The 55,578-nt window shown below is 63.1% G+C and carries 56 protein-coding genes and 5 pseudogenes (2 of these 61 only partly in view); 25 read left to right on the top strand and 36 right to left on the bottom strand.

Features of this window, described 5'->3' with window-relative positions; genetic code table 11:
* A protein-coding gene (gene efp, locus JG739_RS12995) for an elongation factor P (RefSeq protein WP_202366793.1) crosses the window boundary here: on the top strand, positions 1–267 show its 3' portion. It extends 300 nt beyond the left edge of the window; the window shows 267 of its 567 coding nt (coding positions 301–567); its start codon lies beyond the left edge, outside the window; it ends in the stop codon at positions 265–267.
* A 112-nt stretch (positions 268–379) separates the two neighbouring features.
* On the opposite strand, the gene JG739_RS12990 is transcribed toward efp, so the two are convergent.
* From JG739_RS12990 to JG739_RS12975, 4 genes are all read right to left on the bottom strand, one after another.
* Positions 380–538 (bottom strand): hypothetical protein, encoded by a 159-nt coding sequence (locus JG739_RS12990; protein WP_202366792.1) that lies wholly within the window; start codon positions 536–538, stop codon positions 380–382.
* Positions 539–553: 15 nt separating this feature from the next.
* On the bottom strand, positions 554–826 hold the full coding sequence (locus JG739_RS12985) for a hypothetical protein (RefSeq protein WP_370463518.1): 273 nt from the start codon (positions 824–826) through the stop codon (positions 554–556).
* Positions 827–958: 132 nt separating this feature from the next.
* Positions 959–1,561, bottom strand: coding sequence for a DUF6456 domain-containing protein (locus tag JG739_RS12980; protein ID WP_202366791.1), 603 nt, complete (start codon positions 1,559–1,561; stop codon positions 959–961).
* A 173-nt stretch (positions 1,562–1,734) separates the two neighbouring features.
* Positions 1,735–2,127, bottom strand: a complete 393-nt coding sequence (locus JG739_RS12975; RefSeq protein ID WP_342216455.1) for a hypothetical protein — start codon at positions 2,125–2,127, stop codon at positions 1,735–1,737.
* A 360-nt stretch (positions 2,128–2,487) separates the two neighbouring features.
* Between JG739_RS12975 and JG739_RS12970 the strand changes: the two genes are divergently transcribed.
* Positions 2,488–3,183, top strand: coding sequence for an XRE family transcriptional regulator (locus tag JG739_RS12970; RefSeq protein ID WP_202366790.1), 696 nt, complete (start codon positions 2,488–2,490; stop codon positions 3,181–3,183).
* 248 nt (positions 3,184–3,431) lie between these two features.
* Here JG739_RS12970 and JG739_RS12965 read toward each other — a convergent pair whose 3' ends face one another.
* On the bottom strand, positions 3,432–3,734 hold the full coding sequence (locus JG739_RS12965) for a hypothetical protein (RefSeq protein ID WP_027154271.1): 303 nt from the start codon (positions 3,732–3,734) through the stop codon (positions 3,432–3,434).
* A 194-nt stretch (positions 3,735–3,928) separates the two neighbouring features.
* Between JG739_RS12965 and JG739_RS12960 the strand changes: the two genes are divergently transcribed.
* Together JG739_RS12960 and dinB are read left to right on the top strand one after the other, a co-directional pair.
* Entirely contained in the window at positions 3,929–4,297 is a 369-nt protein-coding gene (locus tag JG739_RS12960) for a hypothetical protein (protein WP_202366789.1), read from the top strand.
* A gap of 454 nt (positions 4,298–4,751) precedes the next feature.
* Positions 4,752–5,993: a DNA polymerase IV gene (dinB, locus tag JG739_RS12955; protein ID WP_202366788.1), complete on the top strand. Its 1,242-nt coding sequence runs from the start codon at positions 4,752–4,754 to the stop codon at positions 5,991–5,993.
* Between the two features lie 161 nt (positions 5,994–6,154).
* Here the strand turns inward: dinB and JG739_RS12950 are convergent, their stop codons facing one another.
* From JG739_RS12950 to JG739_RS12940, 3 genes are all read right to left on the bottom strand, one after another.
* On the bottom strand, positions 6,155–7,672 hold the full coding sequence (locus tag JG739_RS12950; protein WP_202366787.1) for an FAD-dependent oxidoreductase: 1,518 nt from the start codon (positions 7,670–7,672) through the stop codon (positions 6,155–6,157).
* Between the two features lie 262 nt (positions 7,673–7,934).
* Complete coding sequence (locus JG739_RS12945) at positions 7,935–8,819, bottom strand: DUF2182 domain-containing protein (RefSeq protein ID WP_202366786.1); 885 nt, start codon at positions 8,817–8,819, stop codon at positions 7,935–7,937.
* 8 nt (positions 8,820–8,827) lie between these two features.
* Positions 8,828–9,460, bottom strand: a complete 633-nt coding sequence (locus JG739_RS12940; RefSeq protein ID WP_202366785.1) for a DUF1326 domain-containing protein — start codon at positions 9,458–9,460, stop codon at positions 8,828–8,830.
* A gap of 256 nt (positions 9,461–9,716) precedes the next feature.
* Here JG739_RS12940 and JG739_RS12935 point away from each other — a divergent pair, with 256 nt between their 5' ends.
* The gene (locus tag JG739_RS12935) at positions 9,717–10,874 is read left to right on the top strand and encodes a sulfite oxidase (RefSeq protein WP_202366784.1); all 1,158 of its coding nucleotides are present in this window, start codon (positions 9,717–9,719) and stop codon (positions 10,872–10,874) included.
* A 72-nt stretch (positions 10,875–10,946) separates the two neighbouring features.
* On the opposite strand, the gene JG739_RS12930 is transcribed toward JG739_RS12935, so the two are convergent.
* Together JG739_RS12930 and JG739_RS12925 are read right to left on the bottom strand one after the other, a co-directional pair.
* Positions 10,947–11,837, bottom strand: coding sequence for a sigma-70 family RNA polymerase sigma factor (locus JG739_RS12930; RefSeq protein ID WP_244749870.1), 891 nt, complete (start codon positions 11,835–11,837; stop codon positions 10,947–10,949).
* A 10-nt stretch (positions 11,838–11,847) separates the two neighbouring features.
* On the bottom strand, positions 11,848–12,051 hold the full coding sequence (locus JG739_RS12925) for a hypothetical protein (RefSeq protein WP_244749869.1): 204 nt from the start codon (positions 12,049–12,051) through the stop codon (positions 11,848–11,850).
* A 258-nt stretch (positions 12,052–12,309) separates the two neighbouring features.
* On the opposite strand from JG739_RS12925, the gene JG739_RS12920 reads away from it, so the two are divergent.
* Complete coding sequence (locus JG739_RS12920; RefSeq protein WP_202366782.1) at positions 12,310–12,675, top strand: VOC family protein; 366 nt, start codon at positions 12,310–12,312, stop codon at positions 12,673–12,675.
* Between the two features lie 168 nt (positions 12,676–12,843).
* On the opposite strand, the gene JG739_RS12915 is transcribed toward JG739_RS12920, so the two are convergent.
* From JG739_RS12915 to JG739_RS12895, 7 genes and pseudogenes are all read right to left on the bottom strand, one after another.
* The gene (locus JG739_RS12915; RefSeq protein WP_023799084.1) at positions 12,844–13,200 is read right to left on the bottom strand and encodes a VOC family protein; all 357 of its coding nucleotides are present in this window, start codon (positions 13,198–13,200) and stop codon (positions 12,844–12,846) included.
* Between the two features lie 228 nt (positions 13,201–13,428).
* Entirely contained in the window at positions 13,429–15,198 is a 1,770-nt protein-coding gene (gene ybaL, locus JG739_RS12910) for a YbaL family putative K(+) efflux transporter (protein ID WP_202366781.1), read from the bottom strand.
* Between the two features lie 655 nt (positions 15,199–15,853).
* A pseudogene (bfr, locus tag JG739_RS12905) lies at positions 15,854–16,292 on the bottom strand (bacterioferritin).
* Positions 16,293–16,456: 164 nt separating this feature from the next.
* Positions 16,457–16,649, bottom strand: a pseudogene (locus JG739_RS35320) (ABC transporter permease); the annotation flags it as partial.
* Between the two features lie 20 nt (positions 16,650–16,669).
* On the bottom strand, positions 16,670–17,266 hold the full coding sequence (locus JG739_RS36365; RefSeq protein WP_446720551.1) for a cation diffusion facilitator family transporter: 597 nt from the start codon (positions 17,264–17,266) through the stop codon (positions 16,670–16,672).
* Entirely contained in the window at positions 17,193–17,699 is a 507-nt protein-coding gene (locus JG739_RS36360) for a cation transporter (RefSeq protein ID WP_446720550.1), read from the bottom strand. Before JG739_RS36360 ends, JG739_RS36365 begins: the two co-directional genes overlap by 74 nt.
* 8 nt (positions 17,700–17,707) lie before the next feature.
* The gene (locus tag JG739_RS12895; protein ID WP_027154260.1) at positions 17,708–17,971 is read right to left on the bottom strand and encodes a metal-sensing transcriptional repressor; all 264 of its coding nucleotides are present in this window, start codon (positions 17,969–17,971) and stop codon (positions 17,708–17,710) included.
* Positions 17,972–18,240: 269 nt separating this feature from the next.
* Here JG739_RS12895 and JG739_RS12890 point away from each other — a divergent pair, with 269 nt between their 5' ends.
* Positions 18,241–18,456 carry a hypothetical protein gene (locus JG739_RS12890; RefSeq protein ID WP_202366780.1) on the top strand — a complete coding sequence of 72 codons (216 nt, stop codon included), beginning with the start codon at positions 18,241–18,243 and terminating at the stop codon, positions 18,454–18,456.
* Between the two features lie 317 nt (positions 18,457–18,773).
* A pseudogene (locus JG739_RS12885) lies at positions 18,774–19,543 on the top strand (pseudouridine synthase).
* 263 nt (positions 19,544–19,806) lie between these two features.
* Here the strand turns inward: JG739_RS12885 and JG739_RS12880 are convergent.
* The 3 genes from JG739_RS12880 to JG739_RS12870 all read right to left on the bottom strand — a co-directional run bounded on the left by JG739_RS12880 (position 19,807) and on the right by JG739_RS12870 (position 23,876).
* A complete protein-coding gene (locus JG739_RS12880) occupies positions 19,807–21,537 on the bottom strand; it encodes a Na/Pi cotransporter family protein (RefSeq protein WP_202366779.1) in 1,731 nt (576 codons plus the stop codon).
* Between the two features lie 87 nt (positions 21,538–21,624).
* Positions 21,625–22,710 carry a phosphate ABC transporter substrate-binding protein PstS gene (gene pstS / locus JG739_RS12875; RefSeq protein ID WP_244749867.1) on the bottom strand — a complete coding sequence of 362 codons (1,086 nt, stop codon included), beginning with the start codon at positions 22,708–22,710 and terminating at the stop codon, positions 21,625–21,627.
* A 425-nt stretch (positions 22,711–23,135) separates the two neighbouring features.
* A complete protein-coding gene (locus JG739_RS12870) occupies positions 23,136–23,876 on the bottom strand; it encodes a 2OG-Fe(II) oxygenase (protein WP_202366778.1) in 741 nt (246 codons plus the stop codon).
* Here JG739_RS12870 and JG739_RS12865 point away from each other — a divergent pair.
* The 7 genes and pseudogenes from JG739_RS12865 to JG739_RS12835 all read left to right on the top strand — a co-directional run bounded on the left by JG739_RS12865 (position 23,869) and on the right by JG739_RS12835 (position 30,777).
* The gene (locus JG739_RS12865) at positions 23,869–24,117 is read left to right on the top strand and encodes a hypothetical protein (RefSeq protein WP_202366777.1); all 249 of its coding nucleotides are present in this window, start codon (positions 23,869–23,871) and stop codon (positions 24,115–24,117) included. The two genes, JG739_RS12870 and JG739_RS12865, sit on opposite strands and share 8 nt — an antisense overlap.
* A 2-nt stretch (positions 24,118–24,119) precedes the next feature.
* The gene (locus tag JG739_RS12860; RefSeq protein WP_202366776.1) at positions 24,120–25,514 is read left to right on the top strand and encodes an NfeD family protein; all 1,395 of its coding nucleotides are present in this window, start codon (positions 24,120–24,122) and stop codon (positions 25,512–25,514) included.
* On the top strand, positions 25,511–26,275 hold the full coding sequence (locus tag JG739_RS12855; RefSeq protein ID WP_202366775.1) for a slipin family protein: 765 nt from the start codon (positions 25,511–25,513) through the stop codon (positions 26,273–26,275). The genes JG739_RS12860 and JG739_RS12855 overlap by 4 nt, the downstream gene beginning before the upstream one ends.
* Before the next feature lie 312 nt (positions 26,276–26,587).
* Positions 26,588–27,118, top strand: a complete 531-nt coding sequence (locus JG739_RS12850) for a molybdopterin-dependent oxidoreductase (protein WP_202366774.1) — start codon at positions 26,588–26,590, stop codon at positions 27,116–27,118.
* A 21-nt stretch (positions 27,119–27,139) separates the two neighbouring features.
* A complete protein-coding gene (locus tag JG739_RS12845) occupies positions 27,140–29,107 on the top strand; it encodes a putative bifunctional diguanylate cyclase/phosphodiesterase (RefSeq protein ID WP_202366773.1) in 1,968 nt (655 codons plus the stop codon).
* Positions 29,108–29,324: 217 nt separating this feature from the next.
* A pseudogene (locus JG739_RS12840) lies at positions 29,325–29,530 on the top strand (GIY-YIG nuclease family protein).
* Between the two features lie 122 nt (positions 29,531–29,652).
* Entirely contained in the window at positions 29,653–30,777 is a 1,125-nt protein-coding gene (locus JG739_RS12835) for an IS110 family transposase (protein WP_446720507.1), read from the top strand.
* Between the two features lie 319 nt (positions 30,778–31,096).
* Here JG739_RS12835 and JG739_RS12830 read toward each other — a convergent pair whose 3' ends face one another.
* Entirely contained in the window at positions 31,097–31,363 is a 267-nt protein-coding gene (locus JG739_RS12830; protein ID WP_202366772.1) for a hypothetical protein, read from the bottom strand.
* Between the two features lie 148 nt (positions 31,364–31,511).
* On the opposite strand from JG739_RS12830, the gene JG739_RS12825 reads away from it, so the two are divergent.
* The 5 genes from JG739_RS12825 to JG739_RS12805 all read left to right on the top strand — a co-directional run bounded on the left by JG739_RS12825 (position 31,512) and on the right by JG739_RS12805 (position 36,469).
* Positions 31,512–32,441, top strand: coding sequence for a hypothetical protein (locus tag JG739_RS12825; protein WP_202366771.1), 930 nt, complete (start codon positions 31,512–31,514; stop codon positions 32,439–32,441).
* A gap of 162 nt (positions 32,442–32,603) precedes the next feature.
* On the top strand, positions 32,604–33,464 hold the full coding sequence (locus tag JG739_RS12820) for an FAD binding domain-containing protein (protein WP_202366770.1): 861 nt from the start codon (positions 32,604–32,606) through the stop codon (positions 33,462–33,464).
* Positions 33,464–33,940 carry a (2Fe-2S)-binding protein gene (locus tag JG739_RS12815; protein WP_202366769.1) on the top strand — a complete coding sequence of 159 codons (477 nt, stop codon included), beginning with the start codon at positions 33,464–33,466 and terminating at the stop codon, positions 33,938–33,940. The genes JG739_RS12820 and JG739_RS12815 overlap by 1 nt, the downstream gene beginning before the upstream one ends.
* 2 nt (positions 33,941–33,942) lie before the next feature.
* A complete protein-coding gene (locus tag JG739_RS12810) occupies positions 33,943–36,207 on the top strand; it encodes a xanthine dehydrogenase family protein molybdopterin-binding subunit (protein ID WP_202366768.1) in 2,265 nt (754 codons plus the stop codon).
* 16 nt (positions 36,208–36,223) lie between these two features.
* Positions 36,224–36,469 (top strand): MoaD/ThiS family protein, encoded by a 246-nt coding sequence (locus JG739_RS12805; protein ID WP_202366767.1) that lies wholly within the window; start codon positions 36,224–36,226, stop codon positions 36,467–36,469.
* Between the two features lie 193 nt (positions 36,470–36,662).
* Here JG739_RS12805 and JG739_RS36195 read toward each other — a convergent pair whose 3' ends face one another.
* Together JG739_RS36195 and JG739_RS12795 are read right to left on the bottom strand one after the other, a co-directional pair.
* Positions 36,663–36,827: a hypothetical protein gene (locus JG739_RS36195; protein ID WP_342216454.1), complete on the bottom strand. Its 165-nt coding sequence runs from the start codon at positions 36,825–36,827 to the stop codon at positions 36,663–36,665.
* A 210-nt stretch (positions 36,828–37,037) separates the two neighbouring features.
* Positions 37,038–38,237, bottom strand: coding sequence for an IS256 family transposase (locus tag JG739_RS12795; protein WP_202362577.1), 1,200 nt, complete (start codon positions 38,235–38,237; stop codon positions 37,038–37,040).
* Between the two features lie 272 nt (positions 38,238–38,509).
* On the opposite strand from JG739_RS12795, the gene JG739_RS12790 reads away from it, so the two are divergent.
* Positions 38,510–40,447 (top strand): adenylate/guanylate cyclase domain-containing protein, encoded by a 1,938-nt coding sequence (locus JG739_RS12790; protein WP_244749865.1) that lies wholly within the window; start codon positions 38,510–38,512, stop codon positions 40,445–40,447.
* A gap of 587 nt (positions 40,448–41,034) precedes the next feature.
* Here JG739_RS12790 and JG739_RS12785 read toward each other — a convergent pair.
* The 9 genes and pseudogenes from JG739_RS12785 to JG739_RS12745 form a co-directional block, all read right to left on the bottom strand.
* Positions 41,035–41,756, bottom strand: a pseudogene (locus JG739_RS12785) (aminopeptidase).
* 461 nt (positions 41,757–42,217) lie between these two features.
* The gene (locus tag JG739_RS12780) at positions 42,218–42,637 is read right to left on the bottom strand and encodes a DOPA 4,5-dioxygenase family protein (RefSeq protein WP_202366766.1); all 420 of its coding nucleotides are present in this window, start codon (positions 42,635–42,637) and stop codon (positions 42,218–42,220) included.
* A 225-nt stretch (positions 42,638–42,862) separates the two neighbouring features.
* On the bottom strand, positions 42,863–44,410 hold the full coding sequence (locus JG739_RS12775) for a serine hydrolase (protein ID WP_202366765.1): 1,548 nt from the start codon (positions 44,408–44,410) through the stop codon (positions 42,863–42,865).
* 127 nt (positions 44,411–44,537) lie between these two features.
* Positions 44,538–45,296: an ABC transporter permease gene (locus JG739_RS12770; RefSeq protein ID WP_244749863.1), complete on the bottom strand. Its 759-nt coding sequence runs from the start codon at positions 45,294–45,296 to the stop codon at positions 44,538–44,540.
* Positions 45,293–46,069, bottom strand: coding sequence for an ABC transporter ATP-binding protein (locus tag JG739_RS12765; RefSeq protein ID WP_370463435.1), 777 nt, complete (start codon positions 46,067–46,069; stop codon positions 45,293–45,295). Before JG739_RS12765 ends, JG739_RS12770 begins: the two co-directional genes overlap by 4 nt.
* Positions 46,069–47,115, bottom strand: coding sequence for an ABC transporter substrate-binding protein (locus JG739_RS12760; protein ID WP_202366762.1), 1,047 nt, complete (start codon positions 47,113–47,115; stop codon positions 46,069–46,071). The genes JG739_RS12765 and JG739_RS12760 overlap by 1 nt, the downstream gene beginning before the upstream one ends.
* Positions 47,116–47,184: 69 nt before the next feature.
* Entirely contained in the window at positions 47,185–47,622 is a 438-nt protein-coding gene (locus JG739_RS12755) for a VOC family protein (RefSeq protein WP_370463434.1), read from the bottom strand.
* A gap of 2 nt (positions 47,623–47,624) precedes the next feature.
* Entirely contained in the window at positions 47,625–48,356 is a 732-nt protein-coding gene (locus JG739_RS12750) for a FadR/GntR family transcriptional regulator (RefSeq protein WP_202366760.1), read from the bottom strand.
* Between the two features lie 11 nt (positions 48,357–48,367).
* A complete protein-coding gene (locus JG739_RS12745) occupies positions 48,368–49,834 on the bottom strand; it encodes an FAD-binding oxidoreductase (protein WP_244749861.1) in 1,467 nt (488 codons plus the stop codon).
* A gap of 255 nt (positions 49,835–50,089) precedes the next feature.
* Here JG739_RS12745 and JG739_RS12740 point away from each other — a divergent pair, with 255 nt between their 5' ends.
* Entirely contained in the window at positions 50,090–50,239 is a 150-nt protein-coding gene (locus tag JG739_RS12740; RefSeq protein WP_244749860.1) for a hypothetical protein, read from the top strand.
* Positions 50,240–50,300: 61 nt separating this feature from the next.
* Positions 50,301–51,050 (top strand): glucose 1-dehydrogenase, encoded by a 750-nt coding sequence (locus JG739_RS12735; protein WP_202366759.1) that lies wholly within the window; start codon positions 50,301–50,303, stop codon positions 51,048–51,050.
* 20 nt (positions 51,051–51,070) lie between these two features.
* Here the strand turns inward: JG739_RS12735 and JG739_RS12730 are convergent, their stop codons facing one another.
* The 4 genes from JG739_RS12730 to JG739_RS12715 all read right to left on the bottom strand — a co-directional run bounded on the left by JG739_RS12730 (position 51,071) and on the right by JG739_RS12715 (position 53,475).
* Positions 51,071–51,646 (bottom strand): dihydrofolate reductase family protein, encoded by a 576-nt coding sequence (locus JG739_RS12730; protein ID WP_202366758.1) that lies wholly within the window; start codon positions 51,644–51,646, stop codon positions 51,071–51,073.
* Between the two features lie 108 nt (positions 51,647–51,754).
* The gene (locus JG739_RS12725; protein WP_202366757.1) at positions 51,755–52,288 is read right to left on the bottom strand and encodes an SRPBCC family protein; all 534 of its coding nucleotides are present in this window, start codon (positions 52,286–52,288) and stop codon (positions 51,755–51,757) included.
* The gene (locus tag JG739_RS12720; RefSeq protein WP_202367444.1) at positions 52,285–52,692 is read right to left on the bottom strand and encodes an ArsR/SmtB family transcription factor; all 408 of its coding nucleotides are present in this window, start codon (positions 52,690–52,692) and stop codon (positions 52,285–52,287) included. Before JG739_RS12720 ends, JG739_RS12725 begins: the two co-directional genes overlap by 4 nt.
* A gap of 147 nt (positions 52,693–52,839) precedes the next feature.
* Positions 52,840–53,475, bottom strand: coding sequence for an ankyrin repeat domain-containing protein (locus tag JG739_RS12715; protein ID WP_202366756.1), 636 nt, complete (start codon positions 53,473–53,475; stop codon positions 52,840–52,842).
* Between the two features lie 388 nt (positions 53,476–53,863).
* Here JG739_RS12715 and JG739_RS12710 point away from each other — a divergent pair, with 388 nt between their 5' ends.
* Together JG739_RS12710 and JG739_RS12705 are read left to right on the top strand one after the other, a co-directional pair.
* On the top strand, positions 53,864–55,111 hold the full coding sequence (locus tag JG739_RS12710) for an MFS transporter (protein ID WP_202366755.1): 1,248 nt from the start codon (positions 53,864–53,866) through the stop codon (positions 55,109–55,111).
* A 210-nt stretch (positions 55,112–55,321) separates the two neighbouring features.
* Positions 55,322–55,578 carry the 5' portion of a histidine phosphatase family protein gene (locus JG739_RS12705; RefSeq protein WP_244749858.1) on the top strand. The gene runs 199 nt beyond the window's last position, so 257 of the gene's 456 nt are visible here — the first part of the coding sequence; its start codon is at positions 55,322–55,324; the stop codon falls past the right edge of the window.

Genomic DNA, 55,578 nt, shown 5'->3' with positions numbered 1-55,578 from the left:
GAGATGGCGCCCTTTCTCAAGGAAGGCATGGCGGTGCAGATCTCGCAGCACAATGGCATCGCCATCTCGCTGGTGCTGCCGCAGCGCGCTACCTTCGAGGTGGTCGAGACCGAACCGGTGACCAAAGGCCAGACGGCGTCCTCGTCCTACAAGCCGGCGACGCTGTCCAACGGCGTGCGCACGCTGGTGCCGCCGCACATCACTGCCGGCACCCGCGTGGTGGTGATGACGGCCGATGGCGCCTACGTCGAGCGCGCCAAGGATTGAGAGGCAGGATCGCTTTTGTCGTCGCTGCCGGTGTCCCGCGCGATTAATGCCAGGGCGCAACTCGCGCCGGTACCACGATGCGCGCCGTCTCCTTCACTGAAACGGTGCAGACTCAGCCAAGGATAAAACCCGCCACCAGAACTGTGAGGATCATCGACAGCGGAACGGCAAGCAGACAGCAGGCCTCCAAAGTATTGATTTGCCAAAAGTTCATCCGGCGCTTCCCAGTTGGTTTCTCATCTAAACGGGCAGACCGGGATGGCAGTTCCACGAAAATCCTCCGGCGTCATTCCGTGCCACGATCATGCCGATCGACACGAACCCCGGTCATCCAGCGGGCGCGTGCCAGATGCGTCGCCCAAGCCCGGAATGCCCGCTCCGGCTCCTGCTCCGGGTCGATGTGCAGAACGCTGTGGGCGACCTCACGCCAATCGGCGCCGTCCGCCGAAGCATCGAGCAGCCGCATGTAAGTCAGCATGCAGTGCTCGTCATAGGCGGTCAGCGCCGAAGAGGTCGGCGCCGTATCTGCGAAATGAGCGTTTGGCGGCATCTTTGGCATTGTGATCTACCAGCAATGGCGCAGCGTAACAGGCGGTCGGGAAACCCGCGCCCTTCAATTGGAGGATGCAGGCGGATCGAGCTTCGCCTCCAGCATGATCACCCATCGGTTCGGCGTCCATCCGTTGGCGCCCTACCCCCGCGGGCGCCGCATCAACATCATTCCGTAATGCACCGCCAGCAAGTCGAGCCCGATCTTGAGCAGTTTCGACAGCACATCCCGCGGCTCACCGGTCTGTTCGGCGAGGCTCTTCACCGTTTCGCCGGCGCAGCAGACTTTTTGCACCACGACCGACACCTCCCAATGCGCAAGCGCCCTGGTGGCGTCGGCATATGCGCGGCCGGCGGACAGGATGCGATCGGCAACGCCGCCGCCGATGCGTCCGCCGTCGACGCGCTCGGTCAGCGCCATCGGCTTGACGCCGTCCTGTGCCGAGACGCGAAAATCCTCGCGGTAGCGCATGCCCGCCTCGCGCTGCTGGCGCGACAGCGAGGTGATGCCGGTCAGCGGGTCGACGTTGCGCACCCGCACGATGCCGCCGGTCGCGGTGTGGCCGCTGTTGGACACCTCATAGACGCGCCTCGCCTCCAGCGTGCCGGTCGCCAGCCGCTTGCGGCCGAAGGCATCGTCCTTCAGCGCGAAATCATGGCCGACCTGCTTGCGAATGCGCACCTGCTCGGCCTCGCCCGTGGGTAATTTGGGCGGTTTTGCCTTTTGGGCGGTCTTCTTGCTCATCTGTGGCTCCTCGTTTGATTGCTGCCTTTGCAGGATCTGGGATCCTCGCCCCGCGGAGTGGGGAGAGGTGGCTCGGCAAAGCCGAGACGGGCAATCGCGCCGCACGCTGGCGATTTTCGCCGTTGAAGTGCTCACGTCGAGGAACCAAGGCCGCCGTCGGTTGGCGATGCCGCTCAGGCTGGGTCCGCGACAGCCGTACGGCGATGGCCGCAGAACCGCGCCGCGTGATAGGCGCAGTAACTTCTCAGCGGCCGCGTGCGCAGGCCGCAGCACAGCATCTCCAGTGCCGGCCGGCTGCCGGGCGCGTCGTTTTCAGGGTCTTGCTCGAGCGTCAGATCGAGCGGCGCGCGGCAGCGGTTGAACAGGCAGTCGATGAAGCGCATGGCCGCGACATGCGGCTGGCGCCCGACGGCGGCAGCGGGGCGCGGCGACGGCAGCTTGAGGGCCTCGCCGTCGGGCGCGTGGATCTCGCGCACCAACGGGCGCTGCGGCAGCCAGACCGGCGGCGCCAGCCTGGCCGGCGTGCGGGCGATGCTTTGCAATTTTGTGTCGGTATAGGCGGACATGGCGTTCTTCCAGAGGTAAAAAGGGTTGCGTAGATGCCGAAGCTGCCCCCCTCTCCTCGTTCACCGGGAGAGGATGCCGGCAGGCAGGTGAGGGGCGACGCGGCGGCGCCGAAATTCGTGGCCGGAGCCGTGAGAGGGACGGCTCCGGCCGTTCCGGTCGCCGCCGGTGATGGCAGGGCGACCGGATCCGAGGCGCGAGCCTCGGACTTCGTCCCGGCCGGGGAGGAGGACAGCCGGGACGGATAGGAAAGCGAGGTGGAGCGATGTAGCTTGTGCATGGCCGCATAAAAGCATAACTCAAAAAATAATGCAAGCTATTCTTGCATAGACGAAACCGATTCTTATGTTTCAGATGGCGCCATGGCAAAAACCTCATTGTCGATCAAGGTCGGGGCGGCGATCCGCAAGGCGCGCAAGCAGCGCGGCCTGGTGATGCGCCATATTGCCGAGCACAACGACACCGACGTCGCCGCCGTCGGCAATTGGGAAACCGGCCGCAACCTGCCGAAAACCGAGAACCTTTTGAAGACCGCCGCCTTCCTGCGCGTCGACCCGGTGGCGCTCGGCAAGGGCGAGGTCGTCTTCCTCGACGACGCCGACAATGTCGCCGACGCCGAGATCGTTACCGACGCCGCCCCCCTGCCCGCCGGCCCGATGGACATCGAGCTTCTGGGTGCTGCGGTCGGCGGCGACGACGGCGACTTCACCTTCAACGGCGAGGTCGCCGGCTATGTCCAGCGCCCGCCCGGCATCGCCCATCTGCGCAAAGTGTTCGCGCTGCACGTGCTCTCCGACTCGATGGTGCCGCGCTACGAACCCGGCGAGATGCTTTATTGCGGCGGCCGCGATGCTGTGCCCGGCGACCACGTGGTGATCGAGATGTTTCCCGAGGAAAACGAGCGCAACGGCAAGGCCTTCATCAAAAAGCTGGTCAAGCGGACCGCCGCCGAACTGGTCGTCGAGCAATACAATCCGCCGAAGACGCTGACCTTCAACCGCTACGCGATAAACCACGTCTGGCGCGTCATCCCGCTCAAGGAACTGCTGGGGTATTGAGGGCACCCCTGACCTTCTCCCCTTGTGGGGCCCGAAGGGCGGGCGAGGCCCGTGACTCGCCCCGGGCGGTGGATCGGCGCGATAGCGCCGAGACGGATGAGGGGTGTTGCAAGAAACGCGACGTGAAAACATCAAGAGATTTGAACCGCTTACGTCTTTATCGCAGCAAGCCTGCCAGCACCCCTCATCCGACCGAGCTTCGCTCGGCCACCTTCTCCCACAAGAAGGGGCGAACGGATCGCCACCACTCAAGCCCGCCTGGATCTCTCCAGCAGAACCTCGCGCTCGCCAAGCATTCGCGCCTCGGCGCGGCGCTGCTGCCGCTCGTCGATGAATGCCGCCTGGATCGAGACCGCCGCGCCGGGCAAGCCATCGGCGCGGCAGGCCGAGCAGCGAAGCCGCCCCGACAGCGCCGCCAGCGGCGTTTGCGCGGTCACCCCGAAACGCCTCAGCTCCGCCGGCTTCCACCATCTGTTTCGACCGCAATCGATACACTCGACCGCAATCGAGACGACCTCGGCGATCGTCGCTTCCTTGCCCGGCAATGCCATCGTCCCTGATGCCTCAGTTCCTGTTTTGTTCACATCATTAGGGGTTTTTCCCGAAGAGTCGAGTCGGTTCCGCTCAACCCATGCAAAAGTTTAACTTGTGTCATTTTTTGAGTTATGCTTACATGCGATACCCCAAAACGAATGGGCGACGGACCGGGTCTCCGTCGCGCCCCCCGCCAGCCAAGGAGATGAAGATGGACGCCCTCTCCGCCCGGTTCGCTCGTGATTGCGGCTATAGCGGCGACAGCCCGGCGATGCTCGCCGCCTTCGCCGCTATCCGCCACGACGGCATAGGCCGGGCGCGCCTCGGCCATGACCAGCGCAAAGCGCTGGTCGACCGGCTGAAGCTCGGCGAGGCCTTGTTCCTGGCAGCGATCCGCCCGGCGCAATCGGCCGAGGAGGCGCTCGAGGACGCCGCCCGCTTCATGGCCTGCTATCGCAACATGCCGCGCTGGCGCCAGGAAAGGCGCGGCGGCGATCTCGCCCGCGCCAGGCAGCAGCTTCTGCTGGCGCGCTTCTTCCGCCGCTACGGCCACCGCCTCTGGTCGCGGCAGGCGGCGTAAGCCGGAGAGGATCGGCGCTTGCGCCAGCAGCATTGGTAGTTAGTGAAAGCCGAAGCGGCATTCGCGGCTTCATTCCAGCTCGGGTTCCTCGCCCCACGAGAGTGGGGGAGAGGTGGCTCGGCGAAGCCGAGACGGAGAGGGGGACTGCGCCCTACGAAAGCCCCCTCCGGCCGCGGAGCCTGTCCTCGGGCTTGCCAAAGGCAAGACCCGTGGGCGGCCACCTCTCCCCCGCTTCGCAGGGGCGAGGAACCCAGGTCTTGAGAGCATCTCCCCCGCAAGGGGGCAGCAGCCGCTTCAGTTTCGCGAACCACCAACGCTGCGGATTGGAGCAGCGCAACCCTTCATCTGTCTTCGCGCTCCTTGACAATCCACTCACAATGTTCTCTTTATGTTCCCATACAAAACCCACCTCAAGACAATGCGGCGTTCGAACCGCCGCGGGCGGACGGGCCGGATGGAAGCCAACATCCTCCACGCTGATCTGGACGCCTTTTATGCCTCGGTCGAACAGTTGCTCGACCCCGCCCTGCGCGGCAAGCCGATCGCCGTCGGCGCCGGCGTCGTGCTTGCCGCGTCCTACGAGGCCAGGGCTTTTGGCGTGCGTGGCGGCATGCCGGGGCGGCGCGCCCGCGAACTCTGCCCAGGGCTGATTTTCGTCGGCGGCCATTTCAAGGATTATCAGCGGCTCGGCGATGCGGCTGTTCAAGTGCTCGGCGATTTCACGCCGGTGGTCGAGCGGATTTCCATCGACGAGGCCTTTGCCGACGTCGCCGGCTGCACCCATCTGTTCGGCCCGCCGGCCGAGATCGCGAAAACCATCCGCCGCCGCGTGCGGGCTGAGCTTGGCTTGCCGATCTCGGTCGGCGTGGCGCGCACCAAGCACCTGGCCAAGGTCGCCTCGCAGGTGGCCAAGCCCGACGGGCTGGTAGTCGTCGATCCGCGCCACGAGCTGGAGTTCCTTCACGATCTGCCGGTCGAGCTGATGTGGGGCGTCGGTCCGGTCACCAGGGAGCGGCTGGCCGGCATTGGCGTGCGCACCATCGGCGAGTTGGCGAAGACCAATGGTGGGGCGCTGGAGCGTCTCCTCGGCCCGGCGGCGGGTGAAAAACTCAACGCGCTGGCCTGGAACCGCGATCCGCGCAAGCTCGAGACGCAGCGCCGGGCGCGATCGGCGGGCGCGCAATCGGCGCTCGGCAGGAAACCGGCCGAGGCAAAAATCTTCGTGCCCACCCTGCTGCATCTGGCCGACAGGGTCGCCACCAGGCTGCGGGCGAAATCGCGGCCCGGCCGCACGGTGACGGTCCGCGTTCGCTTTGCCGATCTGCGCTCGGTGACGCGCTCGATCACGCTCGACCAGCCGATTTCGGCAACCGCGATGCTGGCCGAGATCGCCGAGGCGCTGGTGCGCAAGGTGCTTGTCGATCATCCGCACGAAAAGACCATCTCGCTGCTGGCGATCGCCGTCTCGCATCTGGAGAAGCAACCGGCCCTGCAGCTGGAACTGCCGCTCGGCCTCGATGACGAGAGGCGCCGCCCCGGCACCGCCAAGGGCGCGGCACGCTGGACCGCCGACCGCGCCGTCGACAAGATCCGCGACCGCTTCGGCTGGGAGGCGGTTGGCTATGCCTCGGTCGCGCTCAAGCAGTCGCGATCGGTCCCCGACGCGTTTCGCGAGCTGGCCGAAAAGGAGTTGTAGGGCAGTAGGGCAGTAGGGCAGTAGGGGAGTAGGGGAATGGCCCGGGAATTCCCCACTGTCCCACTGCCTCACTGCCTACTGTCCCACTGCCCCATTGCCTACTGCCCTACTGCCCTACTGCCCTACTCCCCTACTCCCCTACTCCCCTACTCCCCTACTGCCTACTCCCTTGCAAGTGGCGCCACGGCCGGTCCGTTCAAGGCCGTGCCATCAACAGCAAAATGCGAGCCGTGGCAGGGGCAGTCCCAGCAGCGCTCGAGGGAGTTCCAGTGGACGTGGCAGCCGATATGCGTGCATGCGGCCGAGCGCTTGTAGAGCGTGCCGTCGTCATCGCGAAATGCGGCGATCTTGGTGAGCCCTTCGCGGACGATGGCACCTTCTCCCGGTCGCAGCTTGTCGACGGAATCGATCTCGCCAGGCGCGATATACTCGGCAAAGCTCTTGATCGCCGCCGCATTCTCCGACAGGTATTCGCCGATCGCCCTGGCCGTCTTGCGAGACGGCTCGTAAAGTTCGCGCCAGGGGCTTTCCCCCTTCAGAATCAGGTCGGAAATCAACAGGCCGGCGACGACGCCATGGGTAATGCCCTGGCCGGAATCCCCGGTCGCCACAAAAACACGCTGGTTGCCAGGATTGCGGCCGATGAACCCCGCATAATCGACGGTCTCCATCACCTGCCCGGACCACCGGTTGGTTTCCACGCCGACATCGGGCACCAGCCTTTTGGTCCAGGCGGCCAGGGCCGCGAAACGGTTACCGGCATCGTCGGCCTGCCCTGTCTTGTGGTCTTCACCTCCGACGATCAGGAAGTCGGTCCGACCTTCGCCAGGCTGAAGCCGAACGTAGTGATAAGGGTCTGCAGTATCCCAATACAGCGCATCCGGTATGGTATCGCGCGCGATCTCGAACGACATCGCGTAGGTTCGATAGGGCGCTTGCTTGGTGTGAAGCGCGACCCGATCGTTGATCGGCGAGTTGGTGGCGACAACGGCCGCTCTGGAAGATACGGTAAAGCCTGGAACCGTGGTTACACGCACGCCGCCATCAGTCTCTTCAACCTTTTCGACGATGGTATCAGCATAAAGCACGCCGCCGCGCGCTCGGATCCTCGCGGCCAGCCCGCGGAGATATTTGAGCGGGTGGACTGTCGCCTGATTGGCGTATCGAAGGGCCTGCGCATCCGAAAAGCCCGCAAATGGCACGCCCCTGGTCTTCTCGACCTCGACACCGATTTTCAGAGCGGCGTCCAGTTCGCGCGTGATATCGGATTCCTGGCTGCCGGAAGCCGGAAAGAGAAAGCCGGCGAGGCGCCGGAAATCGCAAGCGATACGCTCCGTCTCCTGGATGGATTGGATACGGTCGATAGCGGCCGATTGGCTTTGGTAAAAGATCCGCGCCAGGTCCTCGCCGCGCAATTTGGTCAGCTCCGAAAAATAGTCGTCGCAAACGGATGACAGGTGCGCAGTGGTGCGAGCCGTCATGCCGCTTCCGATCCGGCCGCGATCGAGAACAGCCACCTTCTGGCCGGCGGCGGCCAGTTCGTAGGCGACCGACAGTCCGGCAATCCCAGACCCGACGACCACGACATCGACCTGTTCGCTTTGCCCGAGCGGCACCGCATCGGGCGCGACTTCGGTCGCCGCCCAGAGCGATACAGTCCTTTCGTCGCTGACATTCATCGGCGGAACCTCCCATCCACGACGTTCGGTAAAACGGATGCGAGAATTCAAAGTTCCTCGACGCCTTCGAACGCCGACAGAGGCGGCCCCGGTCGTCAGAGGCTGTTTGGAAAGTCGCTCCGGCGAGCCATATGGTGATGGTTTCGAGAACCGGAGCGGAGCGGACATCAGAGCGCTGCGCGTCCAAAGGACGCGCGGCGCTGTAGGGAAGCGCAGAAAACGCCATCAGATGGCCGCCGGAATAGAGTTTCCTAACGGTCTCTCAGACCCAAAGCGTCGCGCTGCCCCAGGCGATCAGGGCGATGCCAGCTGCCCGGCCGACCCACGGGCCGGCAGGAAACAGTTTTTCTACCAGCACCAGAATGGCGAGCGCGGCGATCCACACCAGATTCATGATGCCGCCGACGAACAACAACGCCATCAGCATCCAGCAGCATCCGACACAAAACGCCCCGTGCAATGCGCCAAGACGCAGCGCGCCAACTGCGTGGGGGCGCCAGTGTCGGGCAAGGAACGCCGTCGGCGCCCGGCAATGCGACAGGCAGGCGTTCTTGAAGCGCGAGAGCTGATACAGACCCGCGCCGATCAGGACGACGGCCGAAAGCCAGCGGCTTTGCGAACTCATCATCGTCGCCGAAACGAAAGCTTCGCGTTCGAGCAGCCAATGCAGCGCGGTGGCCGCGACGGAGAACCCCAGCCAGACCAGGAGGTAGCCTGCCATGAACACGCCGGTCGGCGCGAGCTTGTCCTGGATCTGTCCCTGTGCCAGCGCATGGCGATGCACGCGCGCATAGAGCAGGATGGTCGGTGCCGCACTCGGCGACATCATGGCGATCATCATGACCCACCACATGGCGATCATCAGCGCCCAGTTCGCGGGCCCCCAGGCCCGCGGTTCCGTCGCCATCGCGCTCATGTCCATGCCGGACATATCCATGCCAGACATGTCGGAGGTCATATCGGATGTCGTGTTCGAAGTTTGCAAGTGGGGGAATAGCGCAAGCCTCGACATCTCCCACGCATTCATGCCGAGCCCTGCGCCGGCGACGATATAAAGCCAGGCCAGCAGGCACAGCGCCACCACCCCCGCAATCGTGATGACGCGGTCGCGTCTGAGCAGCCGTTCCAGTGGCGACCCGCCGTTCATGCGCCGCGTCAGGCCCGCACCACCCCGTGATTGTTGAGATGCAGCCGCGCGAACTGGCCGTAACTGTCCTTGGTGGTCACCTGAACCGGCCCGCTGGTTGTGCTCGAAGCGCTGCCGATCTCGGCGACCGCATATTCGAAGCCGTTCGGCAACACGATCTGAGCCCGCGAGTCCGCGCCCGTCACCTTGTTGCGGATCGGTTCGCCGACCGTTTCGATGTAGTCCTTGACGAAGACGCGGCCCCTGCGGCCGTCGACATCGAGTTCGAGATCGATCGGGGTGAAGACCGGATCGTGCATTTTTGTCACAGTCGAGGCGTAGACGGCGAACATCGTCGCGAACGGGTCGGTGTCCTGGCCGGTCATGATGCGCAGCAGCGCGTTACGCTGCCGCTCGGTTGCCTTCTCGTCGACGAAAGCGATGGCTTCGCCATTGCCTTCGTGGATCGCGCCGGGCCATTTGAAGATCGCGGCGATGCGCAGGCCATCGAGAACGGTCTCGCCATGATAACCTTCATCGATCTGGATGCCGGCCACGGCATGGCAATGGCCCTTGTCGGGCAGCGCATTGAATTGACAATTGCAGCCATATTCGCAGGTGCAATTGACGAGTTCGCGTCCCTTGATTTCCCAAGACGTCATGCTCTCCTCCCTGATTTCGAAACATTAGACCATCATCATACACCTGGACTCTTCCCTCTCAAAGGCGCACCCTTGGAAAGGCGAAACCCAAGCGAGAGTTTCGTCCAATGCTTCACATGCTTGAGATGCGCCGCTGATTGCCTGACCAGTCCGGATAATCTCCGGGCGGGGCAAACGCTCATTGCGCCTATCCGTGTTCAGGCTGCGGCCTAAAGCACGTTGCAGCCCGTTTCCGGATCAACTGGGAGGAAACAACATGCCTGATATTCAACGCAGAGAACTTCTTGTTCAGGGAAGCGCGGCCCTTGCCGCAATTGCTGCTCTCTATACCTCGCGTCGGGCTTACGCTTTTCCAACACGGCCGAGCGAGGAAGTTATTCGGTGGCTGGACCAGCCGACCGAAAATCCCGATCCGGTCGGCATCCAGAAGCAGCTTGTCTGGGAGGATCTGGATAGCTGGATAACGCCAAACGACAAGTTCTTCAGCATCTCGCATTTCAATCGACCAACGATCGACGAGAAGACATGGTCGATGGAGATCGGCGGCCTGGTCAAGAAGCCCCTGAAACTGACTCTCGCCGACATCAAGGCGCGGCCGCGCCAGGAGGTCGTTTTCACAGTGGAATGCTCGGGCAACCACGGATTTCCCTTTTTCACCGGCGGCATCGGCAATGCCCGCTGGGCAGGAACGCCGCTCGCCCCGATTCTCGAGGAAGCCGGCGTCCTGGAAAATGGCATCGAGGTTGTCTTTTTCGGCACTGACACAGGCGAGGTCGCCATACGCGACATCAAGATGCAGCAGAATTTCGCGCGCAGCATGTCGCTTGCCGACGCGACGAACCCAGACAATTTGCTCTGCTATGAAATGAACGGAGCCGCCTTGCCGGCCGCCAATTGTTTTCCGCTGCGGCTGATTGCTCCGGGCTGGTACGGCATCGCCAACGTCAAGTGGCTGGAACGCATCGAGGTTCGCGACACTCGCTTCATGAGCGTTATGATGGCCCGTGACTATGTCACCATCCGGGAGGAGGAGCGCAACGGTGAGACCGTGTGGACCGAGAGCTCAGTCGGCCCGGCACGGATAAAGTCAGCGCCCGCAAAGGTCACCCGCAAGGACTCGGACTACCGCATCATTGGGGCAGCCTGGGGGGCACCGATCGATCGGGTCGAAGTGCAAATCGATCAAGCGCCATGGGCACCGGCGACCATCGACCGCAGTGAGGAGGCCGAACACGCCTGGAAGATCTGGTCTCTCGACTGGGCAAATCCGTCTCCTGGAGAACACACGGTAACCTCGCGCGCGGTCAGCACCACGGGACAGGTTCAACCGGCAATGGACGATCCGTTGATTGCCAAGAAACGCACATACTGGGAAAGCAATGGCCAGGTGACGCGCCGCGTGCGTGTCGCCTAAAACCGCTGCCATGTCGCAATTGCGTTTGGGTCACCCAGGAGAGGAGCGTGACGGGTGTGGGCGGTAGTCCCCTCACCCCTCCACCGTGCTGATCTCCGCCTCGACCAGGCACCACGGCGCATAACGAAAATCGCGGATCTGGACGACCCGCTCGTCCCGCCATTCGACCAGCATGAAGCCGCGCACCGCGCCGTCCGGCTCCTGCGGGTTGCGGATCAGGATCGCCGGCCGGCCGTCGACAAAGCCCAGCGACAGCACCCAGTCGCTGATGCGCTCGTAGTTGCCGAAATAGGTCGACACTTCGGCCTTGCCGCGCATGCGGAGCCGGCTGACCAATTCGAGTTGGACATCCTCGGCGATCAGCGCCCTGACCGCGTCGAAGTCGCGCGCGTTGAACAGGTCGACATAGCGGCGCAGCCGTCGCTCGTCATCGGCGTCGAGGCGTGGCGCGGCAGCCTGTTCGGGCTCGGCTGCCAATATGCGCAGTTGCGCCCGCCCGCGATGCAGCGCCGCCTTGGTGGCGGCGAGCGTCGCGCCGGTCACCTCGCAGGTCTCGTGCAGCGAAAGGCCTAGCACGTCGACAAGGATCACGGCGCTGCGCTGCGCAACCGAGAGTTGCATGAAGCTGCGCAGGCCGCTCGCCGCAGCGAGCCTGCTGTCGGCGCTGCCGGAAGGATCCTCGATGGTGGTCATGTCGGTCTCGGTCATGCGCGACCTTTCCCGACGGCGCCGGCGCAGATGGTCCTGCGCGGCATTATGCGCGATGCGAAACAGCCATTGCTCGGGCCGCTCGACCGTCATGCTGCCGTCGACCGCCTGCAGCGCCTTGATCAGCGTCTCCTGGACGATGTCTTCGCCGTCGATCACCGAGCCGGCCATGCGGGCGCAGTAGCGGTGCAGTTTTGGGCGCAACCCGGAGAGCATCGCCTCGAGCGCCGGTCGATCGAATTTCCGTTGGATCATGGCGTCCATTCTATCCGGCCTTGCTCTCCTCAAGCACACGGTAGTTGCCGATGATTCTGGCAGGCGATCGCTTCACCGGGGTCGAGCGCCGTTCCGCATGGTTTTGCGTGAACGCCTCGAAGGCCGCAAGCCCGGTCAGCGCGGATGCGTCATTTCCCTCGCCGACGACATGGACGAACTCGCCGTCGTCGAGTTCGAGCACGAGATAGCGCACGCCCTGCGGCGCCGTCTCATCCAGCGCCCTCGAACACTTTTGCCACCAGCGCGCGGTTCTCTTCCAGCCCGGTGTCTTTCACGCTGTAGCGAATGAGTTTGTAGCCCATGGTTCATCTCCTGAATGGTTGCTCTGAGCAGAAGACGTTTCACGTTCCCGAAAAGATTCTCGCACGCTATAAATCTCTTCGGCCGGCCGGACCCGTCCTCCAGCTGTGGACGGCTACTCAGCAGCCGTCGAGGAGCAGGAGAGACGACCATGCACATCCAGTTTGCCGAACTGCCGGTCTTTGACCAGGACCGCGCCAAGGCGTTCTACACCAGGCATTTCGCCTGCAAGGTCGCGGCCGACGAGAAGATGGGCGATAGCGGCTGGCGCTGGATCGAGCTGAAATTTCCCGGCGCCGCGACGAACCTGCATTTCGTGAGGCGCGCCGACGACACGCCAGGCGTGGAACCGGTGCTGGTGCTGGTCGACGACGACGTCGAGGCCACGATCGCCGCGTTGAAGGCGGGCGGCGTCGAGATCATCACCGAACCGCAGGAGGCGCCCTGGCAGCCAGGCCGCACGGTGGCGGAATTTCGCGACAGCGAGGGCAACCGCATGGTGATCGGCAGCCAGTGAGGGGATGCAGCCGGAGAGCGGGCATTCTGAACTTTGACGAGCCTATGAACGGCTGGAGAAGGCGGACAGTGTTGAAAAAGTCCGCAAGAGCAGGACGATTTGCCTTCGAATCTCCATCCCGCTCCAAAGTCTTTAATTTGGTCGCGCGTCCGGGCGGAAAACGGCCACTCAAGCAGCCCCGGCCTTGTGCGCCAAAGCATGCCTCGGCTGGTAGAGGCCAAGCGAACCGCCACTGGGAAGCGAGACATGCGTGAGCAGGCCCCAGCCTTCATCGGTGACCGAAGTGCATTCGACATCGTGCGATTTCAGCTCTTGGATTGTGGCATTGATGTCTTCGCACATGAGGTAGACTTCGTGGCTGTCGACTTCGGCGGCCGGGTGAACGGCAATTTCGGCCGGCGGCAATGCGAAGATCAACCAGCCTTCGCCAGCATCGACTGCTGGAAAACGTAGAACATTGCGAAAAAATGCGCGGTCTGCCTCGGCATCCGTGCTGTAGATGATCATGTGTGCGCCGGAAATCATGGCTCCTTATCTCCCTGAAGTGATGCGAACAAACTGTCGCCGTTGCAAACGACGTTTTCGGCCCTACCGCCTGTCCTAACAGCCGCTCGATATCGGCAACTTCAGTTGGATATAGGTCGGCCGGCGGTGATTGCAGGTGCCGGAACCCGGCGTTGCTTCAAAGACCGACGCCAAACCTCACGCCATCAGCGGAAGAAGCTGGAGATGCTGTTCGCGCACCTGCCGCCATCACCCGGCCATCGGTTTTGGTCCGACCTGGCGCGCGTTTTGGTTCTGGTCGGCGACCGGGGCGGCTGGCACATCGATCCGCCTCAGAATGTGATCGGAGATGGCGCGCGCGATCTCCCGCTCGCCCATGATGATCAGATCGGCGCCGAACTTCTTCAGATAATCCACTTCGGCATCGGAATGCGCACGGGCGATGATCTCGAGCTTTGGATTGATGGCATGGGCCTGCTCGATAAGATTGCCGCTCTCGAACGGATTGGGAATGGCGCTGATCAACCACCGGGCTGAGGCAACGTTGGCCGCCTCAAGCAGGCCCGGCTGGGCGGCATTTCCCGCAATGACATCAACGCCGCGGGCGCGCAGCTGTTCTACTATCACTTGTCGTTCCTCGATCACCAGGTAAGGCTGCCTTGCCTTTTGCAACGTCTGCGCGACCAGGCTTCCGACCCGTCCATGGCCGACAAGCACCGCGTGGTCTGTCAGGCTGGTAGCCGCGAGTTCGGGGGTTTCGGCTCTGCCTTCTTGCGTGGCGATGGTTCGCTCTCGCGCTTTCAGCCACGGCGTCAGCCGATCCAACGCCGCAAACAGCAGCGGGTTGACGAGGATCGAAAGGATTGCTCCGGCAAGCACCAGGTCACGTCCCGCCTCTGGAAGAAGCGTGAGTTCGACACCCAGTCCCGCAAGGATGAAGGAGAACTCGCCGATTTGTGCCAGGCTCAGGCCGAGTGTCAGGGCCACGTGGGACGGATAGCCGAACATCAATGCGATGGCCGATGCGGCCGTGGCATTGCCGATGACGATGATCAAAAATGTAACGCCGACGAGCAGCGGTTGCTCGACCAGGATCATCGGATTGAACAGCATGCCGACGGAGACGAAAAAAAGCACGGCGAATGCGTCTCGCAGCGGCAGCGTTTCCTGAGCGGCCCTTTGGCTCAACTGGGATTCGGCAAGGATCATTCCTGCGAAAAACGCCCCAAGAGCGAACGAGACCCCGAACAGCTCGGCTGCCCCGAAAGCGACACCAAGGGCGATCGCCAGCACGGCCAAACGGAAAAGCTCTCGCGAACCGGTGTGAGCGACGTAGTGAAGGATCGGCGGAATGACACGTCGCCCGACGACAACCATGATCGCGAAGAAAGCCGCCAATTTGCCCAGCGTAAGTCCGAGCGCACTCCAGATGGTCTGCGGCTCAAACAATTTGAACAGGTCATTGCCGTTAAGGTTTGCCCCGTTGAAATTGCCACCGAGCACGCCGGCGAAGGCCGGCAACAGCACAAGCGCGAGGATCATGGCGAGGTCCTCGACGACCAGCCAGCCGACCGCGATGCGTCCACCATCGGTTTCGAGCTGCCGCATTTCCTGCAGCGCCCGTAGAACCACGACTGTACTTGCAACCGACAGGGCCAGCCCAAACACCACTCCGGCTCCGATCGGCCAGCCGATCGCCTGCGTCACCAAAAGCCCGAGCATGGTCACCAGAGCCATTTGGCCGACCGCGCCAGGAAGCGCGATCTTTCTTACCGACAGCAGATCGTTCAATGAAAAATGCAGCCCAATGCCGAACATCAGCAGGATCACGCCGAGCTCGGCGAGTTGGCGCGCCAGCGCCTGGTCGGCAACGAAGCCGGGCGTGAACGGGCCAATCAAGACACCAGCCACGAGATAGCCGACCAGTGGTGACAGGCGAAGTCGGTTCGCCAACGTGCCGAGAATGAAGGCGAGTCCGAGGCCGGCGACAAGGGTTGCGATAAGTGGCGCCTGAGGCATCTTCCCAATCCGGTTTCCGGCCGCGCTTGGCGTTCCGGCCAAGCGTTGCACGAGCCTAGAGATAATGGACCAAGACGCGGCGGGCTCAACAGCTTTCACGCAGCAGATCTCGCCAATGGCGCACTGGAGGTCTGGAAGGTCGATTCCGGCCGGTGGATAGGCTTCGGGCAGTTTGCCCGCCGTGCCGGCGGCGATCGCGCAGCAGCCGTCAAGTTGAAACCGAGCACCATGAAGAGCGGGCCCAGAAAGGCGATCTGTATCGCCACTTGCTGCAGACGGTTGACGCGCGTCCTACACGCGATTCGCGCCAGGCGCCCTGGCAGCCAGGCCGCACGGTGGCTGAATTTCGCGACAGCGAGGGCAACCGCACGGTGATAGGCAGCCACTGAGCAGGTGCAGCCGGGGAGTGGGCGTCTGAATTTTGACGCCCGTTTGAACGGCTGCGCGGCGAGTCCTGTTGGCCGCTATTGGGCCCATTCATGACCGATAATGGAACGTGGCAAATGACTGCGTCGTTCGCAGATACCGGCGAACGGCACAGAGCTTGGAGGCGCCACGTCGAGCGTTTGCTGCCGTTCACCTGATGTGCGCCATGGCTGCGGAATCCTCAAACCTGTCGCGCGGCGCAGCATTTCCGGCGCATGGCTTCCCGGTGCTACTCTGCCTCATCCCCGGAAGCGGCATTGAGGAGGCCGTATCTCTCATCGCCGATCGAGGCGAGCAGATCGAGCTGGGTCTCGAGAAAGTTGATGTGGCCCGCCCAGTTCCTGGCAGATCTCGCGTGACTTCTTGTAAGAGGTGCGCGCGTCGTATTCGCCGGCGAGATCCGATTCCAGCACTTCCTTCACATTCTGCCCGATGCGAAGCGGCGCCACCGCCTGCAGGTTCGGGTGCCCTTCGAGGAAGATGGTCCGTTCGATAATCCGGTCCGCATGGTGCATTTCCTCGATAGATTCCTCGCGCTCCTTCTTCGCCAGTTTGAAATAGCCCCAGTCCTCCAACAGGCGATAATGCAGCCAAAATTGATTGACGGCACCGAGTTCCAGAAACAGCGCTTCGTTAAGACGTTCAATGATCCTATCTTCGCCTTTCATGGGTTCTGCTCCCGTTTTGGGCGCGCGTCCCGCACGCATCATGTGGGACCGATGCGCCCTTGTTCGCCTCCGAGCGCAGGATAGCACGCGGCGACCTAATCGTCATTTCGATCGGGGGGCCGGAGGTTGCAGAGAGCGTATGAGATCCTTCCCGCCGCCCTGCGGTACAGCGTCAGCGGGCACGGGATCAGACCTGCCATGACGCCGACCGCCTCGCCCTCATGCTTGTGGTGATGGCCGCGGCTAAAAGCGCGCCAGAGCATCCAGACACCGATTAGGCCGAGCAGCCCACGACTGATATCTCCAAAGCGGAGCGCGGCCGATGCTGCTCAAAGCGATGGAATCCAGCGGCAGCGACGAGCCGCTCCGAGCGACCGTTAGTGGCCGTGATGTTCGCCGTGAGCATGTTCATGGCGACGATCCGCATCCGCGTTCGCCAATCTTACGTTCGCCGCCGCAAGCGCCGGCATGTGCTCGAACAGCTGGTGCTCCAGCGCTGCCGTAATCTTCTTCGCTTCGCAGACCGGCAGGCTGTCTTCGACGGCGATGGCAATGTCGGCGTGCAGCCTGTGACCGACCCACCGCGCCTTGGCCTCGACAATGCGCGCTGCCGGCACATGCGCGGCGGCATGGTGGATATCGCCGATGACATCCGGCTCCACGCCGTCGAGCATGCGGGTCAGCACCGAGCGCGCCGACTGCCAGACGATGCCGAAGATCGCAAGCGTGATGAGCAGGCCGACGATCGGGTCGGCCAGTGCAAAACCGAGCCAGACGCCGAACGCTCCCAGGACCACGGCAAGGCTGGTCAGGCCGTCGGTGCGGGCGTGGTAGCCGTCGGCAATGAGTGCGGCGCTGTTGATTTCGCGGCCGACGCGGATGCGGAACACCGCGACGGCCTCATTGCCGAGAAAGCCGACAATGCCCGCTGCCGCCAGCCAGCCCAGATGCGTCACCACGCGTGGATTGATCAATCGGTCGATGGCCTGGTAACCGGCGACGATGGCGGCTGAACAGGATGATCCCGACGATGATGATCCCAGCCAGGTCCTCGACCCGGCCCAGGCCGTAGGTGAAGGTCGGCGACGGCTTGCGCCGGGCCAGCAGGAAGGCGATCCACAGTGGAATGGCGGTGGTGGCGTCGCCGATGTTGTGGACCGTGTCGGCCAGCAGCGCCACGCTGCCCGACAGTGCGACCACGACCATCTGCATCGCCGCGGTGATTGCCAGGATGACGAACGACCATTTTATCGCCCAGATGCCTCGGTCGGTCGTCGCAATGGTCGCATCGATGACCCCGTGGCTATGCGACCCGCTCACATGATCGTGATGGCCGTGACCATGCGCGGCGTGATCGCGCGGCCCGAACCCGAACCAGTCGAGGATGCGCGTGCCGAGCACAGGCATTTGACGGCTCACAAATATTTCGCCAGTTGCTTGAGTTCCGCCAGCGAGTTGCCGCCCGCCTCCGCAGTGTCCGTCAGGCAATGCTCGATATGATCGTGGATCAGTTCGCGCTTTGCGCTGCTGATGGCGCTCTCCACGGCGTGGAGTTGTTGCGCCAGATCAACGCAAGGACGATGCGCCTCGAACATCGACAGCACCGCCGCAAGGTGGCCTTGCGCGCGCTTCAGACGCTTCACGATAGCCGGATGCGAACGATGGATGCCTTCGGACATGCCTGTTTTGTATCCTCCCCGGGAGGATCCGGTCAAATGTTCATTTTGAGCTCACCTTGCCGGCGAGCCCGTCACATCCGAAGAAGGACGGCCAGCTACCTCCCGCGGGCTCGTATTATTTCGTGACCGCATTGCGCTGGAACCTTCCCCTCGCACCAGCGTTCGGAGCGCTGTATTCGCGATGCCTTATATTTAGGCAAACATGGTAGGCGACGGGCGAATACCGGCGGGGTGGCAAAAAAGCATGGGTCGGGGAGGAGCATGTTGTCATGTCGAACCGTGAAATTGGAACGTCCCACACATTGGGGCTGCGCATCGCTGATCTCAAAGCCAGGATGCGGAGCGCCCGGATTACCGAGCACGAGATCAAAATTTTTCAGAAGGTAGCCGCTGTCATGGGAGGAGGTGAAGGCTCCCTGCGGATCGATGCCGACGACCTGATTGCCGCATCTTTCGTTGTCGAGGACGAGCCCAGGGCAAACTGACGGAGGCCAGGGAAGCGGCGCGTTCGAGGCTGGCGATGTTGGCGCTCTACGGCGCCAACCGCAGCCATTGCTGCGTCGGGTTGCCGTCGCTGAAAGCACCGCATTCTGCGCCGTGGCTGGCGCGGTGCTCGTATACGAGAATCCACATATCCACTCAAACGGCTTTCTGTTAGGCAAGGTTGACCTGACTGGAGACCGATTGCGCGGACCTGGCGAGGGCTTGATTCAGCACCCCAGCGACGGCATGGAAACGCCCGCCCAGGCTGGAGATGGGCTGGCGGGAAAGACCTGACTTGCCGGAACGATCACGCAAAAGCATGGCGCCACGGCCGAACACCGGCTGGCCACGCCCCTCGCCCAACCCAGGCGTCAGTGCCCCCGGCGTTAGCCTTTGCCGTGCGCTGTCGAAGCTTGGTCTGTGCTCGCGCAAGCAGGCGGAAATTCTGGTCGCCGAAGGGCGCGTCCGGGTCGCCGGCAAAATCATGCGCAACGGCTCGCTGCGCGTCGATCCGGACCGCGACCGCATCGAGGTCGACGGCAGCCGCGTCGTCGCCGAGCGCAAGGTCTATCTGATGATCAACAAGCCGCGCGGCCTGGTCACCACCCGCGACGACCCGCAGGACCGCGGCACCGTCTATGACTGCCTGGCAGAACTCGACCTGCCCTTCGTGTCGCCGGTCGGCCGCCTCGACAAGGCCAGCGAGGGCCTGCTCTTGATGACCAATGACACACGCTTCGCCCAGCGCCTGCTCGACCCCGCCTCGCACGTCGCCAAGATCTATCATGTCCAGATCGGCGCCCTGCCCGACGCGGCCATGCTGGCGCGGTTGCGCAGCGGCGCGACGGTCGACGGTGAGCTTTTGACGGCCCGGTCGATCGTCATCTTACGCAGCGGCACCAGCACCGCCTGGCTGGAAATCACCCTCGACGAGGGCCGCAACCGCCACATCCGCCGGCTGCTCGGCGCGCATGGCGTGGACGTGCTTCGCCTGGTGCGGGTGGCGATCGGCCGCTTGCAGCTCGGCGACCTCGCCAAGGGCAAGGCCGCCACCTCACCGCCGAAGAGCTGGCGCTGTTTCAAGGCTGAGCGACGGTGCATCGCTCTCCCTTCTCCCCTTGTGGGAGAAGGTGGATTGGCGCGCAGCGCCAAGACGGAAGAGGGGTGTTGGAAGAAATGAGGCGCTGATGATTCTGTCGCCGTGCGGCAGCTTTCGACTTGGATGCGGGGTGTTAGCAAGCTGGAACACGCCTCATCCGGCCTCGCGGGGCCTGTCCTCGGGCTTGCCGGAGGCAAGACCCGTGGGCGAGGCCACCTTCTCCCACAAGGGGAGAAGGAAGATCGGCGCCCCGCTACTCCGCCGGGACCGGGCTGAGGCCGGGATCGCCCATCGCGTGCGGCCTGGTTTCCTTGCGTGCCGACGCCCGGGCGAGCACGCTTTGCCGGTTGACCGACTTGCGCTCGGCATCGATGCGATGGATCAGGATTTCCGCGCGCTCGATCGACCCGAGCAACGCCAGGATCGTTCCGCGTTCGGCCGCGCCTGCATTGGGTCCGAGCGCCAGCGTGCGGGCACGCAGTTCCTCGACCTCCGGCAGATTGACATGTCCGGCCGGCACCTTCGGGTCGGAGATGCCGTAAGTCGGCAAGATCTGCCGCAGCGAGGCATCGAGCTTGCTCAGCGCGACGTCGACGATGGCCTGCGCCGGACTGCTGAACTTCTCGCGCCTGACGCGGCGCGCCACCTGATGCATCGATTCCGTCAGGGCGGCGGTGAAGTCGGCTTCCTCGATCAGGCTGGCGATCAGGTCGAGCTGGTCGTAGGGCAGGTCTTCCTTCATCAATTCGGCAGTGTAGGCGCGGATGTCGCGGCTGAGGATATCGGTTGCGAGATAGTGCTCGCCCGGATCCGACGGCGCCTTCTTCGACGAGCGGGCGATGTCGAGGAACATGGCGCCGGCTTGCAGATGGCGGGCCGTCTCCTGCTGGACGGCGGGAACGGCCTTGGCAAAATCGCCGGCCAGCTTGCGATCGAGGAATCGCGGCGTCGAGAAATCTTCCGTGTCCTCGGCATCGGTGTGACCGACACGCGACAGGACCCGCTCGAACACCCCGATAAACGGAAACAGCAACAGCGTGTTGAAGACGTTGAAGAAGGTCGAGTAGAGGCCGACCGCGACTGGCACCAGGGGAAAGGTTTCCTTGCCGTCGACGATCACCGGAATGGCGGGATCGCCGCCGAAGAACTGCATGGCCCATTCCAGGACCTGCATGGAGACGAAGAACAGCGGGATGGTGATGCACACGCCGATGATGTTGAACGAGATGTGCGCGTAAGCGGTGCGCTTGGCGTTCTTCGAAAGATTGAGCGAAGCCATCCACGAGGTGATCGTGGTGCCGAGATCGGCGCCGAGCGAGAAGGCGACGGCCGTCGTCCAGTCGAGGATGCCGGCGGCACCAAGGCCCATGACAATGCCGATCGTCGCCGAGGACGAATGGATCATGGCGGTCACGCCGGCGGCGATGAACACGCATTTGAGCAGGTTGAGGTAAGAGTCGGCCGTCAGCGTTTGCAGCAGGGCCATGACTTCGGGCAGGTTGCGCAGCGGGCGCAGGCCGCCAGTCATCAGGTTGAGCCCATAGAAGATCAGCGCGAAGCCCATGCCGGCAAGCGCTATGTTCTTGACCTTCTCACTTTTGGCAAAGCAGTAGATCAGCGAGAACACGCCGGCCAGGATCAGCCCGAGCGGACCGAGCGGCAGGGCGATGAGCCCGTTGCCGAGCGTGGTGCCGATATTGGCGCCCATGATCACGCTGATCGCCGGTCGAAGCGCGATGACGCCGGCATTGACCAGGCCGACGACCATGACGCTCATCGCCGTCGACGACTGGATGACGCCGGTGATCAGCGTTCCTGCCAGCACGCCCTTGATCGGCGTTCCGGCGGCCTTGGCGAGAAAGGCGCGCATCCGGTTGACCGAAAGCGCCTGGATGCCGTTGGCCATGAAGTCGAGGCCGAGCATGAAAATGCCCAACCCGCCGATCACCGGCACGAGGATGTCCTTGAAGATATCGATGTCCATGTCACGCAGTCCCCAACAAGCCGCCATCACGGCGCGATATGACGTTCAGTTCAGGTGCTGCGCGAAGCAGCAGCCTGGTTCTTCCGCTCAGTTTCCGACGGGCTCCTGCCTTGCCCAATATTGCTCGATCCGGGCGACGAGCGCCTTCGGCAGCGGCACGTAGCCGAGCGCAGCGGCGTCATCAGCACCGTGCGCGAAGGCGAGCCGGAAGAGGTCGTGCACGCGGCGATAGCGATGTTCCGAACGGCCCGAGACCTGAACGACCGCGAACACCGCCGTGCTGATCGGATAGGCGGCATCGCCGTCTCGATCGGTCAGCGAAGCGAAGAAGTCGGTCGTTTTCGCCCAGTCGATGGATGTCGCTGCAGCCTGCACGCCCTCCGGCCCCGGCTTGACGAACTTGCCGGACCTGTTCTCGATCAGCGCGTAGGCAAGGCTGGCGCGCTGGGCCTGGCCGGATTCGGCATAGGCGATCGCGCCTTTCGTATCATGCACGGCTTGGATGAGGTTCTGCGTGCCTTCGGCGTCAGTGCCGGGCGGCCACGAGATCAGTGTATTGGCGCCGTACTTGGCCTTCCACTCCCCGCTGACGGCCGACAGATACTCGGTGAAGACAAAGGTCGAGCCGGAACCATCCTTGCGGTGAACGACGCTGATCCTGAGATCGGGCAGCGTCAGGTCCGGATTCACCGCCTTGATCGCAGGATCGGACCATGACTGGATCTTGCCCAGATAGATGTCGGCCAGCAGCGGCCCGGTCAGGCGAAGGCTTCCCGGGCCAACGCCGTCGAGATTGACGACGACGGCGATGGCGCCCATCACGATCGGAAACTGCTGGCGGCCGGCCTTCTTGAGTTCGGCGCCATTGATCGGCGCATCCGTCACGGCAAAGTCGATGTCCGGCTGATCGAGACGCAGGACGCCGGCGAGCGAGCCGACAATTTCATAGTCGACCTGCCAATCGGGCGAGACATAGTCGCCGCCGTCGGCGCGGGTGCTCTCGTAGGCCGTTGCCCATTTGCCGATGATCGGGGCGGCCAGTGTCGATCCGGCGCCGCGGATCGGCTCGGCCTGTGCACCGGCCCCGATCATCAAGCCAACAGCAAGCGTGATGGCGCCGCTTATCTTCGCCGATTTGCGCCGTAGTGACGGAAAGCTTGCTGGAAACATCATGGCGACCCCCGACGCGCGAACAAATAGCTACTTTTCAGTCTTGGCAGATATCAACAGTCATCCGCCCGGCGAAGGAACGCCGGCAGAGAACAACACCGCTCACCGTATGAACCTTGGTTAACGATTGGATGACAAAGATCTTTGTGGGTGAAAGTTTTTATTCGGATTTTTGCGATCGCTTGTCCCGCCGGTCCCTCGGACTCTAATAATTGGGGCTCCGATGCACTAGACTCCAACGTTGCGCCTCGCGCGGCTCACCCTTCTCTCCTTGTGGGAGAAGGTGTCGCCGAAGGCGACGGATGAGGGGTGTTCCAGCTTGGCACCAACCGCGCTCCGTCCAACACCCCTCTTCCGTCTTGGCGCTGCGCGCCAATCCACCTTCTCCCACAAGAAGGGGAGAAGAGAGAAGGAAGTCTACAACACCTTCACTTCGCGTCGTGGAAGATGATGCCGACAGTGTGGCGCAGGCCGGAGCGAATCCGGCTGACGCCGTGCCTGAGATTGACGCGGTAGCTGCCTTTGCTGCCCTGCACCGGACGATTGTGGACCGCGAAGGCGACCGCGTCGCCCTGGCGCAGCGGCACCACCTCGGCGCGGCTCTGCATGCGCGGGCGCTGTTCGGTCAGCACGAACTCGCCGCCGGTGAAATCCTTATCCGGTTCGGACAGCAGGATTGCCACCTGCAGCGGGAAGGCAAAATCGCCGTAGAGATCCTGATGCAGGCAGTTGAAGTCGCCGGCACCGTATTGCAGCAGGAGCGGCGTCGGCCGCGTCTGGCCCTGGTCGTGGCATTGCTTGAGGAACGCGGCGTGTTCGTCCGGGTAGCGCTGCGCGATGCCCATGCGCTCGTTCCAGTCGTTGGCGACGGCTGCCAGGCGCGGATAGAGCGCGGTGCGCAAGCCGCCGATCAGTTCTGGCAAGGGATAGCGGAAGTAGCGGTACTCGCCCTTGCCGAAGCCGTGCCGCGCCATGTGAACATGGCTGCGGAAATGGCTTTCGTCGGGGTAGATCCCGGCGATCTCCCGGCATTCTTGCGGTGTCAGCAGCTTTTCCATCACCGCGCAGCCATAGAAGCTCATCTCCTCGGCCAGTGCCTGCCAATCATATCCGGCGACGCGCGCTTCCGCCGATCGGACCGCTGCTGCTGGAACCGTGTGCATGGTCATGGCTCTGCCTCCTCTGGCTTCATCGGCTTCTGCAATCAGATGGGTGAAGCAGCGCACGCAAACCACCCGTTTCCTGCCAACCGGGTTAGGCACAGGGTTGAAGCTGCCGATCTCCCTTGCGGAGCCCTTGCGGGGGGAGATCGACAGCTTCAACGCCCGGTTGCCCTGGATCAGCTTCACCGCCGCGACGCAGCATGGATTTCGGCAAAATCGAGCCCATATCCCTGATAGGGAGCTTTGAGCGTGAAACTCGCGCGTGTAGCCCTGCTTGCCGCGGCCTTTGTAGCCGCTGTGGCTGTTTGTTCCTCTTCCGCAACCGGAGAGGCGAACGGCCAGGAGAGGACTGCGCTGCGCATCGAGATAGACGGCGCCATCGGTCCGGCGAGCGCCATGCAGTTCGAGGAAGCGCTGGCGGTGGCCGCAGAACGGAACGCCGAGGTTTTCATCCTTCAGATGAACACGCCCGGCGGGTTGGTCACCAGCATGCGCGAGATCATCGCCGACATCCTCGCCTCGCCGGTTCCCGTCATCGGCTATGTCGCGCCCGCCGGCGGGCATGCAGCGAGCGCCGGAACCTACATCCTCTACGCAACCCATGTGGCGGCGATGGCGCCCGGCACCAATCTGGGCGCGGCAACGCCGATCGAGATGGGCGGGCCGCTGCCATCCTTTCCCGGCGACGACAAGAACAATGGCCCGGAAGCCGGCAAGGACCCGAAGAATCCACCGGCGGGCAATGCGATGATCGCCAAGGCGACGAACGACGCGGTTGCCTTGATCCGCAGCCTGGCCGAACTGCGCGGGCGCAATGCCGATTGGGGTGAAAAGGCGGTGCGCGAGGCGGCCAGCCTGTCGGCCAGCGCGGCGCTGCAGGAAAATGTCATCGACTTCGTCGCCCGCGACACGACCGAACTGCTTCAGCTGGCCGACGGCCGGACGGTCGAGATCGCCGGCAGGAAAAAGGTGCTGGCGACCAAAGGGCTGCCGGTTGAAACGCTCGAGCCTGGCTGGCTCATCCGGCTTCTCGCCGTCATCACCGACCCGAACATCGCCGTCATCCTGATGCTGATCGGCGTTTATGGCCTCGTCTTCGAGTTCACCAGCCCGGGCGCTGTCGCGCCAGGCGTGATCGGCACGATCTGTCTGCTGCTCGGGCTCTATGCGCTCAATCTTCTGCCGATCAGCTATGCCGGCCTTGCCTTGATGCTGCTTGGCATCATCTTCCTCGTCGTCGAGGTCTTTAATCCCACAGTGGTGCTTGGGCTAGGAGGCGTGGCTGCGTTTCTGCTGGGCGCTGCCATGCTGCTCAGGATCGAAGGTCCCGGCTTCGAATTGTCGTGGGCCGTCATCGGCACCGCCGCCATCCTGACGCTCGGCCTGGCGCTGCTGACCGGCAGCTATCTGTGGGCCGCTCGCAAGAACGTTCCGCGTGTTGGCGCACAGGCCATGCAAGGGCTGCCGGCCAAGGTCCTCGACTGGGAGGGCAGCGAGGGCCACGTGCTGGCCCGGGGTGAGCGCTGGCGGGCGAAAGCCGACGAACCCATTGCAGTGGGCGACAACGTCGAGGTGGCTGATGTCAGGGGTCTGGTGCTGACGATACGGCGCCGCACTGTGCGAAGCGATGGAGCAAGGCAATGATCATCGGTTATGTGGCCTATCTGGTAGCAGCGCTCGTCGTGGTCATGTTCCTGTCGGCTGCCATTCGCATCCTGAGGGAATATCAGCGCGGCGTGGTCTTCACGCTCGGCCGCTTCACCGGGGTCAAGGGGCCCGGCCTGATCATCCTCATCCCCTTCGTGCAGCAGATGGTGAAGGTCGACCTGCGAGTGGTGGTCCAGGACGTGCCGCCGCAGGACGTGATCTCGCGCGACAACGTCTCGGTGAAGGTCAACGCGGTGCTGTATTTTCGTATCGTCGACGCCGAGCGGGCGGTGATCCAGGTCGAGGACTTCATGACCGCCACCAACCAGCTGGCACAGACCACGTTGCGCTCGGTGCTCGGCAAGCATGAGCTCGATGAAATGCTGGCCGAACGTGACAAGCTCAACAGCGATATCCAGGAGATCCTCGATCAGCGGACCGATGCCTGGGGCATCAAGGTCTCCGATGTCGAGATCAAGCATGTCGACCTCAACGAGAACATGGTCCGCGCCATCGCCAAGCAGGCCGAGGCCGAACGGCTGCGGCGTGCCAAAGTGATCAATGCGGACGGCGAACAGCAGGCGGCCGCAAAACTCGTCGAGGCCGGGAAAATGCTGGCCGAGACGCCGCAGGCCATGCAGCTGCGCTATTTCGAGGCGCTCCATGACATCGCCGGTGAGCGCTCGTCGACGGTGGTGTTTCCGGTGCCGATGGATCTGCTCGGCCATTTCATCAGGCCGACCGGCGAGAACAACTGAGTTCGAAGGCCGGCGATCCTTCAACCCCTCTGCCCTAGCAGGCATCTCGCCCGCAAGGGGAGATGGCCAATCGCCATTGCGGAAGCCGAGACGGAGAGACGGGGAGCCGAGCTCTACGAAAGACCACCTCTCCGGCCCGGTCGCCTCCGGGGGACAAGGAGCCGAAGCTGCAGCGACAAAACCGTTGCGCGCCAATCAGCCGTTCGTCGGCCGAACAGGGCTAACGGAAAAATTAGACATTCATGGCAATGTTGACCCCGCCTGCCCGAAGGTGAGGCGACGGCTGGCCGATCGAGAAGAAAAGGATTGCGCATGTCATCCTTGCTCAACACAGGTCTTTCATCGCTTAAGCGCAGTCTGATCATGCTGGCAGTCCTGGCGTTTTGCATCTTGCCGGCCGGGGCGTTGGAGCCCGTTGATCTCCCGGAATCGCCAGACACTGTCGCCTTCAATGTCCAGAACAACGGCAAGTCGTTCCCGGTCACGTTGCGACAGCTGGAAAAGCTCGGTCTCTACCGGGTCACCACCGCAAGTCCATTTGAAAAGGGGCAGCTTACATTTGAAGGCGTCCTGTTCCGCGATGTGCTCAAGCTCGTTGGATTGGAAGGCGAGGATTCCGTTGTTCTGCGTGCGATTGACGAATATGTGCAGATAATTCCGCGCCAGGATTGGACGGAAGGTCCTCTCCTGCTTGCCACCCGCCAGAACGGAAAATTGCTGACCCGGCGCACGCAAGGTCCGACCCGGCTGGTCTATCCGCTCAACGACCACCCGGCCTTCGATACGCCAATCCACAAACCACGGTGGGTCTGGCTGATCAAGACGCTTGAGCCTGGCGGCTGATCGAGCTCCGGCGTGGCTCGAATGGCACGCTTTGGAGGCTGGCGCGTTCCCGTCACCTACGGGACCGCCATTGCGGCTGCAGCGGCCAGTTCCGCGGTTCTGATCACCGTATTGTTTCTCAGCCTCAGCAAGATCGAATATTCGCTGCCGCGGTTCGGCTTTTTCGCCATCCGCGAGTTCCACATTGCAATACGCGATGTAACCCACCTCAAGGACATGACATCGCTCGCCCAGGCCGCCCCAGACTCTGCAGCCAGCCTTGAGCAGTTATCGGCGGCGAACGACCTGGTCTACATTCGATTCAAGCGGATCGACGGCACTGGGACAGCGAGCGAGATTCCCGCCTACGCAAGTATCGTTCCGCGTGTCGTTGACGCAGTGACAAGGCTTGATGCCATGATTGCCGCCGGGCCGCCTCTCGACGAAAAAATCTTGAAGGAAACGGGGCTGGAACTCGAGCATCTCGTAGCGAGGATGAACGACGAATATTACAAATATGGAGATGAGATCAACGTAGATCTCTATTCTGCGGAAAAAAGCCTGAAGAGATTCAACTACCAGATTGCATTCGCTCTGGCGGTCTTGTCGCTGCTGGCGATCGGAACTGCCGTATTGCTTATCGGCCGTCGGGAAACGATTAGGAAACTGGAGTTTCTGGCCTGGCGCGACGCGGCCACGGAATTGAAGAACCGTGCCTGGATGTCAGCCAACAGGGACGTGATGCTGGACCGGGCAAGGCTGGCCGGCAAGCAGCTCCGCCTTTTCCTGATAGATTTGGATCATTTCAAGAGCGTGAACGATACGTTCGGTCATCACGTCGGTGATCTCTTGCTGAAAGCCGTCGCCGAAATCCTGCAATCGGTCGAACGGCCCGACGAAGTTGTCGCCATCCGTCTGGGCGGCGACGAGTTTGCCGTCATGGCGATCGCTGACCGGCACGCGGCAGCCGATGCTCTCGGAAATCGGCTTCGCGAGCAATTGAACCGGTTTGCCGAACTCGCGGGGCACCACGTGCGCATGGGAGCCAGTATCGGCATGGCGTGTTTCCCCGAACATGGTTCGGATATTTCCACCCTGTTGCGCAACGCAGACAGCGCTCTTTATGTCGCCAAAGCGGAAGGACGTTCTGGCTTCGTGACGTTCTCGCCTGCAATCCTCAATCGGTTCGATATGCAGCTCGGCGAAGAAGCCGGGATCAAGCGTGCGCTTAACTGCGACGAGTTCTTTCTGGTTTGGCAACCGCAGTTCGAACTGGCAACCGGCCGCATGATCGGTGCCGAGGCGCTTGTGCGCTGGCGCGACCCCGCTTCGGGAGCGATTCGTCTGCCGACGTCATTCATTCCAATTGCCGAACGAAGCGACCTGATACTGGAAGTCGACAAGGTGGTGCTGAGCAAGGCTTGCCTGCAGGCAGCTCGATGGGCGCCTGTTTCTGCCGATGATTTCGTTTGCTCGGTCAATCTTTCGGGCAAAAGCCTTCAGAACGATGCGTACTTCGCCCACCTTGTTCTGGTGCTGCAACAAACAGGACTGCCGCCGTCGCGCCTGCAACTGGAAATAACGGAAGGGGTACTTATCCAAAACAGCCGAAACGCCTTGAACATGCTGACGGAAATTCGAAACATCGGCGTCGGTCTGGCACTCGACGATTTTGGATCCGGCTATTCAAGTTTCGGCTACCTTGCCGATTTCAACCTCGATCGGCTGAAGATCGACCGATCGTTCTTGAGCGGTCTGGAGGCGTCGAAGAAAAAACAGAACGTTGTTCGAGGCATTATAGCGCTGGCCAACTCCCTCGGCTTGACCGTTCTGGCAGAAGGGGTGGAAAATGAAGCGCAGCTCGATTTCCTGATCGCCGAGCGTTGTCACAGCGCTCAGGGGTTTTTCCTGTCACAGCCCATCGAAGAAAGTCTGCTGACGGACCACCTGGCCGCGAGGCGAGGCAGGATGAGAGATACGGACAAGTTCAGGCTGGGCCTTTCTGCGTAAGGGTCGCTGCCGACCGCCTGCAGCTGCCATCTCCGACGTCTGCGATTAGCCGTAAGCCCCCCGTGCCTTCGTCATCCTAGGTCGAAGCAAGGAGCGAAGCGACGCGGCGAGAACCTAGGATCCATTCCGTGACATCAGCCGAAGAATGCAGCGGCCCAGAATGACGCTTTATGCCTACATGACCGCGAGCTAGAAGCGTGGCAACCTCGGTCGCCGCATGCCGGAGCACAGATCCGGCCAGGGCTCACGTTTTACCAGCCGCTACGGCGTGCAGCGGCTGGTCTGGTACGAGGAGCATTTTGACATTCGCGACGCTATCCGGCGCGAGAAGTCGCTAGCGTTTGGCCGCGCCGATGGAAGATAGAGCTGATCGAGAAGACCAATCCAGAGTGGTTCGAGCTTTTTCGAGGAACCGGGAGGTAGGCGTTCGTTTCTGGGCCGCTGCATTCTTCGGCTGAGGTAACGGCATGATGGGGTGGACGGCGCCCGACGGCATCGGATGTGCCAGAATGAGTTCGTTGAGATCTCAAACAAGGGAGCCGTCCGTGGAACAGCTTATCCGTATTGGCATGGATACGTCCAAGAGTGTTTTTCAGCTGCATGGTGTCGACGCTGCGGAGCGTCCGGTGCTGGTGCGTAAATTGCGACGGCGGGCGGTAGTCCCGTTCTTCGCCAAGCTTGCGCCAGTGAGGATCGGGTTGGAGGCGTGCGGCGGCTCGCATTACTGGGCGCGCACGCTGTCGGGGCTGGGTCATGAGGTGGTGCTGATCGCGGCGCAGCACGTGAAGCCGTATGTGCGGCGCGGCAAGCATGACGCGGCTGACGCCGAGGCGACCTGCGAGGCGATGAGCCGGCCCAGGACACGCTTTGTTGGGGTCAAGAGCGGCGAGCAGCAAGCGGCGCAGATGCTGTTTGGGGTGCGCGAGCAGCTGGTGCGGCGGCGCACGCAGCTTTCCAACACGATCCGCGGCTACGCAGCCGAATTCGGCCTGGTGGCCGCACAAGGCCTTGCCCGCATCGAGCCACTGCTGGCCCGCATTGCCGGCGACGCGACGGTGCCGGCGCTGGCAAAGGAACTGTTTGAGACGCTCGGCGAGGAATACCGCGCGGTGTGCGCGCGATACGCGGCAATCGACAAGAAGCTGTTGGCCCATCACCGCAAGGACGAGACTGGACAGCGACTGGCTGCGATGCCCGGCGTCGGGCCGGTCGTGGCGAGCCTGCTCGGCGTCAAGGTCACTGATGCGACAGCGTTCGGCTCGGGACGCGACTTCGCGGCGTGGCTGGGGCTGACGCCGAAGAACCATTCGACCGCCGGCAAGAACCGGCTGGGGGTGATCACGCGGGCCGGCGACGAGATGCTGCGGCAGGCGCTGGTGGTGGGCGCGACGGCCCACATCCAGCAGGTGCGTCGCGGCCGCGCCAAGGCCTCGCCGTGGCTGGCGGCGTTGATTGCGCGCAAGCCGCCGAAGCTGGCGGCTGTGGCGCTCGCCAACAAGACCGCCCGCATGGCCTGGAAGATGATGATCACCGGCGAGCCGTACCGTTGCGGCCCATCCGGGCAGCCTGACGCCTCCTCGCCGCCCTCAAGGCCGCTTCGCGCCGCCTGCGGCGGTGGCCTGCGGCCAGCCCTGACCGCGGCTCAGCACGGCGCTGACATGCCCGGATAGGCCGCAACGGAGGAACACCGAACACAAGCTCTTGCAACGGAAGGAAGATGGACGTGATCGATCGATCCGTGACGCGCGAAACTCCGAGGGATCCATTGGCCAACGAAACCGCTGGCATGATTGGAACGGGCGTCGCGAACCCCACCTTGGCCAGCGGCCGCACGGACCGCGCTCAAAGGCCGGACATATGGACGCAAGCGATCGAAAACGACGCAAGACAACCGTTGCAGGCAGGGCGCCGTCCACATATGGATCCCAGGGTCTGCGCCGCGTCGCTTCGCTCCTTGCTTCGCCCTTGGATGACGAAGTTGAGGGGTGCCTATGCGAACAAGCCGACTGCCCGATCGTAAAAATGGTCGAGGGCGCAGCGCCTGGCGGCAATCCGGGCGGCTTCAAGCAATTCCTCGCGACCCGAGGAGCCGTCCTTGTAGGTTGCGATAACCACGCGCGCGATTCTTTCGGCGTCCTCGTTGTCGAGCTCCGCTTCGCCGGAGCGCAAAGTTTCCCGAACCACACCCCTCAAGAGATCCAGTTCAATGGTTGAAAAGACGCCCATATAGGGCGCGGATGTGCACTCCACGGCCATCTGAATTCCTCCCGCCGAGACGATATCAAACACGCGACAGATTACAACTAAAGTATTAGGCGAGCGCGCGCTTTGGGTGTCGCCCGTAGGCGTTGAAACGGAATGGGATTAGTCTGCGCGGTCTGGGGCTTCACGGACGGGCAAAAGAATGGATTCAGGCCAAGGCTATTTCCTCATCGGCGGCCTCATCCTGGTCGGTGCCGGGCTGCTGATCCTTTCACTGATCGTCAATTCTCGTGTGGCGCACAGCGTGCGCCACGACATGCGCCATCGTGAAAAGCTGCTGGAATATTATCGCAACATCTTTTCCCAGCTCGGCGTTATCCTGATCGGAATTGGCGTTTCTCTGTTCATCTTCTTTTTCCAGCAGAATTATCAGGACCAGCGCAAACGCGAAACGGAGCTCCAGCTGGTTCTTGCCAAATTGGCCGCACGCATTGCTCGCGGCGCGGCCGTCGTCGAATACCTCAGCGAATTCGATGCGCTGCTGGATGATGGCGGACCCTATATCAGTCCGGAACTCGGCGGGACCAATGCCGCCATCAGCGCGCACAGGGCGGAACTCGGCAAGCAGGTCGCCGAGATCCTTTTGGTTGAGCGCGACGTCGAAGTTCAAGCGTTCGATATCCTGAACCTGTCGCGCGATTTCGAAGCATCGCTCGTCGTCAACGAACTCGACCCCACGCTGTGGTTCAACATCGTGAGGGATGAGAGCGAGATCAAATATGCCGCCACTCAGCTCGCCCTCGACTACAAGGACCTGCAGGATGCGATCGGCGGAGACTCGATCGCGGTTGCGATCGCAAATCCTGAAAAGGAAGCAAAGATCAAGCAGGAGGTGCTCGACATCTTTTATGATGCCGACCTCTTGCGCCAGCGCAGCCGAAGGCTTCTCGGCCGTGCGTGCTGGCTTTTCAGCCAGGGGCGCAGCTTCGTCAAGCTTGGACCGGTCGACGAGATCGAGGCCGAAGCCAGGTCGCACCAGGAATGGATCGATCGGTCGAAACGCTTCCTGACGCAGTTGAAGTCGGGAAGCGGCGATTGTTTCAAATTGCTCCAGTTCAACCCGGCGCCCTGATTGGCATGGGGCCTGTGGCTAATCACCAGCGTCAGAGATGGTGGAATGTTGCCATTCCTCCTGCGGCGCCTGGCCCAATCGCTGCTGATGCAGAACCGGATGACCATTCCAATCCAAGGCTCTATAACAGGCCGACAGAATTGCGATGATCAAGGGGAGACGATGCGCTACATACGTCCGCTTTCAATGGAAGATGCCGTTGGCCAGTTGGCCGGCTCGCCCGGTACCGCCGCCATTCTCGCCGGAGGCAGCGACCTCCTGGTGAGAATGAAAGGCGGCTTTATCGAGCCCGACCTGATCGTCGACATCAAGGCAATCGACGGGCTGGGCGAGATCAGGGAAACGGCGGAGGGCTTCAGCATCGGTGCTGCGGTCTCCTGCGCCCTGATGGGAGAGAGCGCGGCCTTGAACAGGGAATGGCCGGGCGTCGTCGAAGCGGCCAAGCTGATCGGCTCGAAACAGGTGCAGGGTCGCTGCACAATCGTCGGCAATCTTTGCAACGCCTCGCCGGCGGCCGACAGCGTGCCGGCGCTGGTGGCCGCCGGCGCCAGGGCATTGATTGTCGGGCCAGGAGGCAGGCGCACGGTTCCCGTGGAGGCAGTGCCGACCGGGCCGGGCAAGACGTCGCTCGCCAAGGGCGAGATCATCGAGGCGATCCTGCTCGATAGGCGCGCGCCGCGCTCCGGCGATGCCTATCTGCGTTTCATTCCACGCACGGAGATGGACATCGCCGTGGTCAGCGCCGGGGTGAACCTGACGCTCGATGAGCAAGGTGTCGTCAAATCGGCCCGCGTGGCGCTGGGCGCGGCGGCGCCGACGGTGCTGCTGGTGGAAGAGGCCGCCGAGGCCCTCATCGGCAGGAAGCTGGACGAAGCAGCACTGGAGCGGCTCGCCAAGGTCTGCGCGGGGGCCTGCCGTCCGATCGACGACAAGCGCGGTACCGTCGAATTCAGAAGAAAAGTTGCGGGTGTGCTGGCCAGGCGGGCCGCCATGACCGCCTATGCACGTGCAGGAGGCAAATGATGGCCGGTGTAGCAGTCTCAACCACAATCAACGGCGACAATGTCGAGTACCTTTGCCAACCGGACGAGACGCTGCTCGATGTGCTGCGCGATCGCCTCGGGCTGACCGGCGCCAAGGAAGGATGCGGAACCGGCGACTGCGGCGCCTGCAGCATCATCCTCGACGACCGGCTGGTGTGCTCGTGCCTGGTGCTTGGCGCGGAGGCCGAAGGCCGGCGCGTCGAAACCATCGAGGGCATGGCGCAAGGCGACAGGCTGCATCCGCTGCAGCAGAAGTTCCTCGAGCACGCAGCGCTGCAATGCGGCGTCTGCACGCCGGGCTTCCTGATCGCGGCGAAAGACCTGTTGGCCAAGAACCCCGACCCGACCGAGGAGGAAATCCGCTTCGGCCTCGCCGGGAACCTCTGCCGCTGCACCGGCTATGACAAGATCGTGCGCGCCGTCCAGGACGCGGCAAGCGTAATGAAGGGAGCCTGACGATGAACTTCGATCCGCGCTATTCCGGACGCAATTTCGCCTCCGTCGGCACCCGTCCCATCCGTCCCGACGGCGTCGACAAGGTAACGGGCCGCGCCCGCTATGGCGCGGATTTCAACATGGCCGGTCAGTTGGTCGGGCGTATCCTGAGAAGCCCGCACGCGCACGCCACGATCAGGAAGATCGACACCTCGAAGGCGGAGAAGCTCAACGGAGTGAAGGCGGTGATCACCGCGGCCGACCTGCCCGACCTCACCGACGGCGATGCCGCCCTGTACGACATCCTCGACAACTGCATGGCGCGCAAGAAGGCGCTCTATGACGGCCATGCGGTGGCAGCAGTCGCCGCAGTCGACGCCCGCACGGCGAGGCAGGCGCTGAAGCTGATCGAGGTCGACTATGAAGTGCTGCCGCATGTGACCGACGTCGACGAGGCGATGAGGCACTCGGCGCCCGTGCTCGACGACACCATCTTCACCGAGGGCCTTGAGCAAAAGCCCGTCAAGCCGTCCAACGTCACCAAACGCAGCCAGTACGGCCATGGCGACATCCATGAGGGATTTGGGCAGGCCGATTACATCGTCGAACGCTCCTTCAAGACCGAGCAGACGCACCAGGGCTATATCGAGCCGCATGCCTGCGTGGCGAACGTCAGCGCCGACGGCACCGCCGACCTTTGGGTTTGCACCCAAGGCCATTTCGTCTATCGCCAGCACTGCGCCCAACTGCTTGGCATGGAAGCCTCCAAGCTGCGCGTCACCTCGTCGGAGATCGGCGGCGGTTTCGGCGGCAAGACCCATGTCTGGGCCGAGCCGGTGGCGCTGGCGCTGTCGCGCAAGGCCGGCCGTCCGGTCAAGCTGGTGATGACGCGCGACGAGGTGTTCCGCGCCTCCGGGCCGACCAGCGCCACCTCCATCGACGTCAGGATCGGCGCCCGCAAGGACGGCACGATCACCGCGGCCGAGGCGACGTTGCGCTACTCCTGCGGCCCCTATGCCGGCATGTGGGCCGAGCTCGGCGCCATGACCGCGTTTGCCTGTTACAATCTCGCTAACGTCAAGACGGTCGGCTACGAAGTGCTGGTCAACCGGCCGAAGACGGCGGCCTATCGCGCGCCATCGGCGCCGATGGCGGCGTTTGCAGTTGAAAGTGCCGTCGACGAACTGGCCAAGGAGATCGGCATGGATCCGGTCGAGTTCCGGATCAGGAACGCCGCCCAGGAAGGCACCCGATCGTCCTACGGCCCGGTCTACGGCCCGATCGGCATCGGCCCGACGCTGGAGGCTGCGAAGAACCATCCGCACATGAAGGCGCCGCTGGGCAAGAACCAGGGCCGCGGCATGGCTTGCGGCTTCTGGTTCAACTTCGGCGGCCAGACCTGCACCGACCTCAACATCGGCATGGACGGCTCGGTCTCGCTTGCCGTCGGCACGGTCGATGTGGGTGGTTCCCGCGCGTCGCTGTCGCTGGTGGCGGCGGAGGAACTCGGCATCGCCTATGAGCAGGTCAAGGCGGTGGTCGCCGACACCTCCAGCCTCGGCTACAACGACATGACGGACGGCAGTCGCGGCACCTTCTCCTCCTCGATGGCGACGATCTCGGCCGCCCGCAACGCCATCAAGGTCCTGCGCGAACGCGCCGCGCAGATGTGGGACATTCCCGTCGACGACGTGGTCTGGGAAAACGGCCAAGCCATCGCCAAAGGCGAGAAGTACGGCAACCTTGCGGCGCTGTCCCTAAGGGAGATCGCGGCGGCGTCAGGAAAGACGGGCGGGCCGATCGCCGGCCACAGCGAGCTCGTCGCCGACGGCGCCGGCGTCTCCTTCGCCACCCATATCTGCGATATCGAGGTCGATCCGGAGACCGGCGCCACCAGGGTGCTGCGCTACACAGTCGTGCAGGATGCCGGCAAGGCGGTGCACCCGACCTATGTCGAGGGGCAGTACCAGGGGGGTGCTGCGCAAGGCATCGGCTGGGCGCTCAACGAAGAGTACGTCTACGGCAAGGACGGGCGGCTGCAGAACCCCGGCTTCCTCGACTACCGCATCCCGGTCTGCTCCGACCTGCCGATGATCGACACGCAGATCCTCGAGATCCCCAATCCCAACCATCCTTACGGAGTGCGTGGCGTCGGCGAGACCTCGATCGTGCCGCCGCTGGCGGCAATCGCCAATGCGGTGTCGAACGCCGCGGGCGTGCGGATGACGCATATCCCGATGTCGCCGCCGCGGATTCTCGCGGCGATCGAGGCCGAACGGGGAGGCTAGAGAGGTTCTCGGTCCGATGGTCGAAGTCACGCTCTGGGGATCGCTCGGCGCAATCGCCGGAGGCAAGAGCAAGGTCGAGATCGAGGCCAAGGACATCAGGGAGCTGTTCAGGAAGCTGGCCGAGCAGTATCCCGGCTTCGAGCCCTACATCGACCGCGGCATCGCAGTCGCCATAGACGGGGTTATCTATCGGGATACGTGGTCGAAGGAATTGCCCCATGGGGCGGAGATTTTCTTGCTGCCGCGGCTGGCTGGGGGGTGAGCGGGGGGGTGATTGGGGACCTACGCAGCCATTGCCTAGCATCAAGGTCTCGACAGTCGTGGATCGGCCGGAAGCGGAAGATCCGCTTTCGGGATGATTGGGCTAAAGAGCCGACCTTCGCGTCCAGCATAGCCTGGACTGCTTTGCGCCAATTTCAGTCAATCGTAGCCCTCCCTCAAACCTGACGTTCGCGCTACGGCTGCCGGCGATCCTGAGCCGACTGTCTGACGGTATGGCCGCCCGGATCCGCCTGGTCAGAGCATATGCACGAGGCCTCAAAGATCGTCACCATTCGCTCGATATGCGCCTTGATGATCGCCCGGTTCTCCTGCATGGCGGCGACGATCATGTCTTGCATGCGCCTTTCCGGGAGTTGACACTCTCGACACTGCGCGAGAAAGGGGCGCATCTTCGAGGCGCCCGCGTCCGCGACTGAGGCGGGCGCTCTTCCATATTTACGAGTTGTGTGCGTCAAGTTCTGCAAAAATGGCGTGGCATTCAGCGGTGACGTTGGCGTGTCCGCCGCGCAGCCCCCGTGTTTAGCGGAGCGGCGGACATGGCGGCCGCGTCAGGCGGCCAGTGCCCTCAGGTTCTCCTTCTTGTGCTCGCGCAGATGATCCATGTTGAGGTAGCGGGTCGCCTCGAGCCAGTTCTCGTGGATCTCCACCGCCAATGCCCGAACCAGCCGCAAACAGCTCTGCGGGTTGGGGAAGATGCGAACGACCAGGGTGCGCCGCTTGATCTCCTGGTTCAGCCGCTCCAGCATGTTCGTCGACTTCATGTGCTTGTGATGCGGCAGCGGCAGCCGATAGAAGCTCAGCGTCTCCTCGATGTTGTTCTCCACCCAATCCACCAGCTTCGGGTATTTGGCCTGCCATTTGGCGATCCACTGCGCCAGGTCGCGCTTGACCTCGGCGAGGTCGCGCCGGTCATAGAACCATCTGAGCTCCATCAGGCAGTCGTCATCGACCTTGCGCGGCACATAATCGAGCGCGTTTCTGAGGAAGTGCACGTAACAGCGCTGCCAGACTGCCTCGGGCAGGACTTCGCGGATCGCTGCCCTGAGCCCCGGATGGTCGTCGGAGACGACAAACTCGACGCCGGCGAGCCCGCGCTGCTTGAGCCCTGCCACGAACGCGCGCCAGCTCGAATGGCTTTCACGGTTGGCCAGCTCGACACCGAGCACCTGGCGCCGGCCTTCCCAGTCGACGCCGATCGCCACCAAGACGGCCTGGCTGGCGATCACGCCGGCCTCGCGCGCCCGCTCGTAGCGCGCGTCCAGAATGAGGTACGGGTAAGGTTCGGCAAGCCGCTGCTCAAAGAACGCCTTCAGCGCCTCATCCAGCCGCGCCGTCGCCTGGCTTACCGTCGAGGCCGAGAAGGAATGGCCGCACAGATCCTCGGTGATCGCCTTCACCTTGCGCGTCGACACGCCTTGCACGTACATCTCGACCAGCGCCGATACCAGTGCCTTCTCCGAGCGCTGGTAACGCTCAAACAACTCCGTCGAGAACCGGCCGGCCCGATCTTGCGGAACCCGAAGTTCCAGCACGCCAACCCGCGTCACAAGCTTGCGTTCGTAATAGCCGGACCGGTAACCAACCCGCTCCGTCGTCCGCTCGCCTTTCTCGGCCCCGATCGCCTCCGTCATCTCGGCTTCCAAAGCCTCCTGCACCACAGTCTGCAAAACTCTGCGGAAGCCGTCCTCATCCGACAACAGCAACGCTTTCAACTCGCCTCTGCTCAGTCTAACCTCTCGCTTGGTCATGGCACTTACCCTTCCACGGGAATCGGTGATCGCAACGTCACCAGCGTGCCATGGCCGCCCCTCGCCTCAGAGTAAGGGCTGTTCTCTCTCCAGAGCTTTTTGCAGAACCTTCAGAACACTATCTATTTACGAAAGGAACACCCCTATGAGGATCGGAATCATCGGCGCTGGAAAACATCGGCGCCACATTGGTGCGAATGCTTCGGCGCGCGTCCTCTCCTTAAAGCCGTCACCGGGCTTGCAATGCGGTGGCGCATTATGACATTGGCTGCATGAGCACGTCCGCACAACCAGTGCGTCTGGTCCGCCCCGAAAAGAAGCGGCGTCGCATCCCCATTGCAGTCATCATGGCGATGAGTTTCGGCAGCCTCGTGTTCCTGTCGGTCGGCGGCGTGCTCGCATTGTCGGTCGGCGCCAACCTTCGCAACACTTTCGACCTGCTCGGCGCCCAGTCGACGCTCCTGATCGATGCGATGGAGGATTTGCTGCGCGCCGAGATGGGGCGCGCCGAGAGCGCCGTGGACGGCGTCGCGCAGCTCTACAAGCAGGGCGAGTTCCAGATCGACGACGAGGCGATGTCGGCGGCACTTGCCAGTGCGCTGGCGGCAGTGCCGGGGGTGAACGCAATGTTGATCTGCACACCCGACCTGATTTGCAGGGGGGCGGCGGTGACCGGGGACAACGACGCCAAATATCCTGCCGGAACGATCCGGAAACTCCCCGCCGAGACCGAGAAATCGCCGCAAGTGCGCGCCGTTCTTGAAGAGCGCCAGCAGGTCGACGGACGCCGGTGGGGCGCCTTCGTGGCCAACGAATATGGCTTGTTCGCCAACGTCTCGGCGCCGCTGTCACGCGATGGCGCCACGAAGGCCTGGGTGATCGCCGCGGTGGAACTGCAGAACTTGTCCAAAATCACGCAGGAACTGTCGTCGCGCTTCGGCACGCATGCCTTCATTCTGGATGGCGACGGATCCATCCTGGCGGACCAGCGGCTGGCTTCCCCGAGTGCGCTGAAGAACGGCATCCTGCCGCTGACGCCGCTCGCCAATTTCGGCGATCCGGTTCTCGCCGGATATGAGGCGCGCAAACCGGAAGCGGAGTTCAGCACGCAGCGTACCCGCGATATCGAGGTTGCCGAAATCCAGGTTGACGACAAGGACGGTTCGACGTCATGGGACGGAGAGAACACTTACGTCGCTATTACCCGTGAGATCACCGGCTATGGCGACCGGCCCTGGACGCTCGGCGCATATTTCAAGACCAGTCAGATCGGTGACGAAATCGAGCGCGTCATGGGATCGGCCATGCTTGGACTTGGCGCGATGGCGGTGGCGGTCATCGTCGCGATTCTTCTCGGCAAGCGCCTGTCGCGCCCGATCCAGGCGATCGCCGGCCAGGCCACGCGCGTCGCCGATTTCGATCTCGACGGCGTGACCCCCCTTCCGCGCAGCAGGGTGCTGGAGTTGGACAACCAGGCTTCGGCCTTCAATGCCATGCTGATCGGTCTGCGTGCATTCTCGACCTATATTCCGCGCTCGCTGGTGGCCAAGCTGGTGCGCACCGGAGAGATCGGCATCGCCGAACCGCGCGAAGCGGTCGTCACCGTGATGTTCACCGACATCGCCGGCTTCACCACGCTGTCGGAGCAGATGGACGCCGCCGCCGCGGCCAGGCTGCTGAACCACCACTTCGCGATCCTGTGCGGCGCGGTCGATGCACATGGCGGTACTGTCGACAAGTTCCTGGGCGACGGCATGCTGGCGTTCTTCGGCGCGCCGGATCGTCTGAAGGGCCATGCCGCCGCGGCCGTCCGCGCAGCCGCGGCCATCCGCGAGGAGCTGGACAAGGACAATCTGGAAGCGGCTGGCGAAGGCCGGCCTCCGCTTCATGTCCGCATCGGCATCCACACGGGCTCCGTCATCGTCGGCAATATCGGCGCATCCGACCGCGTCAACTATACGATCGTCGGCGACACCGTGAACGTCAGCCAGCGGCTGCAGGACCTCGGCAAGCAGCTCGAACCGGGCGCCACCGCCGCAATCGCCATTTCCGGCGAGACCGCGTCGCGGCTCGACGAAAGGTTCGAAAGGATCCCGGCGGGCAAGCACCGGCTGCGCGGCCGCGGCGAGGCGACGGAAGTCTTCCAGCTTGGCAAAGTCGCGACGTCAGCATCGCCCCTTATGAACGTTCACCGCGCCCAAGCGGGCTGAATAACATGCCACTTCCATGCCGCTGATCGGCGGCTTGAAGAAGCCGACGGCTTTGGGAATGACTGGAGCCGGGTCACCTAGCGCCGTAGCTGATTTCAATTGGAACGGCAGGAACGGTGCAAAGTCGCTGGTTCCGGGCAACGTCCACGTCCGCTTACGAGCCGCCAAATCGGCCCAGCAAGGACCGGTTTGGGGTCAGGACTGGTGGTTCTGGTGAACGTCGGCTTCCGGGAAGCAAATTCGGTCCAGGAAGGGCCGCTTCGAGTCAAACCCGGACATCATGCCGCCTCAGCCGAACGTCTGCTTTCAGGAAGTCGCAGACTGATCTTATACGGCTGACCGTGGAGGCGCAAAGCATGCGCGTTTGAGTTAAGCTGCAGGCGAACGCGATTTCCGAGGTCGAGCCAGGCCTCGCCGATGGCCCACCCTACGCCCCCACCGTCGGCTCCGTATTCACCTCTTCCGCCTCATCGTCTTCGCCAAGCACCTCCCCGTGCCCCCCCAACGCACGCCCGATCCAAATCGGATCGACCAGACGGTTGCGGTCGGGGTTAGTGGGCACGGCCCATCGTGCCTGTTCAACTCAATTACAGCATGTGCCGGTAGCGCATTCGCAGACTGTCGATCGTCGCTGCCTTGGCAGCCGCCATCTGCTCCGGGGTACGGGGACTTCCATAGACCTGGGCCAGCTCGTCGCGCGTTTTCGACACCAATTTGAGAAAATCAGCGTTGCGCCTGCGAGCTGCTTCGTAGCGGCGCAATCCGGCCCGATCGCCGGCGGCGCGGAACCATTTCCTTGTGCCGGTGGTTTCGACAGCAACCGCGAAAGCCTCGTTGAAAGCGGAATCGCCGTCCACATAGAGGCGCTAATGCGCCAGTTCATGGAAGACGAGGCTTGCGAGATAGGTGTCGTCCTGACGGAACATGGTGCTCAGCAGCGGGTCACTGGACCAGCCCAGCGTGGAATAGGCGGTGATGCCTGTGACGTAGACGTCCAGCCCCTGTCTCTGAAGCTCGACAGCGCTGTCCGTCGCGGATTTCCGGGAGAAGTAACCCGGTACGGAACGCAGCCGAAAACCGGAAAGCACCATATTCGTGGCGCCAGCGAGAATTGCGGCGCGGCAAAAACGGCTGAGGTTACAGCGTCCCGGTGGATGTCGACATAGCTGCGGTAGCTGCTGTTGTCAGGCAGGGCCAGCTCATCTGTCGCGAATTGTCTTATGGCGCTCGCCGACGCCAGCTTGCTGCGTAGTACCTTGGGCGTCGAAGGATCACGGATCAGTCTTCCAACATTCTTGCGCGCCGCCATGATCTGCACATGACCCTCCAGCGACTGCGCGTAGTAGGAGATGCTTGTGCAGCCGGCCACGCCGAACGCCATGGTCAGCGCGGCCAGTATTCGAAGAACGCGCCTCACAGTTTGCCCACCGCCTTGCTGATCTCCCCACGGAGTTCCCGTTCTCAAACAGCGCACCAATCTTCGTCAAGCAGACAAGTTGTCTTCGGCTAATCGGGCCGCCGCCGGCCTTAAGACGCCGCGTGTCCCGCTCATTGGCGCTTTCAGGGCAATCGCATAGGGCGCAGCCCTGGGCGCAGCCCCCTCTCCGTCCGCTACGCGGCCACCTCTCCCCCACTTTGTGGGGGCGAGGAAACGCTAACCGTCGAAGTCGCGGCTTTGAATTGCTTGGGTTCCTCGCCCCCATGAGATGGGAGAGAGGTGGCTCGGCGAAGCCGAGACGGAGAGGGGGAGCACCGTAAGCGATTGCCCTGCTAACCCCCAAGCGTCGGTTCCGTATTCACCTCCAGCGCCTCCTCCGCCTCATCCTCCTCACCAAGCACCTCCTCGTGCACGCCCAGCGCCCGCCCGATCCAGATCGGGTCGAGCAGATGGTCGCGCCTGGGGTTGGTCGTGTTGGGATGGATGAGAATGCTGAGGCCGCCGTGGTTCAGCATCAGCCACGGGACGAGCGTGGCGAAAATCTCGTTGGCGAACGAGACCTGGTACATGGCCTGCCGGTGCGGGCCGACCGGCTCGTCGCGCCAGTTGCCCAGGCGCACGCGGAAACGCTCGCCGATGCGCTGGCGCAGCCATTCGGCATGCTGCCGCTCGGCCTGCCCACCATAGTAGATATGGGCGTGGTAGCTGGCGATCTCCGAAAGCGGCCTTGGACTGGCGGCGTCTTCGTTCACCTCAATGCTCTCCTTCGATGATTACCGGCAGACCCGAAGCATGGAAGGTCGACCTTGTTGAGGCAGCGTTGATGCCGCGTCTTGCAGCGGGATAAAAGGGACAACCGTCTCAATACCATTGACCCTAGAGCATCGGACCCAAAAGTGGGAACCGGTCTTGGGAAAATCCGATGCTCAAACAAAAAGATAGAGCGGCGGCACGGTTCGACTTGCAAGTCCGCCGCTCTAATCACCAACGCGCCGCAGCGTGCCGAGATCGTTATCGTCGAGAAACTCTACGGTCATGGCCGACGCCTTGCCGTCGGGGCCGATGTCAAAGCCTACGCCCGAGGGCCTGTCCGGCGTCTCGGCGTCCGGGAAGGTCACGAAGAGATCGCCGTCGAAATGCTTCAATGAATAGGACCGCGCGCCGGCCGGCCCGACCTTGAGCACCAGGCCGCCGCCCTCACCCAATACAACCGCATCACCGATGAAGTCATTGAAATAGCGGCCCTTATAGGCGCCGGCCGGGCTGGCCGGAGACGGTGGCGCGGCATAGGTGGCCTTGGCCGCCGCGATTGCCGGGCCGAACAGGCCCGCATAGGTGGCGTCCCATGCCTTGACCCAGTCCTTCTCGATCTTTCCGTCAAAGGCCATGTCGGCGAAGCTCTCGGACAGGCCTTCCGGCACGCCTGTCGAAAAGGCGTTGGCGACAATGACGATGCCAAGCTTCTCTTCGGGAAAGAGCGTCACCAGCGTGCGGGCACCGACGCTGAAGGCGCCGGCATGGCCCCAGCTCAGGCCGTGCCGGCCGAATTCGACATTCCAGCCGAGGCCGTAGAAGGACTCGCCGCCGGAGACGGGGTTTTTGCCGCGCGTCATCAAGGGAACATGCGTCTCAGCCAGCGCATCGGCGGCAATCAGCGGCTTGCCATCATAGACGCCGTTGCCGAGCACCAGGCGCACCCATTGCGAGAGATCGCGCGCCGTGGAACTGACACCGCCAGCCGGCGCCTGCGCATCCGGATCGCGCTTTACCTTCGCGGCCCAGACGCCGTCGATCTTGACGTGGAGCGCGGCGCGGTTGGCGTGCTTGATGAAGTCCGCATGACGCGAACTGGTCGAGGCCATTCCAAGCGGACGGTAGAGCTTCTCTTCGGCGACCTCTTCCCACGGCTTGCCCGTCGGCTTCGCGGCGGCGACGGCACCCTCGGTCAGTCCGAAATTACTGTAGGAATAGCCGGCACGAAAGCTCGATGACGGCGGCACGAACCGCAGGCGGCGCAGGATCTCCGCCCGGTCATAGCCAATGTCCTCGAGGTCGTCGCCCGCGGTGCCGGGAAGCCCGCTGCGGTGCGCGAACAGGTCGCGAACCGTCAGTTCACTGGTCGGATAGGGCTGGGAAAGCCGGAAGGCCGGATCGAGGTCGGCGATTTTCGAATCCCACGAAGCAACCCCGTCGCTGACCAATGCCGCCACGATCGTTGCCGAGACCGGCTTGGAGAGCGAGGCGATCTGGAACACCGTATCGGCGTCGACGGCCTCCGGCTTGCCGGCCTCGCGATGCCCGAACCCCTTGAGGAAGACCACCTTGTCGTCATGGACGACCCCGATGGCGAGACCAGGCACCCCCCCATCCGCGACGACGCCTTCGGCGAGCAGTTCGAGCTTCGACAGGGCGGCTGTGATCCGCTCGGGCGTAATGGTGTCGGCCGACGCCGCATGCGGCGAAAGCACCATGACGGCGATGAAGGCCCGCATCCCCCAACGGCGGAAATTCCGACCAAGCCCCATGCTCGAGCTCCCCCCATCCCTGCAAGCACTGGTCATACTACAGGCAGGCGCAGGCGAGGCAACCCTCGCCTGGGCGTTGGGGCGAAGTCCTGCCCAACTCCAAGCGACCACCCTGGGAACCAGCCGGTCAACGATATCGAACAGACCACCGCTCAGCGGCGACGACCGTCATGAAGAACCCGATCGACAGCAGCGATGAGAGCACGATAGCGGCGTAGAGCCGGTCGGACTGATAGTTGAAGGTCGCCTGGATGATCAGCGCGCCGAGACCTTTGTCGGAGCCGATCCATTCGCCGACGATCGCGCCGATCACCGCGGTCGCCGAGGCGATCCGCAGCGAAGCGAAAAGCATTGGCAGCGCGCGCGGCAGGCGCAGGCGCCAGAATACTTCCCAGCGCGTCGCCGACAGCACGCGGAACAGCTCGTGCTCGCTGGGGCTCGCCGATTCCAGCCCCCGGATCATGTTGATGAGCGTTGGGAAGAAACAGATCACTGCCGCGATCACGATCTTGGGCAGCATGCCGAGGCCGAAGATGAGGATGACGACCGGGGCCAGCGCAAGGACCGGGATCGTATTGAAGAACAGCACGACCGGAAAATAGGCTGCCTGCAGCGTTCGGCTGTGAACGAAGACAATTGCCAGCAGCACTGCGGCGAGATTGCCGAGCACGAAGCCGGAGAGCGCCTCGATGGCCGTCGGCCACAGGTTCGAGAGGAGAAGCGATCCGTTCCTGGCAAACACGCCGGCTATCGCGGTTGGCGTCGGAACGATGTATGCCGGCACGCCAGCGAGCGGCAGCAGGAATTGCCATGCGAGAATGAGCGAGCCGGCGCCGAGGACCGGCAGCGCAGTCTGTGCGAACGGCGAAAGCGCGCCGCGGTTCACGAGGCCGCCCCAAGGGCGGAGCGCATCCTGGCCATCGCCGCGACGATTGCCGGATCCTCGCGCGAGCATCTGTTGTCCGGCCCCTTCAGCGGACGAAGGTCGTGGTCGGCGACGATCCGTCCGGGATGGGCCGCAAGCACGATTACGCGCTGCCCGAGATAGACGGCTTCGGCAATGGAATGCGTGACGAACAGCACGGTCGTTCCGGTCCGCCGCCAAAGGTTCAGCAGTTCGTCGTTGAGGCGATCGCGGGTGATCTCGTCAAGAGCGCCAAAAGGTTCGTCCATCAGAAGCAGACGTGGCTCGCCAAGCAGCGCCCGGGCGATCGCCAGCCTTTGGCGCTGTCCGCCGGAAAGCTGATGCGGCAGGCGCTCACCGAGCGCCGACAGGCCGACGAGTTCGAGCAGCTCGTCGGCCCGGTCGTCTATCATGCGCGACAGGCTGCGGCGGCCCACCTGGATCGGCAGCCGCACATTCTCGCGCGCCGTGCGCCACGGCAAAAGGGTCGAGTCCTGGAAGACGAAGCCCACGCCGCGGCCGGAGCGCACCGCCGACGGCGTTTCGCCCATCACGCGTATCGTGCCCGCGAGTGGCGCCAGCAGATCGGCGACAACCCGCAGAAACGTCGACTTTCCGCACCCCGAAGGCCCGAGGATGGACAGGAACGTCCCGGCCTCGACTGTCAGTTCGAGACCGGAGATCACCGTCACGGGCGAGTGCCGGCCGGGATAGCCGACGTCGAGCCCGGAAGTTTCGATGGCCGGCGCGGCCATCAAGAGGCAGGCGCGCCGAGCTTCGGCCGTTCAGCCGCACTGAGTTCGAGAATCTTTGTCGTATGGACGTCCTCGGCCTTCGGCCTGCCGTTCGGATACTGGCCAATCTGGTCAAGCAGCGCGATCTGGCTCTCGATCGAGGCAGGATCGAAGGTACCCCATCCATCCTTTTTCGTGTTGTCGTCGAACGACAGTTTCAGCACCAGGGGGATCGTCTTCTTTTCCCAGCCTGCGTCGATCTCGGGATAGGCTGCGACGAGCTTGTCGACCGCCTGCTCGGGATTGGCGTGGACCCAGCCCCACCCCTTGGCGACCGCGCCGATAAATTTCGCCAAGGTCTCGGAATCGGTTTCGATGGCGCTGTCAGTCGCGAAGTAGACATTGGCATAGGACGCCAGGCCGAGTTCCGACAACAGAAGATCGATGCGATCGTCTCCGACGACGCTGAGCGCCTGTGTGTTGGTGATCCAGCCGCCGATCGCATCCACGTCGCCACGAACCAGCGGCGCCTTGTCAAACCCGACATTGACGATGGTGACCTCGGAAGGGTCGATCTTGTTCTTCGCCAGCATCGCGTCGATGGCGAAGCGCGCGGTCGGCTGCGTGCCGATCCGCATCCCCTTCAGATCCGCTACCGACCGGATCGGCTTCTCCGGTTTCGACGTCAGCGCATAGGGCCCGGTGCGGTAGCCGCAGGCGATGATCCTTATCGGAACGCCGCTCGCCCGCGCGGCATAGAGCTGAGGCGATTCGGAGAATTGGCCGAGTTGGGCGGCACCGGACACGACAGGCGGCACGGTGGCGGCGTTCGGTCCGCCGGGGCTGAATTCGACTTCGAGCCCGGCTTCTGTGAAGTAGCCATTGGCGACGGCTGCGACGTCGCCGATCTGGCCGTTCGACATCAGCCAGTCATACTGGACGACGAGCTTAGCGGCAGCCGAGGCGCTGGCGCCAAACAGCTGAAGTCCCGGCCCGAAAGCCGCCAGGCCGGCGGCGCCGGCCTTCAGGATGGATCTGCGGTTCCACCGCGATGCGTTCCCACTCATCTTCTTGCTCCTTTGTTGGACTTTGTTTGCATGCGGCGCGGCCCTTCTTGCGAGGCCGTCGCGATCCAGTCACACTTGCGTGTCGTGATAGTCGCCCGGTCCGGCGCCGGTCCAGGCATAGAGTTCCCACAGCGTCCCGTCCGGATCGTGGAAGTAGGCGCAGCGCGCGTTCCAGACATAGTCGCCGGGCGGCCCGACGAACGGCACGCCCTTGTCCGACAGTTCGGCGTAGAGCCGGTCGACCTCGCCGGCGCTTTCGAGTTCCATCGCAACGCACGCCTTGTGCGCCTGCTTCGGTGAGCGGACATTCGAGACGCCGCAGTGGCGATTGATGTGGTCCAGTTCCCATGCGGCGAGCGTCACGCGCTCGGAATGAAAATCGACAAAGCCCTCGGCGCGGCGTCTGATCCGGTAGCCAAGCTTCTGCGTGTAGAAGTCGATGGTGCGGTCGATATCCTCGACAAGCAGGCAAATATCGGTGATTGCCTTGGTCTGCCCGAGCGACATGGTCATTTGCCTCGATTGATCTTCGCGGTGAGTTCGACGCCGACCCGCGATGCGGCGCCGTCGATGTGCCGGCGCATCGCCTCGCCGGCAGCCTGCGGATCGTGCGCGGCGAGCGCGTCGTAGATCCGCACGTGCTCGGCGACATTGACCTCGACCAGGTCGTGGAGCGGGTTGGTGAGGCGGGCATAGTGGATCGACTGGCGGATCTGCTCGCAGACGAACGAAATGAAGGTGTAGATGTAGCTATTGCCCGTGGCCCGGGCGATCGCCCGATGGAAAAGCAGATCGGCCTCGATGCTGCCATCCTCCCAGCGCTCCTCGCCGCCCATGCGGTCCAGCGCAGCCTTGATTGCGTCAAGATCATCAGACGAACAGCGCGCAGCAGCCAGCGTGGCGGATTCGGTCTCCAGGATGCTGCGCAGTTCGAAGAGCTGCTCCATGTTGCGCTGGTCTTTCAGCGCTTCACGGTCGATCCGGATGGCTGTCCGCTGTTCCGGCGCCATGACGAATGCGCCTATGCCCTGCCGCGCCTCGATCATGCCATCGGCGCGAAGCTGGGCAATCGCTTCCCTGACGACATTGCGGCTGACGCCGAACTTGTCGGCGAGTTGGCTTTCGGTGGGAAGCCGGGCTCCTGGGATGATGTCGCCGCCCTCGATCTCGCGGCTCAAATGCGAGGCGACGCGGTGCGGAAGCGCCTCCACGCTGCCGATGATGGACGAACGCTGCTTCATGCGGCTTTCCCCTACAAATTGCCAGGATCAGGCATGAGACATGTCGGATTGAACAGGCCTGCCGGATCGAAGGCCGCCTTGATCGCGGTATGAAGCTGCCGCTCGCGCGGCGACAGGCCTGCCCAGAACACCTGGCTGCGGCTGCGACCGACGCCATGCTCGGCGCTGAACGAGCCACCGAGCGCTCCGACCAGTTCATAGAGTCGGGTCAAGATCGCCTGCCCCACGATCCTCGCTTCGCCGGGCTCGCAATCGATGGGAGGCAGCACGTTGAAATGGATGTTGCCGTCGCCCGCGTGGCCATAGGTCAGCGATGTCCAGCCTGGCCACTCGCGCACGATGCACGCGCGTGCCTGCTCGATCAGCGTCGGCACCTGGCTGAGGCGAACCGAGAGGTCGGTGCGGACATGAAAGCCGCGCCGCGCCTGCCCCTCGACCAGGCCCTCCCGGATGGCCCAGAATGTGGCGGCCTGCGAGCGGCTTTGCGCGACGGCGCCATCCCTGATCAGGTCGGCCTCAAGGGCGCGCGCCAGCATCGTTTCAAGAAGTCCGCCGGCATCTATCCCTGGCCCACAGGCGAGTTCGACGATCGCATGAACCGGGCATTCTTGCGTCAATGGCGAGCGCAGGTTCGGATCGATGAGACGGGCCAGCGGCAGGCACTCCTCGCCGATGACTTCAAACGCGCTGAGAAGGTCGGAGCAGAGATGCCTTGCCGTCCGGAACAGCTCGCACGCCTGGCGGAAGCTGCCCAGTCCGACATAGGCGGTCTCGACCTGCGTCGGCCGCGGCGAGAGCTTTAGCTCGACGCCGGTGACGACCCCGAGCGTCCCCTCCGAGCCGATCATCAATTGCTTCAGGCTATAGCCGCGATTGTCCTTGCGCAGCCCGTTCATGCCGTTCCACAGCGTGCCGTCCGGCAGGACCGTCTCAAGCCCGAGCACCAGATCACGCGTCATGCCGTAGCGCAGCACATTGATGCCGCCGGCGTTGGTCGCGACATTGCCGCCGATCGTGCACGATCCCTGCGCGCCAAGCGCGAGAGGGAAGGTCATGTCGGATGCTTCAGCGGCGTCCTTGACGTCCTGCAGCACGGCACCGGCATCCGCCTGCAGCGTGAAGTCGAGCGGATCGACAGCCCGTATCCGGTTGAGACGCTCAAGCGACAGCACTGCGTAGTCCGAATTGTCTGGAATGGCGCCGCCGGCAAGTCCGGTATTGCCGCCTTGCACGACGACGGCGACACCGCTCTGCGAGCACCATCTCACGAGCGCCTGGACGCCTTCCACCGATCCTGGACGCGCGATGAAGCGGGCACTTCCGCGCTTGTCGCGGCCCCAATCGAGGAGGTAGCGTTCTGCCTCGGGCGACTGGCCGTCTATCAGCGCATCACCCGCAAACTGCGCAGGCAGCCCAACAATTGCGCCAGAAGCTTCGCGTCGAAGAGATGGGCGATCCGCAGTCATGCGTCTGATCATACGGTCATCCTACAACTTCGCAAGCCCGATTCGTCTCGGTGGGCCATCATCGCTTCGGCGCCGAACTCCGCGGCCCAACCCGCAATCGACCCGCGCGCCTGAACTGTTCCCCTCGAAAAATGCTTTTTTATAGCCGGGCGGAGTCAATGCTCTAACCTGATCGCCTGGGACTGTTTTTTATCGACCTGAACATGGTCCAGATCTTTTCGCATCCTCAAAAGCCCGGTCGGCCAAGACCAGCGGGACATCTCTCCTTTGACCCTGGAAATGGGCTACAAGACGATGATGGCACTGAAGGACATGAAGGACGGCAGGGCTCCGCCGGCCGACCCGACCTATACCGGCCTTGACATTTGCACGCCGGAGACAGCGGATACCTGCATCGCCAAATTGCGCTCCAAATAGCGTTATCGGGCGGGAGGAAACTCCCGCCCTTTTCATAGCCCGCCCTTCCTAGGGGATCTCAATGTCGGAATTATTCTCGCTCAACGGCCGTGTCGCGCTGGTCACCGGTGCTTCGCGTGGTCTTGGCCTCGCCATGGCCAAGGCACTTGCGGAAAACGGCGCGACGGTGATCGTCAATGCCCGCGATCCGGCCGCGCTGTCTGCGGCGGCCGAAAGGATCGGTGCCGAAGCCTTGCCGTTCGATGTCACCGACGCAGCGATCTCGAGGGCGTCGCTCGAAGGGATTGTCGAACGCCACGGCCGCCTCGATATTCTGGTCAACAACGCCGGCATCCAGCATCGAAGTCCGTTGGTCGAATGGCAGGACGAGGATTTCGACCATGTGATTGCCGTCAATCTTTCGGCTTGTTTCCGCATGATGCGCGACGCGGTGCGCCTGATGCTGCCAAACAAGTTCGGGCGCATAATAAACACCGGATCGGTTGCGGCGATCCTTGGCCGTCCGACCATTCACGCCTATGTGGCGGCAAAGGCCGGCCTGCACGGGCTGACACGCTCCACTGCCGCTGAGCTGGGCCGTCACGGCATCACCGTCAACGCGATCGCCCCCGGCTATTTCGCTACCGAGCTCAACACCGCGCTTATGAGCGACGAGGCCTTCACCAAATGGGTCGAGGCACGAACCCCGGCGGGCCGCTGGGCCCAGCCTGAGGAGCTCGGCGGAGCCGTGGTGTTTCTCGCCTCCGACGCTGCCGCCTATGTTAACGGACATGTGCTGGCCGTTGACGGTGGGCTATCGGTTTCTCTCTGACCGGCGAGACGCGACGCGCTTTAGCCAATTCCATAGACCAGGCTCACGCGCCCGTCAGTGAGCTGCTGAATCTTGCGCAGTTCGAGCCCGCGACGATGTTGTGTCGTCGCAAACAGCGCCTTCCCTTCGCCGACGAGCAGCGGATAGAGGATCAGCCGCAGTTCATCCACCAGCCCGGCATCGATGAGGCTCGCGGTCATTCGCGCACCGCCCATGAGATAGATATCCTTGCCCGGCTGCTGCTTGAGCCCAGCGATGTCTTCGAGAGTCCGCACGAAGCGCGTCTTTGGCCAAAGCGCCGAAGTCATCGTGTTCGACAGCACAAAGTGCGGGGTCTGTTCGGCAAAGCGGGCCCATTTCAGCTCGGCGGGCGTCGGCAGTTTGCCGGTCATCGGCAGCGGCTTGTCCGGCTCATTCTGGATCGCGCTCCAGTAGCACTCGTAGCCGGCGTACATGACGCTGCCGAGCAGGCAGGCATCGATCTGTGGCGTCAGCCCGTAGTCCTCCGCCCAGGCGTCGACCCAATCCGCGTAACCCTCGGGTCCCTCCATCTTGCCGTCGACGGAAATCTTCATTCCGGTGATCAATTTGCGCATGACTTCCTCCATCGGGCTTGCGAAATGCAAGCACGTTTCATCGTCGGTGAGCCTCCACCGGCGGATGCCGGTGGAGGCTGGGCAGTGACTTCAGCCCACGCGATCGTGTCAGGCCGGCAGGCGGCGGTCGTATTCTTCGCGCAGCCGGCTCCAGCCATCCCAGAACGAGGTCGGCGTCTTGCCCGCGAGGCGGGCGGCGAGCATGTCGAGATGCATGTGCCAGCCGGCGGTGACGTTAAGCTGGATTGCGCGTTCCGGCAGCCGGCGATGAACGACGGTGAGCAGCACATCGTTGCCCTTCGGTTCCAGCAAGAAGGAAACGCCGCCGGTGTTTCCCCAGGTGATGGCGAGCTTGTAAGGCGGATCGAGCTCGGTGATCCGGCCCTCCATCCGATGCTCTTCGGGGAAGCCCGCGGGGCGCTGGCCAGGCGGGTCGGTCAGCTCGTCATTACGCCAGACCAATTCGAACGAGGTGCCGGCCTTCATTTCCATCTGGCCCGCAGCCATCCACTGCCGGCGCAGGTCGCTCTCAGTGAGATAGGCCCAGACCCGCTCGATGGGGCCAGGCAAAAGCCGCTGGATGGTGAACGTGGCGGGCTCGGTCAGTTCGCCATAGGCTTCGATGGTTTTCATCTGGTTCATTGGTCGTCTCCTTCTTTGGAAGTGGGCGATTTCCTGGAATCATCCCGGGCCGAGGACTCACCCGGAGCTTTGCGTGCGTCCTCCTCGCGAAGCAGACGCTCGAGGACGTCGAGACGGTTGGTCCAGAAGCGCTCGTAGAAGCCGAGCCATTGGTGGGCGCTGGCCAGCGGTCCGGGTTCGAGGCGGCACATATGTGTGCGGCCCCTCACCTCTCGACGAATAAGCCCTGCATTCTCCAGCGTCTTGATGTGCTTGGAGGCGGCGGCCAGCGACATGGCGAACGGTTCCGCCAACTGGCTCACCGTTCGCTCGCCCCCAGCGAGGTCGCGAAGCATGTGCCGGCGGGTGGCGTCGCCAAGCGCGTGAAAAACCGCATCCATCTGGGGCGTCTCTAATTCAACCATGCAGTTGAATATAGAGGCCGCTTTCGAATTGTCAACCGATTGGTTGATTGATTTTGGAAGGGAGCTGCACAGGCGGCCTGCGGCAATCGAGGACATTCGGCCAGTGCAAGACCACGGGACATAGTCCCTGCGGCGGAAGCGGGACCTTCACTTGCCTTCGAAGAAAGTATGAATCGAGACTTCCAGCTTTTCGATGAGTTGAGGATTATGGCAGCTTCCAGCCCAGATCAGAGCGTTCAGTCTCATATCCTTGTTGAGAAAGTTCATTTTCCGAGAATCAAGCAGGTATCCCGCGACCTCGTAGTGCCGTCCCTTGATAGCCTCGATAAGCGCGTTGTTTCTTCCGGTCTTGTCAGTCAGATTCACGTCGGCGCCATTCTCGACAAGCAACTTAACGACATCCAGATGCCCGTTCTTTGCTGCTTCAATAAGAGCTGTTCTGCCGTAGTAGTCGGCTCTTGCATCGATCTCTATTTCCGGATGTTTCACGAGGGCTGAAATAGAGGCATAGTGGCCCTTGGCCGAAGCAAGGCTCAAAGGCGTGCTATTCCATTTGTTTCTGGAATTCACATCGATTGCTGGGTGTTCGACCAACGCCTCGACCGCCGCGGTGCAGCCATTGAGGGCTGCGAGATGAAGGGCTGACCAGCCCCCGCCGTCCGCCTCGTTGATATTGGCGCCGGCCGCTAATTCCGCTCGAACGGCCTCCACATTGCCGGTTTCTGCCGCGAGCAGCAGATTCGACCAACCTCTCGCCTCTTCGGCTTCCAAGCTCTCGGTCAATGCAGTCGCCTCCCCGAATGCTCCCCGCAGAATACCATTGTTCCGGTTCGGCCGACATCCACCGAATGACCGGCTTCCGCCGAAAAGCCATTCTCATTCGACGGTGTCCGCAAATACAATCCGAGAGGGAAAAGGAGAAGATAGCAAACCTGAGCTTGAGCGAGAAGCATGATGCCTTTGAGTGCCTGACTCGACGGCGCCCGACTGACTTCACTCGCAAGCAGAGTGGCGAGGACACCGAAGTCGGACTGGCTCGCTGGCATCGGCATGGAAGTTGGACCGCTGGGACTGAAGCCAGGCCCCTGATCGGAGCGGAACTGGCCGATATCCTCCGGCAGCGGAGGCCGATAAAGATGACCAGGAAGCGCGCACTCTATCGAGAAACAACATGCAGTCCTTCGGTGCATTCGTCGTCAACAATGTCCGCTGGCTCGCGGGCGCCTTTTTGCTGACCCTCGTCTCGTCCTTCGGGCAGACCTTCTTCATCGCCTTGTCGAACGGCGGTATCCGCGAGACGTTCGGGTTGAGTCATGGCGAGTTCGGCGGGCTTTACATGCTGGCAACGCTGCTTAGCGCGGCGACCCTGCCGTTCTTGGGTCGGCCGCTGGACCGGTATTCGACAGTGACCATGGCGATCGCGACGATGCTCATGCTCGCCTGCGCCAGCATCGCGATGGGGTTCGCCGGTTCGCTGCCAACCCTGCTCCTCGCGCTTTATTTGCTGCGCCTTTTTGGCCAGGGGATGATGACCCAGACGGCTCTGACGGCAACAGGCCGCTGGTTCGCCGCGAACCGGGGCCGCGCCGTCTCGGTCGTCACGCTTGGCTTTCATGTTGGCAGTGCTCTGCTGCCGTTCCTGTTCGTCCTCGTGGCCGGCCTCGTCGGCTGGCGGGGAAGCTGGTTCGTCTGCGCAGCCTTCATCCTGGTCGTGGCCTTGCCTCTGGTTTGTGCGCTGGTCCGGAAGGAACGCAATCCGCAGAGCGAGGCTCAGCCGAGGGCGCGACGCGCAGTGAAGCAGTGGACGCGGGCGGAAGTCCTGCGCGATCCGACCTTCTACGCCATCTGCCTGGGTATCCTGGCTCCCGCCTTCGTCGGCACGACTATCTTCTTTCACCAGGTCTATCTAACCGAGCTCCGGGGCTGGCCGCTGCAACTCTTCGCCAGCGGCTTCGCCGTCCTGTCCGCCACGACGATGGGTTTTGCGCTTCTGGCCGGGTGGCTGATCGACCGCTTCTCGGCGGTCCAGCTGCTGCCTCTATTCCTTCTGCCGCTGGCGCTGGCCTGCTTCGCGGCTGCCTATCTGACGGCGCCTTTCGCCATATTCGTCTTCATGGCGCTGCTTGGCATCAGCTACGGCTTCTCCTCGACCCTGGAGGGCGCCATGTGGCCGGAGATCTACGGCACCGCGCATCTCGGTGCGATCCGCTCGGTTGTAGTGGCCGTGATGGTTCTGGCCTCGGCGATGGGTCCCGGCATCACCGGATACCTGATCGACGCCGGCGTCGACTACGCGCTGCAACTGGCCTTGATGGGCGTCTACAGCCTGGCCGCCGCCTTGCTGATGTGGAGAGTATCGCGGAGGCTGATGAGGGGCTTGTCCCGCGGCTGGAAACTTCCAGCTCCTGATCGGCCCTGAAATCGTCGGCGCTAACGTTTATGTTGATACTTGGAAGGCTCCCGACCTGCAGTAGCTGCCGGCACTCGCCAAGGCTGCTATAAGGTGAGAAGCAAGATGCGAATTGGACGTCGGCGATTTCTTGTCCTGTCACTCGGTGCGGCTGCCTTCGGCAAGGCGCAAGCCTCCGAACACTTATGGGCAGCCCTGCGATCCGGAGAAGCTGTTGCCTTGCTGCGCCATGCCGCGGCCCCAGGCTCCGGCGATCCGCCTGGCTTCAGGCTCGGTGATTGCAGCACCCAGCGGAATCTGTCGGAACAAGGTCGTGCGCAGGCCCGCGCGATCGGCGACATGTTCCGAGCGAATGGCATCTCGTCGGCAGCCGTCTATTCTAGCCAGTGGTGCCGCTGCCTGGAAACCGCTCGCCTGCTCGGGATCGGCGACGTCGTGCCTCTTGAGCTGCTCAATTCGTTCTTTGGCGACAGTTC

It is taken from the genome of Mesorhizobium sp. L-2-11 (assembly GCF_016756595.1).
GTDB lineage: Bacteria > Pseudomonadota > Alphaproteobacteria > Rhizobiales > Rhizobiaceae > Mesorhizobium.
The sequence above is the reverse complement of the archived record's forward strand: the minus strand, read 5'-3'. Positions and strand labels throughout refer to the sequence as shown.

Bases quoted from the DNA above. Each gene is read 5' to 3' on its own strand.
- JG739_RS12940 (WP_202366785.1), bottom strand. From the start codon at position 9,460: ATGACGTCTTGGGAAATCAAGGGACGCGAACTCGTCAATTGCACCTGC.
- JG739_RS12895 (WP_027154260.1), bottom strand. From the start codon at position 17,971: ATGTCCGAAGGCATCCATCGTTCGCATCCGGCTATCGTGAAGCGTCTG.
- JG739_RS12775 (WP_202366765.1), bottom strand. From the start codon at position 44,410: ATGGGGCTTGGTCGGAATTTCCGCCGTTGGGGGATGCGGGCCTTCATC.
- JG739_RS12810 (WP_202366768.1), top strand. From the start codon at position 33,943: ATGAACTTCGATCCGCGCTATTCCGGACGCAATTTCGCCTCCGTCGGC.
- JG739_RS12765 (WP_370463435.1), bottom strand. From the start codon at position 46,069: ATGGCCGCGCCGGCCATCGAAACTTCCGGGCTCGACGTCGGCTATCCC.
- JG739_RS12985 (WP_370463518.1), bottom strand. From the start codon at position 826: ATGCCAAAGATGCCGCCAAACGCTCATTTCGCAGATACGGCGCCGACC.
- JG739_RS12915 (WP_023799084.1), bottom strand. From the start codon at position 13,200: ATGATTTCCGGCGCACACATGATCATCTACAGCACGGATGCCGAGGCA.
- JG739_RS12825 (WP_202366771.1), top strand. From the start codon at position 31,512: ATGGATTCAGGCCAAGGCTATTTCCTCATCGGCGGCCTCATCCTGGTC.
- JG739_RS36195 (WP_342216454.1), bottom strand. From the start codon at position 36,827: ATGCAAGACATGATCGTCGCCGCCATGCAGGAGAACCGGGCGATCATC.
- JG739_RS12760 (WP_202366762.1), bottom strand. From the start codon at position 47,115: ATGAGTGGGAACGCATCGCGGTGGAACCGCAGATCCATCCTGAAGGCC.
- JG739_RS12710 (WP_202366755.1), top strand. From the start codon at position 53,864: ATGCAGTCCTTCGGTGCATTCGTCGTCAACAATGTCCGCTGGCTCGCG.
- JG739_RS12755 (WP_370463434.1), bottom strand. From the start codon at position 47,622: ATGTCGCTCGGGCAGACCAAGGCAATCACCGATATTTGCCTGCTTGTC.
- JG739_RS12970 (WP_202366790.1), top strand. From the start codon at position 2,488: ATGGCAAAAACCTCATTGTCGATCAAGGTCGGGGCGGCGATCCGCAAG.
- pstS (WP_244749867.1), bottom strand. From the start codon at position 22,710: ATGATGTTTCCAGCAAGCTTTCCGTCACTACGGCGCAAATCGGCGAAG.
- JG739_RS12730 (WP_202366758.1), bottom strand. From the start codon at position 51,646: ATGCGCAAATTGATCACCGGAATGAAGATTTCCGTCGACGGCAAGATG.
- JG739_RS12945 (WP_202366786.1), bottom strand. From the start codon at position 8,819: ATGAACGGCGGGTCGCCACTGGAACGGCTGCTCAGACGCGACCGCGTC.
- JG739_RS12980 (WP_202366791.1), bottom strand. From the start codon at position 1,561: ATGAGCAAGAAGACCGCCCAAAAGGCAAAACCGCCCAAATTACCCACG.
- JG739_RS12720 (WP_202367444.1), bottom strand. From the start codon at position 52,692: ATGGTTGAATTAGAGACGCCCCAGATGGATGCGGTTTTTCACGCGCTT.
- JG739_RS12745 (WP_244749861.1), bottom strand. From the start codon at position 49,834: ATGATCAGACGCATGACTGCGGATCGCCCATCTCTTCGACGCGAAGCT.
- JG739_RS12830 (WP_202366772.1), bottom strand. From the start codon at position 31,363: ATGGCCGTGGAGTGCACATCCGCGCCCTATATGGGCGTCTTTTCAACC.
- JG739_RS12930 (WP_244749870.1), bottom strand. From the start codon at position 11,837: ATGATCCAACGGAAATTCGATCGACCGGCGCTCGAGGCGATGCTCTCC.
- JG739_RS12960 (WP_202366789.1), top strand. From the start codon at position 3,929: ATGGACGCCCTCTCCGCCCGGTTCGCTCGTGATTGCGGCTATAGCGGC.
- JG739_RS12845 (WP_202366773.1), top strand. From the start codon at position 27,140: ATGGCACGCTTTGGAGGCTGGCGCGTTCCCGTCACCTACGGGACCGCC.
- dinB (WP_202366788.1), top strand. From the start codon at position 4,752: ATGGAAGCCAACATCCTCCACGCTGATCTGGACGCCTTTTATGCCTCG.
- JG739_RS12880 (WP_202366779.1), bottom strand. From the start codon at position 21,537: ATGGACATCGATATCTTCAAGGACATCCTCGTGCCGGTGATCGGCGGG.
- JG739_RS12725 (WP_202366757.1), bottom strand. From the start codon at position 52,288: ATGAACCAGATGAAAACCATCGAAGCCTATGGCGAACTGACCGAGCCC.
- JG739_RS12920 (WP_202366782.1), top strand. From the start codon at position 12,310: ATGCACATCCAGTTTGCCGAACTGCCGGTCTTTGACCAGGACCGCGCC.
- JG739_RS12795 (WP_202362577.1), bottom strand. From the start codon at position 38,237: ATGACCAAGCGAGAGGTTAGACTGAGCAGAGGCGAGTTGAAAGCGTTG.
- JG739_RS36360 (WP_446720550.1), bottom strand. From the start codon at position 17,699: ATGCCTGTGCTCGGCACGCGCATCCTCGACTGGTTCGGGTTCGGGCCG.
- JG739_RS12855 (WP_202366775.1), top strand. From the start codon at position 25,511: ATGATCATCGGTTATGTGGCCTATCTGGTAGCAGCGCTCGTCGTGGTC.
- JG739_RS12750 (WP_202366760.1), bottom strand. From the start codon at position 48,356: ATGAAGCAGCGTTCGTCCATCATCGGCAGCGTGGAGGCGCTTCCGCAC.
- JG739_RS12805 (WP_202366767.1), top strand. From the start codon at position 36,224: ATGGTCGAAGTCACGCTCTGGGGATCGCTCGGCGCAATCGCCGGAGGC.
- JG739_RS12950 (WP_202366787.1), bottom strand. From the start codon at position 7,672: ATGAATGTCAGCGACGAAAGGACTGTATCGCTCTGGGCGGCGACCGAA.
- JG739_RS12850 (WP_202366774.1), top strand. From the start codon at position 26,588: ATGTCATCCTTGCTCAACACAGGTCTTTCATCGCTTAAGCGCAGTCTG.
- ybaL (WP_202366781.1), bottom strand. From the start codon at position 15,198: ATGCCTCAGGCGCCACTTATCGCAACCCTTGTCGCCGGCCTCGGACTC.
- JG739_RS12790 (WP_244749865.1), top strand. From the start codon at position 38,510: ATGAGCACGTCCGCACAACCAGTGCGTCTGGTCCGCCCCGAAAAGAAG.
- JG739_RS12935 (WP_202366784.1), top strand. From the start codon at position 9,717: ATGCCTGATATTCAACGCAGAGAACTTCTTGTTCAGGGAAGCGCGGCC.
- JG739_RS12975 (WP_342216455.1), bottom strand. From the start codon at position 2,127: ATGTCCGCCTATACCGACACAAAATTGCAAAGCATCGCCCGCACGCCG.
- JG739_RS12820 (WP_202366770.1), top strand. From the start codon at position 32,604: ATGCGCTACATACGTCCGCTTTCAATGGAAGATGCCGTTGGCCAGTTG.
- JG739_RS12890 (WP_202366780.1), top strand. From the start codon at position 18,241: ATGTCGAACCGTGAAATTGGAACGTCCCACACATTGGGGCTGCGCATC.
- JG739_RS12870 (WP_202366778.1), bottom strand. From the start codon at position 23,876: ATGACCATGCACACGGTTCCAGCAGCAGCGGTCCGATCGGCGGAAGCG.
- JG739_RS12865 (WP_202366777.1), top strand. From the start codon at position 23,869: ATGGTCATGGCTCTGCCTCCTCTGGCTTCATCGGCTTCTGCAATCAGA.
- JG739_RS12965 (WP_027154271.1), bottom strand. From the start codon at position 3,734: ATGGCATTGCCGGGCAAGGAAGCGACGATCGCCGAGGTCGTCTCGATT.
- JG739_RS12815 (WP_202366769.1), top strand. From the start codon at position 33,464: ATGGCCGGTGTAGCAGTCTCAACCACAATCAACGGCGACAATGTCGAG.
- JG739_RS12735 (WP_202366759.1), top strand. From the start codon at position 50,301: ATGTCGGAATTATTCTCGCTCAACGGCCGTGTCGCGCTGGTCACCGGT.